The organism is Bradyrhizobium jicamae (assembly GCF_018130215.1).
GTDB lineage: Bacteria > Pseudomonadota > Alphaproteobacteria > Rhizobiales > Xanthobacteraceae > Bradyrhizobium > Bradyrhizobium jicamae_A.
Map to the genome: position 1 here is coordinate 1 of NZ_JAFCKQ010000016.1, position 53,231 is coordinate 53,231.

65 protein-coding genes (1 of these 65 running past the window's edge) are annotated in these 53,231 nt (G+C 65.1%); 32 read left to right on the plus strand and 33 right to left on the minus strand.

Features of this window, described 5'->3' with window-relative positions; all coding sequences use genetic code 11:
• The first annotated feature begins 258 nt into the window (after positions 1–258).
• From JQ586_RS18655 to JQ586_RS18665, 3 genes are read left to right on the plus strand one after another with little or no spacing between them, the layout of a single operon-like run.
• Positions 259–432 (plus strand): hypothetical protein, encoded by a 174-nt coding sequence (locus JQ586_RS18655; RefSeq protein WP_212396067.1) that lies wholly within the window; start codon positions 259–261, stop codon positions 430–432.
• 10 nt (positions 433–442) lie between these two features.
• Positions 443–1,294: a pyridoxal kinase PdxY gene (gene pdxY / locus JQ586_RS18660; RefSeq protein ID WP_249147754.1), complete on the plus strand. Its 852-nt coding sequence runs from the start codon at positions 443–445 to the stop codon at positions 1,292–1,294.
• Positions 1,295–1,311: 17 nt separating this feature from the next.
• On the plus strand, positions 1,312–1,938 hold the full coding sequence (locus tag JQ586_RS18665) for a LysE family translocator (RefSeq protein WP_212396069.1): 627 nt from the start codon (positions 1,312–1,314) through the stop codon (positions 1,936–1,938).
• 64 nt (positions 1,939–2,002) lie between these two features.
• Here JQ586_RS18665 and JQ586_RS18670 read toward each other — a convergent pair whose 3' ends face one another.
• Complete coding sequence (locus JQ586_RS18670) at positions 2,003–2,914, minus strand: SH3 domain-containing protein (protein WP_212396070.1); 912 nt, start codon at positions 2,912–2,914, stop codon at positions 2,003–2,005.
• A 177-nt stretch (positions 2,915–3,091) separates the two neighbouring features.
• Positions 3,092–3,376 (minus strand): DUF2312 domain-containing protein, encoded by a 285-nt coding sequence (locus JQ586_RS18675; protein ID WP_212396213.1) that lies wholly within the window; start codon positions 3,374–3,376, stop codon positions 3,092–3,094.
• A gap of 156 nt (positions 3,377–3,532) precedes the next feature.
• Between JQ586_RS18675 and JQ586_RS18680 the strand changes: the two genes are divergently transcribed.
• The 4 genes from JQ586_RS18680 (at position 3,533) to JQ586_RS18695 (ending at position 4,838) form a co-directional block, all read left to right on the plus strand.
• Positions 3,533–3,877 carry a tRNA-binding protein gene (locus tag JQ586_RS18680; protein ID WP_212396071.1) on the plus strand — a complete coding sequence of 115 codons (345 nt, stop codon included), beginning with the start codon at positions 3,533–3,535 and terminating at the stop codon, positions 3,875–3,877.
• A gap of 174 nt (positions 3,878–4,051) precedes the next feature.
• A complete protein-coding gene (locus JQ586_RS18685; RefSeq protein WP_212396072.1) occupies positions 4,052–4,282 on the plus strand; it encodes a DUF6894 family protein in 231 nt (76 codons plus the stop codon).
• A gap of 10 nt (positions 4,283–4,292) precedes the next feature.
• Entirely contained in the window at positions 4,293–4,433 is a 141-nt protein-coding gene (locus tag JQ586_RS18690) for a hypothetical protein (protein WP_212396073.1), read from the plus strand.
• A 159-nt stretch (positions 4,434–4,592) separates the two neighbouring features.
• Positions 4,593–4,838, plus strand: coding sequence for a hypothetical protein (locus tag JQ586_RS18695; protein WP_212396074.1), 246 nt, complete (start codon positions 4,593–4,595; stop codon positions 4,836–4,838).
• A 58-nt stretch (positions 4,839–4,896) separates the two neighbouring features.
• Here JQ586_RS18695 and JQ586_RS18700 read toward each other — a convergent pair whose 3' ends face one another.
• The 3 genes from JQ586_RS18700 to JQ586_RS18710 form a co-directional block, all read right to left on the minus strand.
• Positions 4,897–5,799: an SDR family oxidoreductase gene (locus JQ586_RS18700; RefSeq protein ID WP_212396075.1), complete on the minus strand. Its 903-nt coding sequence runs from the start codon at positions 5,797–5,799 to the stop codon at positions 4,897–4,899.
• Between the two features lie 25 nt (positions 5,800–5,824).
• Positions 5,825–6,346, minus strand: coding sequence for a DUF1993 family protein (locus tag JQ586_RS18705; protein ID WP_212396076.1), 522 nt, complete (start codon positions 6,344–6,346; stop codon positions 5,825–5,827).
• Positions 6,347–6,526: 180 nt separating this feature from the next.
• The gene (locus JQ586_RS18710) at positions 6,527–6,712 is read right to left on the minus strand and encodes a hypothetical protein (protein WP_212396214.1); all 186 of its coding nucleotides are present in this window, start codon (positions 6,710–6,712) and stop codon (positions 6,527–6,529) included.
• Between the two features lie 142 nt (positions 6,713–6,854).
• Between JQ586_RS18710 and JQ586_RS18715 the strand changes: the two genes are divergently transcribed.
• On the plus strand, positions 6,855–7,619 hold the full coding sequence (locus JQ586_RS18715) for a bifunctional 2-polyprenyl-6-hydroxyphenol methylase/3-demethylubiquinol 3-O-methyltransferase UbiG (RefSeq protein ID WP_212396077.1): 765 nt from the start codon (positions 6,855–6,857) through the stop codon (positions 7,617–7,619).
• On the opposite strand, the gene JQ586_RS18720 is transcribed toward JQ586_RS18715, so the two are convergent.
• Both JQ586_RS18720 and JQ586_RS18725 read right to left on the minus strand, forming a co-directional pair.
• Positions 7,580–7,954, minus strand: coding sequence for a hypothetical protein (locus JQ586_RS18720; RefSeq protein WP_212396219.1), 375 nt, complete (start codon positions 7,952–7,954; stop codon positions 7,580–7,582). The two genes, JQ586_RS18715 and JQ586_RS18720, sit on opposite strands and share 40 nt — an antisense overlap.
• 189 nt (positions 7,955–8,143) lie before the next feature.
• A complete protein-coding gene (locus tag JQ586_RS18725) occupies positions 8,144–8,722 on the minus strand; it encodes a septal ring lytic transglycosylase RlpA family protein (protein WP_212396078.1) in 579 nt (192 codons plus the stop codon).
• A 782-nt stretch (positions 8,723–9,504) separates the two neighbouring features.
• On the opposite strand from JQ586_RS18725, the gene JQ586_RS18730 reads away from it, so the two are divergent.
• Positions 9,505–10,344, plus strand: coding sequence for a hypothetical protein (locus JQ586_RS18730; protein ID WP_212396079.1), 840 nt, complete (start codon positions 9,505–9,507; stop codon positions 10,342–10,344).
• A gap of 63 nt (positions 10,345–10,407) precedes the next feature.
• Here the strand turns inward: JQ586_RS18730 and JQ586_RS18735 are convergent, their stop codons facing one another.
• Positions 10,408–11,037 carry a L,D-transpeptidase gene (locus JQ586_RS18735; RefSeq protein WP_249147755.1) on the minus strand — a complete coding sequence of 210 codons (630 nt, stop codon included), beginning with the start codon at positions 11,035–11,037 and terminating at the stop codon, positions 10,408–10,410.
• A gap of 174 nt (positions 11,038–11,211) precedes the next feature.
• Here JQ586_RS18735 and JQ586_RS18740 point away from each other — a divergent pair, with 174 nt between their 5' ends.
• Entirely contained in the window at positions 11,212–11,595 is a 384-nt protein-coding gene (locus tag JQ586_RS18740; RefSeq protein WP_212396080.1) for a hypothetical protein, read from the plus strand.
• A gap of 7 nt (positions 11,596–11,602) precedes the next feature.
• On the opposite strand, the gene JQ586_RS18745 is transcribed toward JQ586_RS18740, so the two are convergent.
• On the minus strand, positions 11,603–12,385 hold the full coding sequence (locus JQ586_RS18745) for an SDR family NAD(P)-dependent oxidoreductase (protein WP_212396081.1): 783 nt from the start codon (positions 12,383–12,385) through the stop codon (positions 11,603–11,605).
• Between the two features lie 30 nt (positions 12,386–12,415).
• Complete coding sequence (locus tag JQ586_RS18750; protein ID WP_212396082.1) at positions 12,416–13,006, minus strand: NADPH-dependent FMN reductase; 591 nt, start codon at positions 13,004–13,006, stop codon at positions 12,416–12,418.
• A 187-nt stretch (positions 13,007–13,193) separates the two neighbouring features.
• Here JQ586_RS18750 and JQ586_RS18755 point away from each other — a divergent pair, with 187 nt between their 5' ends.
• Both JQ586_RS18755 and JQ586_RS18760 read left to right on the plus strand, forming a co-directional pair.
• Entirely contained in the window at positions 13,194–13,436 is a 243-nt protein-coding gene (locus tag JQ586_RS18755; protein WP_212396083.1) for a hypothetical protein, read from the plus strand.
• 153 nt (positions 13,437–13,589) lie between these two features.
• On the plus strand, positions 13,590–15,671 hold the full coding sequence (locus tag JQ586_RS18760; protein WP_212396084.1) for a methyl-accepting chemotaxis protein: 2,082 nt from the start codon (positions 13,590–13,592) through the stop codon (positions 15,669–15,671).
• Between the two features lie 2 nt (positions 15,672–15,673).
• Here JQ586_RS18760 and JQ586_RS18765 read toward each other — a convergent pair whose 3' ends face one another.
• Positions 15,674–16,528, minus strand: coding sequence for a LysR family transcriptional regulator (locus JQ586_RS18765; protein WP_212396085.1), 855 nt, complete (start codon positions 16,526–16,528; stop codon positions 15,674–15,676).
• 98 nt (positions 16,529–16,626) lie between these two features.
• On the opposite strand from JQ586_RS18765, the gene JQ586_RS18770 reads away from it, so the two are divergent.
• On the plus strand, positions 16,627–17,628 hold the full coding sequence (locus JQ586_RS18770) for a zinc-dependent alcohol dehydrogenase family protein (protein WP_212396086.1): 1,002 nt from the start codon (positions 16,627–16,629) through the stop codon (positions 17,626–17,628).
• A 16-nt stretch (positions 17,629–17,644) separates the two neighbouring features.
• Here the strand turns inward: JQ586_RS18770 and JQ586_RS18775 are convergent, their stop codons facing one another.
• Both JQ586_RS18775 and JQ586_RS18780 read right to left on the minus strand, forming a co-directional pair.
• Complete coding sequence (locus tag JQ586_RS18775; RefSeq protein WP_212396087.1) at positions 17,645–18,808, minus strand: acyl-CoA dehydrogenase family protein; 1,164 nt, start codon at positions 18,806–18,808, stop codon at positions 17,645–17,647.
• 197 nt (positions 18,809–19,005) lie between these two features.
• Positions 19,006–19,683 carry a nitroreductase gene (locus JQ586_RS18780; protein ID WP_212396088.1) on the minus strand — a complete coding sequence of 226 codons (678 nt, stop codon included), beginning with the start codon at positions 19,681–19,683 and terminating at the stop codon, positions 19,006–19,008.
• 151 nt (positions 19,684–19,834) lie between these two features.
• Here JQ586_RS18780 and JQ586_RS18785 point away from each other — a divergent pair, with 151 nt between their 5' ends.
• Positions 19,835–20,083, plus strand: a complete 249-nt coding sequence (locus tag JQ586_RS18785) for a hypothetical protein (protein WP_212396089.1) — start codon at positions 19,835–19,837, stop codon at positions 20,081–20,083.
• Between the two features lie 100 nt (positions 20,084–20,183).
• Here JQ586_RS18785 and JQ586_RS18790 read toward each other — a convergent pair whose 3' ends face one another.
• Positions 20,184–20,429 carry a PilZ domain-containing protein gene (locus JQ586_RS18790; RefSeq protein WP_212396090.1) on the minus strand — a complete coding sequence of 82 codons (246 nt, stop codon included), beginning with the start codon at positions 20,427–20,429 and terminating at the stop codon, positions 20,184–20,186.
• Between the two features lie 367 nt (positions 20,430–20,796).
• On the opposite strand from JQ586_RS18790, the gene JQ586_RS18795 reads away from it, so the two are divergent.
• Positions 20,797–21,909, plus strand: coding sequence for a DUF2336 domain-containing protein (locus tag JQ586_RS18795; protein WP_212396091.1), 1,113 nt, complete (start codon positions 20,797–20,799; stop codon positions 21,907–21,909).
• A complete protein-coding gene (locus JQ586_RS18800) occupies positions 21,909–22,208 on the plus strand; it encodes a PilZ domain-containing protein (RefSeq protein WP_212396092.1) in 300 nt (99 codons plus the stop codon). The genes JQ586_RS18795 and JQ586_RS18800 overlap by 1 nt, the downstream gene beginning before the upstream one ends.
• A gap of 45 nt (positions 22,209–22,253) precedes the next feature.
• Here the strand turns inward: JQ586_RS18800 and JQ586_RS18805 are convergent, their stop codons facing one another.
• From JQ586_RS18805 to JQ586_RS18835, 7 genes are all read right to left on the minus strand, one after another.
• On the minus strand, positions 22,254–23,129 hold the full coding sequence (locus JQ586_RS18805) for an MBL fold metallo-hydrolase (RefSeq protein ID WP_212396093.1): 876 nt from the start codon (positions 23,127–23,129) through the stop codon (positions 22,254–22,256).
• Between the two features lie 98 nt (positions 23,130–23,227).
• Positions 23,228–24,850 (minus strand): ABC-F family ATP-binding cassette domain-containing protein, encoded by a 1,623-nt coding sequence (locus tag JQ586_RS18810; RefSeq protein ID WP_212396094.1) that lies wholly within the window; start codon positions 24,848–24,850, stop codon positions 23,228–23,230.
• 132 nt (positions 24,851–24,982) lie between these two features.
• Positions 24,983–25,132: a hypothetical protein gene (locus JQ586_RS18815; protein WP_212396095.1), complete on the minus strand. Its 150-nt coding sequence runs from the start codon at positions 25,130–25,132 to the stop codon at positions 24,983–24,985.
• 64 nt (positions 25,133–25,196) lie between these two features.
• Positions 25,197–26,015 (minus strand): tetratricopeptide repeat protein, encoded by an 819-nt coding sequence (locus JQ586_RS18820; protein ID WP_212396096.1) that lies wholly within the window; start codon positions 26,013–26,015, stop codon positions 25,197–25,199.
• A 32-nt stretch (positions 26,016–26,047) separates the two neighbouring features.
• Positions 26,048–26,746: a substrate-binding domain-containing protein gene (locus JQ586_RS18825; RefSeq protein WP_409410998.1), complete on the minus strand. Its 699-nt coding sequence runs from the start codon at positions 26,744–26,746 to the stop codon at positions 26,048–26,050.
• Positions 26,747–26,749: 3 nt separating this feature from the next.
• Complete coding sequence (locus JQ586_RS18830) at positions 26,750–27,454, minus strand: GrlR family regulatory protein (protein ID WP_212396097.1); 705 nt, start codon at positions 27,452–27,454, stop codon at positions 26,750–26,752.
• Positions 27,455–27,636: 182 nt separating this feature from the next.
• Positions 27,637–28,671: a glutamine synthetase beta-grasp domain-containing protein gene (locus JQ586_RS18835; protein ID WP_212396098.1), complete on the minus strand. Its 1,035-nt coding sequence runs from the start codon at positions 28,669–28,671 to the stop codon at positions 27,637–27,639.
• A 546-nt stretch (positions 28,672–29,217) separates the two neighbouring features.
• Between JQ586_RS18835 and JQ586_RS18840 the strand changes: the two genes are divergently transcribed.
• The gene (locus JQ586_RS18840) at positions 29,218–29,415 is read left to right on the plus strand and encodes a DUF2735 domain-containing protein (RefSeq protein ID WP_409334502.1); all 198 of its coding nucleotides are present in this window, start codon (positions 29,218–29,220) and stop codon (positions 29,413–29,415) included.
• 217 nt (positions 29,416–29,632) lie between these two features.
• The gene (locus JQ586_RS18845; protein WP_212396100.1) at positions 29,633–30,379 is read left to right on the plus strand and encodes a tyrosine-protein phosphatase; all 747 of its coding nucleotides are present in this window, start codon (positions 29,633–29,635) and stop codon (positions 30,377–30,379) included.
• 61 nt (positions 30,380–30,440) lie between these two features.
• On the opposite strand, the gene JQ586_RS18850 is transcribed toward JQ586_RS18845, so the two are convergent.
• Both JQ586_RS18850 and JQ586_RS18855 read right to left on the minus strand, forming a co-directional pair.
• Complete coding sequence (locus tag JQ586_RS18850; protein WP_050425034.1) at positions 30,441–30,644, minus strand: hypothetical protein; 204 nt, start codon at positions 30,642–30,644, stop codon at positions 30,441–30,443.
• Between the two features lie 105 nt (positions 30,645–30,749).
• Entirely contained in the window at positions 30,750–31,268 is a 519-nt protein-coding gene (locus tag JQ586_RS18855) for an SGNH/GDSL hydrolase family protein (RefSeq protein ID WP_249147761.1), read from the minus strand.
• Positions 31,269–31,564: 296 nt separating this feature from the next.
• Here JQ586_RS18855 and fabG point away from each other — a divergent pair, with 296 nt between their 5' ends.
• From fabG to JQ586_RS18875, 4 genes are all read left to right on the plus strand, one after another.
• Positions 31,565–32,245, plus strand: a complete 681-nt coding sequence (fabG, locus tag JQ586_RS18860) for a 3-oxoacyl-ACP reductase FabG (protein ID WP_212396102.1) — start codon at positions 31,565–31,567, stop codon at positions 32,243–32,245.
• A 141-nt stretch (positions 32,246–32,386) separates the two neighbouring features.
• Entirely contained in the window at positions 32,387–33,082 is a 696-nt protein-coding gene (locus JQ586_RS18865) for a DUF2161 domain-containing phosphodiesterase (protein WP_212396103.1), read from the plus strand.
• Positions 33,079–33,378 (plus strand): putative quinol monooxygenase, encoded by a 300-nt coding sequence (locus tag JQ586_RS18870; protein ID WP_212396104.1) that lies wholly within the window; start codon positions 33,079–33,081, stop codon positions 33,376–33,378. The genes JQ586_RS18865 and JQ586_RS18870 overlap by 4 nt, the downstream gene beginning before the upstream one ends.
• A gap of 90 nt (positions 33,379–33,468) precedes the next feature.
• The gene (locus tag JQ586_RS18875; RefSeq protein WP_212396105.1) at positions 33,469–33,777 is read left to right on the plus strand and encodes a hypothetical protein; all 309 of its coding nucleotides are present in this window, start codon (positions 33,469–33,471) and stop codon (positions 33,775–33,777) included.
• Between the two features lie 78 nt (positions 33,778–33,855).
• Here JQ586_RS18875 and JQ586_RS18880 read toward each other — a convergent pair whose 3' ends face one another.
• Positions 33,856–34,479 carry a GNAT family N-acetyltransferase gene (locus tag JQ586_RS18880; protein WP_212396106.1) on the minus strand — a complete coding sequence of 208 codons (624 nt, stop codon included), beginning with the start codon at positions 34,477–34,479 and terminating at the stop codon, positions 33,856–33,858.
• 141 nt (positions 34,480–34,620) lie between these two features.
• Positions 34,621–35,019: a PaaI family thioesterase gene (locus JQ586_RS18885; protein WP_212396107.1), complete on the minus strand. Its 399-nt coding sequence runs from the start codon at positions 35,017–35,019 to the stop codon at positions 34,621–34,623.
• Positions 35,020–35,124: 105 nt separating this feature from the next.
• Here JQ586_RS18885 and JQ586_RS18890 point away from each other — a divergent pair, with 105 nt between their 5' ends.
• Positions 35,125–35,910 carry a cobalamin-binding protein gene (locus JQ586_RS18890; RefSeq protein WP_212396108.1) on the plus strand — a complete coding sequence of 262 codons (786 nt, stop codon included), beginning with the start codon at positions 35,125–35,127 and terminating at the stop codon, positions 35,908–35,910.
• A gap of 35 nt (positions 35,911–35,945) precedes the next feature.
• Here JQ586_RS18890 and JQ586_RS18895 read toward each other — a convergent pair whose 3' ends face one another.
• Entirely contained in the window at positions 35,946–37,223 is a 1,278-nt protein-coding gene (locus JQ586_RS18895) for an ArgE/DapE family deacylase (RefSeq protein WP_212396109.1), read from the minus strand.
• A 53-nt stretch (positions 37,224–37,276) separates the two neighbouring features.
• Entirely contained in the window at positions 37,277–37,969 is a 693-nt protein-coding gene (locus JQ586_RS18900) for a pyridoxamine 5'-phosphate oxidase family protein (RefSeq protein WP_249147756.1), read from the minus strand.
• 106 nt (positions 37,970–38,075) lie between these two features.
• Between JQ586_RS18900 and JQ586_RS18905 the strand changes: the two genes are divergently transcribed.
• Together JQ586_RS18905 and JQ586_RS18910 are read left to right on the plus strand one after the other, a co-directional pair.
• Positions 38,076–39,566 (plus strand): PLP-dependent aminotransferase family protein, encoded by a 1,491-nt coding sequence (locus JQ586_RS18905; RefSeq protein WP_212396111.1) that lies wholly within the window; start codon positions 38,076–38,078, stop codon positions 39,564–39,566.
• Between the two features lie 43 nt (positions 39,567–39,609).
• Positions 39,610–39,879: a DUF6719 family protein gene (locus JQ586_RS18910; RefSeq protein ID WP_212396112.1), complete on the plus strand. Its 270-nt coding sequence runs from the start codon at positions 39,610–39,612 to the stop codon at positions 39,877–39,879.
• Positions 39,880–39,928: 49 nt separating this feature from the next.
• Here the strand turns inward: JQ586_RS18910 and JQ586_RS18915 are convergent, their stop codons facing one another.
• Complete coding sequence (locus JQ586_RS18915; RefSeq protein ID WP_212396113.1) at positions 39,929–40,324, minus strand: hypothetical protein; 396 nt, start codon at positions 40,322–40,324, stop codon at positions 39,929–39,931.
• 42 nt (positions 40,325–40,366) lie between these two features.
• Entirely contained in the window at positions 40,367–40,522 is a 156-nt protein-coding gene (locus tag JQ586_RS18920; RefSeq protein ID WP_212396114.1) for a hypothetical protein, read from the minus strand.
• A gap of 388 nt (positions 40,523–40,910) precedes the next feature.
• Between JQ586_RS18920 and JQ586_RS18925 the strand changes: the two genes are divergently transcribed.
• Positions 40,911–41,138 carry a hypothetical protein gene (locus JQ586_RS18925; RefSeq protein WP_212396115.1) on the plus strand — a complete coding sequence of 76 codons (228 nt, stop codon included), beginning with the start codon at positions 40,911–40,913 and terminating at the stop codon, positions 41,136–41,138.
• A 65-nt stretch (positions 41,139–41,203) separates the two neighbouring features.
• Here JQ586_RS18925 and JQ586_RS18930 read toward each other — a convergent pair whose 3' ends face one another.
• Positions 41,204–41,701 carry a CreA family protein gene (locus JQ586_RS18930; protein ID WP_212396116.1) on the minus strand — a complete coding sequence of 166 codons (498 nt, stop codon included), beginning with the start codon at positions 41,699–41,701 and terminating at the stop codon, positions 41,204–41,206.
• A gap of 316 nt (positions 41,702–42,017) precedes the next feature.
• Between JQ586_RS18930 and JQ586_RS18935 the strand changes: the two genes are divergently transcribed.
• From JQ586_RS18935 to JQ586_RS18950, 4 genes are all read left to right on the plus strand, one after another.
• Entirely contained in the window at positions 42,018–43,643 is a 1,626-nt protein-coding gene (locus tag JQ586_RS18935) for a L,D-transpeptidase (protein WP_249147757.1), read from the plus strand.
• An 82-nt stretch (positions 43,644–43,725) separates the two neighbouring features.
• Complete coding sequence (locus JQ586_RS18940; protein WP_212396118.1) at positions 43,726–44,295, plus strand: glutathione peroxidase; 570 nt, start codon at positions 43,726–43,728, stop codon at positions 44,293–44,295.
• A 175-nt stretch (positions 44,296–44,470) separates the two neighbouring features.
• Positions 44,471–45,472, plus strand: coding sequence for a polysaccharide deacetylase family protein (locus tag JQ586_RS18945; RefSeq protein ID WP_212396119.1), 1,002 nt, complete (start codon positions 44,471–44,473; stop codon positions 45,470–45,472).
• 25 nt (positions 45,473–45,497) lie between these two features.
• Complete coding sequence (locus JQ586_RS18950) at positions 45,498–46,055, plus strand: dihydrofolate reductase (RefSeq protein WP_212396120.1); 558 nt, start codon at positions 45,498–45,500, stop codon at positions 46,053–46,055.
• A 30-nt stretch (positions 46,056–46,085) separates the two neighbouring features.
• On the opposite strand, the gene JQ586_RS18955 is transcribed toward JQ586_RS18950, so the two are convergent.
• From JQ586_RS18955 to aspS, 3 genes are all read right to left on the minus strand, one after another.
• The gene (locus JQ586_RS18955; protein ID WP_212396121.1) at positions 46,086–46,538 is read right to left on the minus strand and encodes a DoxX family protein; all 453 of its coding nucleotides are present in this window, start codon (positions 46,536–46,538) and stop codon (positions 46,086–46,088) included.
• Positions 46,539–46,683: 145 nt separating this feature from the next.
• On the minus strand, positions 46,684–48,993 hold the full coding sequence (locus tag JQ586_RS18960; protein WP_212396122.1) for an NADP-dependent malic enzyme: 2,310 nt from the start codon (positions 48,991–48,993) through the stop codon (positions 46,684–46,686).
• A 148-nt stretch (positions 48,994–49,141) separates the two neighbouring features.
• On the minus strand, positions 49,142–50,914 hold the full coding sequence (aspS, locus tag JQ586_RS18965) for an aspartate--tRNA ligase (protein ID WP_212396123.1): 1,773 nt from the start codon (positions 50,912–50,914) through the stop codon (positions 49,142–49,144).
• Positions 50,915–51,107: 193 nt separating this feature from the next.
• Here aspS and JQ586_RS18970 point away from each other — a divergent pair, with 193 nt between their 5' ends.
• Both JQ586_RS18970 and chrA read left to right on the plus strand, forming a co-directional pair.
• Positions 51,108–52,580: a YdiU family protein gene (locus tag JQ586_RS18970; protein ID WP_212396124.1), complete on the plus strand. Its 1,473-nt coding sequence runs from the start codon at positions 51,108–51,110 to the stop codon at positions 52,578–52,580.
• A gap of 419 nt (positions 52,581–52,999) precedes the next feature.
• Positions 53,000–53,231, plus strand: partial view of a chromate efflux transporter gene (gene chrA, locus JQ586_RS18975; protein ID WP_409410999.1) — the start only. The gene runs 995 nt beyond the window's last position; the window shows 232 of its 1,227 coding nt (coding positions 1–232); it begins with the start codon at positions 53,000–53,002; the stop codon falls past the right edge of the window.

The following is a 53,231-nucleotide window of genomic DNA, read 5'->3' on the forward strand; positions in this document are numbered from 1 at the left end:
CTGTGGTCCTACCCCCGTGCTTTCTACACTGCACGGGGCCCATGGGTGCGATCGGCACCCGGCTTTCCCTGCGCCCTTCAGGTTCCACGGGCGCCCCGAACGGCAAAGTCTCGGACGCGTGGCGTCGCGAGAACGCGGACGTGTGACCGATAAGTCGCGCCACGATCGCGTTGTCATCCTTCGATGCACCAATCCCTCGCCAAAGGTCGGCCGGTTACGCTACGCTACCCTACCCTGCGCCCGCACAGGAAGGACCAGATGAACGGCAATCGGTATTACGGGGTCCGCGTCGAGGGCGCGAAGTATGGCGTGGGCTTCGGCTCGGCGCTGGCGATGGCGATTTCCTACACCAATCATCATTCGATCCTGTGGGCGATCATTCACGGCATCCTGGGCTGGCTCTATGTGATCTATGTCGCGCTGTTCGGGTGATCGGGAAAGCATGACCGTCATCTCCATCCAGTCGCAGGTTGCCTGGGGTCACGTCGGCAACAGCGCCGCGGTCTTCCCGATCCAGGCGCATGGCATCGACGTTGTCGCCGTGCCGACCACGCTGCTCAGCAACCGGCCGGGCTACGACACCATCCGTGGCCGGGTGCTCGACGTGCAGTTGGTCGCCGACCTCCTGCTCGGGATCGAGGAGCGCGGCGCACTCGACGGCGCGCGGATGATCCTGTCGGGCTATCTCGGCTCGGCCGACATCGCGGCCGAAGTTGCAGATTTCGTCTCCGGCGCCAAGGCCAGGAACCCGGCCCTGCTCTATTGCTGCGATCCCGTGCTCGGCGATCGCGAGGAGGGCCTGTTCGTGCGATTGGACATCCCGCCGCTGATGCGCGACCAGCTCTGCCCGCTCGCCGACATCATCACGCCCAACCATTTCGAGCTCGAGTACCTCTGCGGCACGAAAGCGACCACGATCGACGCCGTGATCGCGCAGGCCCGCACGATCATCGCGCGCGGTCCGTCGACCGTCGTCGTCACCAGCGCGGAGCTGCCGGATACATCCGGCGACACGATCGAGACGTTGGCGATCGAGGCGACCCGTGCCTGGCGCCTTCGCACGCCGAGAGTGCCGATCAGCCCGAACGGCACCGGCGACCTGTTTGCCGGGCTGTTCGCCGCGGCGCGCGTGCAGGGATCGGACACGCCGGCCGCGCTCGGCCACGCCGCATCCGCGATCTTCGCCGTGCTCGAGCGCACGGCGCGCAGCGGCACCGAGGAAATGCGCATCGTCGAGACCGGCGAGGAACTGGTTCATCCGAAGCGCCGGTTCGAGGCCGTCGCCATCACCTGACAGTCAGGACACGACCCATGATCGATACCGCCACTCTCCTCACCTACGCCGCCGTGGTACTCGGCCTGTTTCTCATCCCCGGTCCCGCCGTGCTGCTGGTGCTGGCGCGCGCGGTGACCGGCGGGCCGCGTGTCGGCGTGGCGACGGGGCTCGGGATTGCGCTCGGCGACCTCGTCCACACCGCGATGGCGACGTTTGGCCTGTCCGCCGTGCTGATGACTTCGGCGCTCGCCTTCTCGATCGTGAAATATGCCGGCGTCGTCTATCTGATCGTGCTCGGCATCCGCGCCCTGTTCGAGAAAAGCAACGATCTCACGATGCCCACGTCCCAGCCGGTGGATGCGCGGCGCGCGTTCCGCCAGGCGATCTGGGCGGAGATGCTCAATCCGAAGACCGCGCTGTTCTTCCTCGCCTTCCTGCCGCAGTTCATTCACCCCGATCATGGTTCGGCGATTGCCCAGTTCGCAACGCTCGGCCTGATCTTCGTCGCAATGAGCGCGGCCTATACCTCGCTGCTCGCGCTTGCCGCCGGCCGGATCAGCCCTTGGATCCGGCGCAACCGGAGCATCGGCCAGTGGCAGGGCCGCGTGGTCGGCACCATCTACATCGCGCTCGGCATCCGCCTCGCCTTCCAGGAGCGGTGAGTGCCGTCTTCCAAAAAAAGCCAGGAAAAAAGCCCGGCGCAAGGCCGGGCTTTTGGCTTCGTCATTACCGCTGGTGACCGCGTCCGCCTCCACCCGGAGCAGCGCCTGCATGTGGCGCGGCGCTGACGTGCGGTGCGCCGCCGCCCACGTGCGGCATCGCGGGCGCGGCAGCGCGCGGGGCCGGCATCTGCGCATGCGCGTTCATCGGCGAGCCGTGGCTGACGTTCGGCTGCGCGATGTGCGGCATTGCCTGCCGTGCGGGGGCTGCCGAGACGCGCGGCGCTTCACGCATCCTCGCCATCGGCCTCGCCATCTGCGGCTGCGCGCGTGCATGGGCGATCGCTGCTGCACGTGGCGCAGTGCGGGCACCCTCTCGTGCCATGCGGGCCTGTACATTGGCTGCCCGTCCCTGCGCCTCCCGGGCGGCAGGTTGACGCGCGATGGCCTGCCCGGACGTGACGCGCCCCGCGACGCCGTTGCGCCCCGGTCTCGCCGCGGTCGTAACTTCGCGCGCGGCCGCCGCGCGCCCGATCCGGGCCGCCGAACGGTCGACCGTCATCCGCGAGGCGAAGCGCTCATGCGAGCGCCAGTACCCGCTCCAATAGTCGCGGCTATGATACCAGGGTCGCCCGGCATAATAGCTCGACCAGTACGAGCTCAGCACGAACGGCACCACGGGGATGTCGATCTCGTCGGCATAGTCGGGGAGATAGACGTAGTGGTTGCGGTAGAGATATTCGAGATAGGCCGACGACACCCAGCCGCGGTCATCGGACCAACTCACGTCGCACCAGGCGTCGCCTCTGAGACAGCCGTGAATGTCGACACGGGCGCCGCCGGGAATGCGGTCGACGGTCGGAAAACCGCCGCCTGGTCCTGCCCGCAGGCCGACTGTGGTCGTGACGATCCCTGGTGCCGCCAACGCGGCGGTCGGCATCAGCAGCAATGCTGCAACGAAAGCTCCTTTGAGTTTCATGGCGATTTCCTCCTTCAAGGAGGAACGCGACAACGAAACGAGCGTTCCTTAAAGCAGTGTCACCTGACCGAAAGGATGAGCAGCCTTTCGGACCACGTCTTTGACGTCATCGGGCTCGCCAACGGGCAACCCCGATGGCCGACCGCTCTGCTCGCCACGCGCGCTGCATCGATTGCATCACGCAGCCTTGGCAGCCGTTTCCTTGGCCGCCTTTTCCGCGGGCGCGGTCTCCATCGCCCTCATATACAGATCGAGCAAGGTGTCGCGCTCGTCGCGCTCATCCTGATCCTGCTTGCGCAGCTTGATGATCTCCTTGAGGATCTTCACGTCAAATCCTTCGGCCTTGGCTTCCGAAAAGACTTCCTTTTTCTGCTCGTTCAATTCCTGCAATTCGGTGTCAAGATTCTCGATCCGCTCGACGAAAGAACGAATGCGACCGCCGGGAATGGTGATGTCAGACATGGTGCCTCTTGCTTGGATGAGGCTGTGAAATGAAAGCAAAGAGATAACCAATGTATTAAGCCTGCGAGCCCCCTTCATCTGCACCCCGTGTGATGGCTTGGGCAATCGCTTTGGCATCATGCACCGGCATACCGCCGACAGAACGAGTTCCACGACATGTCTCCCTTGAAGCCCCAGGCCAGTTACGACGACTTCGCCCGGCTCGACATCCGCATCGGCAGGATCGTCGAGGTCCAGCCGTTTCCGCGCGCACGCAATCCCTCATACAAGGTCGGCGTCGACGTCGGGGCCGAACGGATCATGTGGTCGAGTGCGCAGATCACCAATTACGCGCCCGCGGCGCTGGTCGGCTCGCTCGTCGTCTGCGTCTGCAACTTCGGTCCGAAGAACATCGCGGGCTTCACCTCGGAGCTGTTGATCCTCGGTGCGAAGGACGCGGCCGGCAAGGTCATCATTCTCGGCCCGCGCAGCGAGGTTGCGATCGGCGAAACGGTCTTTTGATTCGCATGCCGGTGATTCTCACGCGGTTTTGAGTCTCACGACGGCATCATGGTTAATTTGATTCAAATGCTCCGCATTCCCCGTAGTATCCCGATGGGGGATCATCCGGATTCTCGGCAAGGCCGCGCGCTGCTATTCCGACATGCGGGATTCGCCTGTTACGGGAATCGGAAAATGACCGCGGTTTACTTCCACTGCTCCGACGATCAACACGTCCTGCTCGATCGCAACGGCTCCGCCATGAACCTCTCCGAGGCGCGCGAGCATGCCGAGCGGCTGGTGCGCTCCTATGTGATGACGCCGAGCTCGGAGGACTGGCGCAACTGGGTGCTGCATGTCACCGACGATCTCGGCGACGAATTGTTCGAGCTGCCGTTTGCCGCCGTGCTCGGCCAGCTGCATTGAGGGCCGCGTCATGATCCTGCTGCGCCGCCGCCTCAATGCCCTGCTCGCGCTTATCGAAAGTGTCCGCGATCCCTATCGTCCCGAATTGCATTACATGCGGGGCCCCGGCCCGAAATGGCGCGCACGGCACGCGCTGGGCAAGGTGGACTGACAGGTGATCGCGTCGCGCATCCCCGTTCAACTACGGAGTTGCTGCACTCCTGCACGCCGATTTTGCGCCGATCGCCCGGCGTGTGTGCGTGATGCATCTTAGGGAACCATCCGACTCAGTGTTACCCTGTGGTGCATACCGAAACGGGGGAACTTCGGAATGCCATATTACACATTCGATCTCGTGGTCGGGGAAGAGTTCCGCAATCAGGGCACCATCATCCTGGAAGACATCAGCGTGGCCTCCGATCGCGCCGACCAGCTCGCCAACGAGCTGTCACAGGTCAAGCCTGAACTGAGGGCACATGGCTGCGCGGTGCGCGTTACCGATGTCGAGAACAGGGAGCTCTATCGCACCCCGCTCGATCCGGTGCCGCAATGGCGCCGGTTGTCCGAGCGGGCATAGGCCTCCGCCGTCCTGATCACGCCGCGCGTGGTCAACCGGGCATCGCGCGAGCGCGCCGCTAGCCGGACGTTTCGACCCGCGCCCGGTTGTTCGGCCCCTCGCCGCTTGCGCGCAGAGCCGTCAGTCCCTCGCGATAGTTCGGGTATCGCAGCACGACGCCGAGCTCGCTCCTGATCAATGCGTTCCGCACACGGTTGTTCTTGTCATAGAAGCTTCGTCCCATCGGCGTGAGATCGGCCTCTGCAAACGGAATCTCGGGCGGCGGAGCAATGCCGCAGAGCTTCGCGGCGAAACTGACGACATCCTGCGGCGGTGCAGGTTCGTCGTCGCTGACATTGTAGACCGCGCCGGCGCGCGGGCTCATCAGCGATGCTTCGACCACGGCGGCGATATCGGCGACGTGGATCCGGTTGAAGACCTGGCCGGGCTTGACGATCCGGCGCGCAGTCCCGGCCGCCAGCTGCGCGAGCTGGTTGCGACCGGGGCCATAGATCCCGGCGAGACGAAACAGATGCGTGGCCTTGCCTCGTGTCGCGCCGAAGTCGAGCCACGCCCGCTCCGCCTCCGCCCTGAGCCGCGAGCGACCCTCGCGCGGCACCACGGGCGTGGTTTCGTCGACCCAGCCGCCCGCGTGGTCGCCATAGACACCGACGGTCGAGAGGTAGCCGATCCAGCCCAGCCTCGGCGCCGCGGCGATCGCCTCGCCAAATGCTGCCAGCACGCGATCGCCGCCATGGTCGGGCGGGATCGACACCAGGACCGCGTCGCTTGCGGCGATCTCGCCGGCGATCGCGGGATCACGATCCCCGTCGGAGAACAGTCGTGCCCGGATGCCGCTGCGCGAGAGCTGCCCGGCCTTCGCGGCCGTCTGCACGGTGGCCGCGATCTCGTGGCCTGCTGTTCGCAGGCGCTCGGCGATCGCATGCGCCGAGTAGCCGTAGCCGAACACCAGAAGTCTCATCAGCGTTGCAATCGCCCCAGACCGCTCATTTCTTCAGGTTCAGACGACCCATGAAGTCGCGCTTGCCGAGAGGTGCGCCCTTGTGGCGGAGGATGTCGTAGGCCGTGGTCGAATGGAAGAAGAAGTTCGGCAGCGAGAACGACATCAGGAATCCTTCCGCGGTGAAGGGCATCGTCCGCTCGCCGACCTTGAACAACACGTCGCGGCCGACCAGCTCATTGACGGCATCGGGCGCCAGCGCCGCGAGCTCGCTGCGGGCGTCCGCGACCAGCGCCTGCAATCCGGCGTAGTCGAGATCCCGCGGACCTGAAGGCGGCACGAACACGCCGTTCTTCGCCGCGTCCATCGCGCCGCGGGAATGATGCGCGAGCGAGACGACCTGGAAGCGGAACGGCAGCATGTCCGGAAACAGCCGCGTTTCGACGATCTCGGCCGGATCGACGCCGTGCTCCTTGAAATGCGCGAGGCTCTTGTCGAGGAAACCGGAGACGGCTCCGAGGATCTGCAGATAATTGGCGACGGTCGCGTCGTAGAGTGAAAAGGACATGGCGAATTCCCCCTGATGAAAAGATATTCCACCGCTTGCGCCGGCAGAGTTCCCGGAATCTCCGGCGAAAGCAAGCGGAAGCAAGGAACCATCGCGGCGGGAATCAACGCAGCCGTCCGGCCGGGGCGCGCTCGCAAGGCGCGCTCACGTCGGTCTCCCAAATCCGGTTTCGGGCCAGTCTCAGCTCTGATGTGGCCCGCGCATGATCTTCATGGCGTCCTCGACGTGACGCCATTCCGTGGCCTGTTCGGTCTCGCCCTTCTTCTCGCAAGCCACGGCATTTTGCGCCGCATGAACGATCGCCTGCTGGCCATGCCTTTCCAGCATCTGCCGCGCGATGGTGTGGATTTGCATTTCGGACATCATGGCGCTTTCCTCACGTGCACCCGGGCCGGCCTTGTCGGATCTCCGGCTGCCTTCAATCAAACCGCTGACCGGATATCTGGTTCCACGCGGCCGCCAGCGTATACTGCCCATTCCGACCAGGCTTTCGATCGGCACGGTAACCATGGCGCAGAACATCTACGACGATCCCGATTTCTTCGCCGGCTATAGCCAATTGCCGCGACAGGTTCGTGGGCTGGTCGGCGCCCCCGAATGGCCCGCGATCCGCGCCATGCTGCCCGACGTCTCCGGCAAGCGCGTGGTCGATCTCGGCTGCGGCTTCGGCTGGGCATCACGCTGGATGCGCGAGCAAGGCGCAGCCAGCGTGCGCGGCATCGACCTGTCACAAAACATGATCGCGCGCGCCGCCGAGATGACGCAGGATCCGGCGATCAGATATGAGGTTGCCGATCTCGAGACGCTGGAACTGAAGGAGGCCGCTTTCGATCTCGTCTACAGCGCGCTTGCCTTCCATTATGTGAGGGATTTCGATCGGCTGACCGGCATGCTGTCTCGCGCGCTCGTCCCGGGGGCATTCCTGGTGTTCACCATCGAACATCCGATCTATATGGCAGCTGCCCATCCGCACTGGCTACAAGACGGAGACGGCCGCAAGACCTGGCCGGTCAGCCGCTATTTCATCGAGGGCGAACGCCGCACCGACTGGTACGTCAAGGACGTGCTCAAATATCACCGCACGATCGGCTCGACGCTCAACGCGCTGATCGGCGCCGGCTTTGCCATACGTCGTGTCGAGGAATTTTCGCCGACGCCGGAACAGATCGCATCCGCGCCCGAGCTTGCCGAAGAGCTCGAGCGTCCGATGATGATGCTGGTGTCGGCGCAGCGTCAGGCCGCAAGCAGCTTGTCGAATTCTTCCGGCGGGTAGGATTTGCCGTCCTTGTCGGTGATCACGACCTTCCATCCCTCGCTCGCCCAAACCCTGGCCTTGGCGACGATGACGTAGGTGCTTTCCCGCTCGACCCTGACCGTCTCGTTGTCGCGTTCTGCGACCATCTTGTAAGCCAACGCTGCATCCCCTTCAGACACGCAACCATCCTTGCCGTCTGTTGGCAGCGGCTTTGGGCTGCAATTCGCCGGGAGCGTGACCATTTGGTGGAGGCGTTCGCGCAATGCACGCATCGTGCGGTGCGTAATCGGCGCCAGGCGATCACAAGAAAAAACCCCGCCTTCTGCGGGACGCGAGGGCGGGGAAAGGTTCATTGGGCAGAAATCCACGCGTCTGTGAAAGGAGAACGCGGGGAAGTAGCGGCGATGATTGTATTTGTGCCCAAGCCGGGAACAACGGGATTAAAGCGCACATCGTCCCGGGACTTTTTCCCGGTAGCACAGGAAAAAGTCCTGATTGGCACGCCGCGACGCCAGGAATGCCTCCACCTGCCTCTTTGCGCGCTACTCGACGACGTCGAGCCTGACATTGGCCACGCCCTTGCCGACCATGCCGAGCGACCGAGCCGCCGAATAGGAGACGTCGACAATGCGACCGGGGACGTAGGGCCCGCGGTCGTTGACCCGCACCGTCACTGAACGGCCGGTCTTGACGTCGGTGACGCGCAGCCTGGTGCCAAAGGGTAATGTCGGATGCGCGGCCGTCAGTTCGTGGGCATCGAACTTTTCACCGCTCGCGGTCTGCTGCTCCTCGCTGTAGAAGCTGGCCACCCCCTGCGACGCGATCTTGACGTCGCCTGCCTTTGAGCGTGGCGCATGAGGCCTGTGCGCAGCCGCGACGCGCGTGCGGATCGGAGACGACGCGGTTCGCGTCGGCACGATCGAGGCCGTCCGGCTCGCGAGCGCCTGCGAGCGTTGGCTGACCACGGTGGACTGCGCGCACGCCGCGAGCGACGCCCCGCCGATCACGATGGCGAAAAGGCGGAGCGCTCGCCGCGCTCGCACAGATGGGGCCAAAGACAGCGCGCTGAGCGCGCAGTGTTTGGCGTCGACGTCCGCTAGACCAATGCCGTCGCCTGACATGTTGTATCCCCAACTCGCGCCCCCAGCCCAAGCCGAAAATCCAACATCCGCCTATCAGCCGAATCCAATCGGGGCGGAACGGTGGCAGGACGCTGCAAGACACGGTCCGGACAGCCCGATTTCCCGCCGGGTGTGTCGATCAGGCCACAACAACCGCAGCTCATTGTCAGTGTCGCGCGCCAAGGGCGATGCACAGCGCCCAGGCCGGAACAACGGCGCGGGAGGCACAGTCGCTCCCAAATCCGGTTCCCCTAAACTCCCCAACCTCTCCACCCTCTCGCCATGCTTTGGTCAAACCGGACTGGAGTTGTGAGACAGGGCCAGGGGTAATGCAGAACGTAAATTCGCCGGCCGCCCATTAGCGGTTTGACCCTGGACTGAACATGGGACCGCCAATGCAAACCACGCTCAAAGACGCCGATCCGCACGACATCTTCGCGATCGAACCCGACTTCACACCGGCACGCGCGGCCGCGCCCGCTGCACCGCTCGCTCCTGCTGGCGCTGGACCATCGGAGCATCGCGAGCCGCATTTCGGTCCGAGCGCAGCTGTTGCTCCCTCGGCGCCGCCGTTCGCGCCGATGCCTGCGGCCGCACCATTGCCCCCCGCTGCACCTGCGCCATCCACATTTGCGCCCGCGCAAACATATGCGCCAGCGCAGACATATGCGTCAGCGCAAGCCTATGCTCCAGCGCAAGCCTATGCTCCAGCGCAAGCGTATGCTCCAGCGCAAGCGTATGCTCCAGCGCAAGCGTATGCGCCCGCGCAGACGGGAACGCCGGTGTATCGCCCCGCGGCGACCGACGACATCAGGCTCGATGATATTCAGCTTGATCGCGCGCCGCGATCCCCCAGCAGATGGGCGATCCGGGCCTTCTGGTTCGTGTTCGCGATCGTCAGCGCCATGGGCGCCGCCGCGTGGCAGCACTATGGCGATCGTGCCAGGCAGCTCGCCGCCGAATGGACGCCGCGTGTCGAATCGCTGACGTCGCTGCTTCCGGGCAAGTCGGCGCCTGCGCCCGAGCAGGCCAGCGCCCCCGCCGCCGACCAGACAGCGGCAGGCGACCAGACCGCGGCAGCCGACCAGCCGGCCGCACAGGCGACACCGGCGGCGCCGCCGCAGGAGGTCGCCACCGCCACGCCGGCGCCGTCTGCCGCACCGGCTCCGGCCGCTGTGCCCGCTGCCGCCGTCACGCCGGCCGCAACAGCCGCGGTCGCTCCGGATCAGACGCAGTTGCTGCAGTCGATGGCGCACGATCTCACCTCGATGGGACAGCAGATCGAGCAGCTCAAGGCCAGCATTGATCAGCTCAAGGCGAGCCAGGATCAATTGGCCCAGCGTGTTGCGAAAACAACCGAGGCCAGGGTGGTCGAGCCGAGACCCGTACCTCCGCACCCGCGCGCTGTCTCGGTGCCGCCGCGTGCCGCAGCCGTTCCGCCGCCGGTCCGCCGCCCGACGCAGGCCTATATCCCGCCGCCACCTCCTGCGTCGGCCGCGCCGCTTCCTGCTGTCTCCGCGCCGCCGCCACAGACCGCATTGCCGCCGCAGTCGCAGCAACCCGCCGTTGTTGATGCCGATGACGACGGTCCGGTGATCCGGCCGCCGATGCCGGTGCGTTGAGGCCGACAAGATAACGCGGCGGATCACCCCAAAGGTGATCCGCCGCTCATCTCGGACGTTGGCTTACGCGCTCTGCCCGGGCGGCAGCACGACCACCGTCGCGCCCGGCTTGACCCGTTGATAGAGATCGATGACGTCGGCATTGTTCATGCGGATACAGCCCGACGAGATCGCCTGCCCGATATATTCGGGCTGGTTGGTGCCGTGGATGCGATAGAGCGTGTCCTTGTTGCCCTGGTAGAGATAGATGCCGCGCGCTCCAAGCGGATTGGCCGGTCCGCCGGCAACCCGCGCCGGATAGGGGCCGAGCCGCTCCTGGATCTCCTTGGTCGGCACCCAGTCCGGCCACTCTGCCATACGGCCGACGGTGGCGACGCCGGAGAAGGCCATCGCCTCCTCGCCAACAGCAACGCCATAACGCATCGCCTTGCCGCCGGGCAGCACGTAATATAGATAGCGCGCATCGGTATCGACCAGGATCGTGCCCGGCTGCTCGCGGCGTGTGTAGTCCACGATGTGCCGCTGGAATTGATCGGGGATCTTGGCCTCTGCGTAGGGCGGGTGCGCCAGCAATTGCCGATCGCGCGGCGTCATCGCAGCATCCGTCACAGGCGACAGCGTCGCCTGCATGCAGCCGCCCAGCGCGAGCGACCCCACCAGCACCGCAGCAAGCCCCGATTTCGACACGATCATTCTCCCCTGCGTCAACCTGCGCCACATGCTGCCGAAATCGTGCTGAAATCGTGGCAGCGCTGCGCGAACACGCCTGTTTGATCGATTCCCTCGCCGACTGTGTCCTGACGGTTGCACCCTGTTCCCGCGGGCGCTAGCTTTGCGGAAAAGGTCTAAAACATTTGGAGGAATTCGATGCGCTACGCTCTGGTGATCGCCGGCCTGATTGTCGCGGCAACACCGGCCAAGGCCGACAATCCGCGCGCGGCCTATGTCACCATGGTGCTGCAGGCCTTCGCCGCCAAGGTGGAATGCCCCGGTACCGATCTCGTCTATCAGGACCTCGTGCAGAAGGCGCAGGAGATGCACCTGCCCGACGGCACCACCGAGCAGGTGCGCAAGGCGATCGCCTACATGCACACCGGCGGCAAGATGGGCGAGAAGCAGGCCGACGATCTGATGACGGAAGTCGCGATCGCAACCCAGACCATCGACCTCGACCAGCGTCGCGCCGGCATGACCGCCTGGTGCCACGACCAGAAGGCGCGGCTCGCGGGCTACATCAGGACGAAGGAATAGGACTGCTTCATTCGAGCTCCGGCGGTGCGAACCAGTTGGTCAGCGAGAGGCCGCCGTCGACCACGATCGACGCGCCGGTGACGTAGCCGGAGATCTTGTTCGACAGCACCGCGAGCGCCATCGGCGCGAGGTCCTCGGCCTGCCCCAGGCGTCCGAGCGGAATGTGCCGCGCGAGCGCCGGATCGGCGACGAAGCCGCCGGCCGCGATCGCGCCCGGCACCAGCGCGTTGACGCGGATGCCGTAGCGGCCCCAGCTCTTGGCGAGCTCCTTCACCAGCATCGCCATGCCGGCCTTCGCCGTCGAGTAATGCGGCAGGTTGCGCGGCGTGCCGGCGTGCAGCGAGGTCAACAGCAGGAACGAGCCCGGCGATCTCGCCGCGATCAACTTGCGCGCGAGCTCACGTGACAGGTGGAAGCCGGCGTCGAGATTGACTGCATGCATCTGCCGCCAGGTCTCGTCATCGACCGCCATTGCATGATCGGCCTCGCGCCGCGGCGGCGAGGCCGAGTGGGCGAAGTGCGTCACCCGCCCGACGGCGCCTTGCGCATGCGCCAGCAGCGCGTCGCAACCCTCGCGGCGCGCGAGATCGCCAACCCAGGGTACGGCGAGTTCGGGGCGCGTCGCTGCCTTGATCGCGGCCGACACCCTGTCCTCATGCAGGTCGGCAAACACGGTGCGCACACCCTCGCCGACCAAGGCCTGCGCGATCGCGCGGCCGATACCGTTGCCGGCGCCGGTCACCACCGCGGCCTCGCGCGCGGGATCGAAAGCTGCATCGAACAGGCTCATCCGCAAACTCCCACAACGGCCGTGCTGCGTTCAGTATGGCGGCGCCTTGCGCGCCCGCTGCGCCTTGGCTGCTTCGATCCACCACGTGAAATCATCGGCGAAACGCGGGAAGGCGCGCTCGAGCGATTTTCCGCCCTCGCCGATCGGCTTGCCTTCCTCCGACAGCGTATGCGCAATCGGCCCGGCGCTGATCGTGCTCGATACCACGACCATGCCCATTTCGGAGAGCGTGCCATGCCAGGCGGTTGCGGCGCGCGCACCCGCAAAGCGGCCGGCCGAATAGCTCGCGATCGCAGCGGGACGCCAGAACCACTCCTCGAGAAAATGGTCGGTGAGATTCTTCAGCCCGGGCTGGACGCCCCAATTGTACTCGCCGGTGACGAACAGAAAGCCGTCGGCGTCGCGGATCTTTCCTGCGAGGGTCTCCAGCACTGCGGGCGCCTGTCCCTTCGGATATTCCTTGTACATCCGGTCGAGCATCGGCAGGCCGACGTCCCGGGCGTCGATCAATTCGACATCGTCGCCACGGCCGCGAAAGCCGTCGATGACGAAATCCGCAAGGCGAATGCCCATGCGATCGGAGCGATAGGAGCCGTAGAGAACGAGAATGCGGTGGGTCATGGCAGGTTGATCCTAACACGATCTCGATGACATTGGTGCCGCGGCGCCCACCGGTATTCCTGCACGTTAACGGCCCCTGCCGCGCATTTCCCGGCCATTAAGCAATCCCCTGTAGCCTGCATATCGCGGCTCAAAATTGCCAAATTCCTTTTCGGATATACGGCCGCTTCGAGGAGGAGAACCCGACATGCGGATCGCAAGGCTGGTTTTCGCAGGTTCGCTCGCAGCCTTGGCGGCTGCCGCGCCTGCGTTGGCGAAGAGTTCCGACCACCAGAAGGCTGAGGATAAATCGACCACCTCTGCCGGCTGCCAGGCTTACCAACAGGCCGAGGACGGCAGCTGGACCCAGCTTCCCTGCGGCGAGACCGGCCCAACCGGCTCGACCCAGCATCGCGCCGCGACCAAAGGCGCTGATGGAGACGAGCACTGAGGCACGGCCTTCGCGCAACGCCGGGTTCGACTTTCGGCTGATGCACTGCGGACCGCGGGCCTTGATGCAGGCCGGCATCGTAAACCCAAGTTTAATGCGCCCCCGGTACGGTTGAGGCACCCACCCGTCCCTCGTCACCGACCGGCGCAGCAAATGAAAATCGGCACTCTCCTGACGGCCGCGATTGTCTCACTGTCCGCGGTCGGCGGCGGACTTGCCGCCTATGTCGCTGTTGCAAAGTACCAGACGATGGACAAGGCCTCGATCGCGCAGAGCCGGCTCGAGGTGGTCCGCGCAGTCGGCGATATCCCGCGCTACATGAACCCCGAGCGCGGCTATGCCACCAACCTCCTGTTCGGCACCGGCGCGATCGAGCCGAAGCAGATGGCCGAACTCGACCGGCTGCGCCAGCTGACGAGCGGCGCGCTCGCCAAGGTCAACCAGGTCCGCGCTACCCTGCCGGGCTCACTCGACGACGGCGAGGCGGTCGCCAGCGCAATCGACGCCTTGAAGCTGAAATTCACCGCGCTGCGCGACGCCATCGACAAGGCGCTCGCGGGTCCCGTGGACGCCCGCCGGGCCGCGGCTACCAGGATCGTCTCCGACAACTCCGTCTTCAATGCCGGCGTTACCGCTCTGCTCGACGAGCAGGTCCGCCGGCTCGCCGGCCTCGACGGCAATGCCTACCGGCAGGCCAACTACGCCAATGTCGCCTGGACGCTTCGCGACATCGGCGGCCTCAATGCCAGCCTGCACAAGGCGCTGGTCAGCGCCAGGCGCGTTGCGACCGAACCCGAGAAGGTCGAACTGTTCCGCTCGACCGGCAGGACCGAGCAGATCCTCTCGACGCTGCAGGAGCTGCGCAACAATCCTGCAACGCCGTCCAACGTCACGGCCGCACTCGGCAAGATGCAGGCCGATTATGTCGAACGCTTCGGCAAGGCGCTGAAGCTCGCCAAGGACGGCGCGTCGTCGGGCAAGTACGACATGAACGTCGACACCTACTTCGCCGAGTCCCAGATCGGCCTTGCCGCGATCATCGCGGTGCGTGAGGCCTTCTACGATAACGCCGAACAGGGGCTCGCTTCCGCCTATTCGTCGGCGCGCCTCAGCTTCGTGATTGCGCTGTTCGGCCTTGCCGCAGTCGCCGCCGCAAGCGCCGCCCTGATCGTCCTGGTCCGCCGCCGCATCCTCAATCCGATCGCCGCCCTCACCGGCCGCATGTCGGATCTCGCTGCAGGCAACGTCGCCGCGGAGATTCCGGGCGCGGCCCGCAACGACGAGATCGGCGCGATGGCCGCCGCGGTGCAGGTGTTCAAGGACAACAGGATCGAGGCCGATCGCCTCGCCGCCGAGAAGGAAGCCGAGAACGACGTCAAGATGCGCCGCGCCCGCGTGCTCGACGATCTGACCCGTGTGTTCGAAGCCAAGGTCACGGAGCTGGTCGGCGGATTGTCATCCGCCTCCGGCGTGATGGAGGACACCGCACGCTCGATGTCGTCGACGGCGGCCGCGACCAATCGCCAGGCCTCGATGGTCGCTGCCGCCTCAGACCAGACCTCGACCAATGTGCAGACCGTCGCGAGCGCAACCGAAGAGCTGACGTCATCGATCGCGGAGATCGCGCGCCAGGTCGCAACGTCGACCGGGATCGCCGCGCGCGCGGTCGATCATGCCCGCCGCACCGGCGATACCGCCCGTTCGCTCGCCGACGGCGCCCAGAAGATCGGCGACGTCGTTACGCTGATCCAGAACATCGCAGCTCAGACCAACCTGCTCGCACTCAACGCCACGATCGAGGCGGCGCGCGCCGGCGAGGCCGGCCGCGGCTTTGCCGTGGTCGCCTCCGAAGTTAAGTCGCTGGCCGGGCAGACCGCGAAGGCGACCACCGAGATCTCCGGGCAGATCGCAGCGATCCAGGCCGCCAGCGACGAGACCGTGACCGCGATCAGGAACGTCGTCGACGTCATCACCGAGATCGACCAGATCGGCACCGCGATTGCTGCCGCGATCGAGGAACAGGGCTCGGCCACCAAGGAGATCGCGCGCAGCGTCCAGGAGGCCGCGCGCGGCACCCAGGAGGTCAATTCAAACATCTCCGGCGTTCGGCATGCCGCCGACGACACTGGCGCTGCGGCGACGCAGGTGCTCGGCGCCGCCGAGCAGCTGTCGACGCAATCGAAGGACCTCGCCGGCCAGGTCAACCGCTTCCTGTCCGACGTGCGGGCGGCCTGACATCAGTTCGCGAGCCGGTCGATCAAGAGATCGAGCAGCGCGCGCAACCGCGCAAGCCGCTTGAGATCACGATGATAGCCGACATAGGTGTCGCGCCCGGGCGGCGGCGCGCCGAGGTCGATCAAGCGCAGGCCGTCGATTGAATCCGCGAGCGGGCGCGGCAATACCGCGACGCCCGCGCCCTCTGCGCACATCCGGGCCTGGACCTCGCGATTGTTGCTGCGCGAGACCACATGCGCGTGCGGCAGCATCTTCGTCAGCCACACCGCATCGGGCATGCCGCCGAAAGCGGTGTCCATCGTGATCAGCGGCGTACCGCCTCCGTCACCGGGCCTTGGTTCGTAGGCGCTATCGGCGCGGGCGTAGACACCGTAATCGATATGCATCAGCCGCCGCGAGATCACCTCGGCCTCGTCAAACGGCCGGATGCGGAAGGCCATATCTGCCTCGCGGCGCGGCAGGCTGTACAAGCGTGCGTCGGTCAGGAGCTCCACCACGACCCGCGGCTGAAGCTGTGCGAACTCGGCGAGCACGGGCGCCAGAAGATGCGCACCGAACCAATCCGACGACGAGATGCGCAGCTGGCCGTCGAGCTGGCGGTCCTGGCCGGCGAGCTGGCGCGTGAGCGCATTCGCCTCCTCCTCCATGCGCTCGGCATGGACCAGCACGCTCGTGCCCTCATCGGTCAGCACGAAGCCGTCGGCGGTGCGTTGAAACAGGGTCTGGCCCAGCGAGGTCTCGAGCGCGCGCAACCGCCGGCCCATGGTCGGCTGGCTCAGCCCGAGCTTGCGTGCGGCCGCACCCAGCGTTCCCTGCCGCGCGATGGCCAGGAAGACCCGAAGGTCGCTCCATTCCATAAGACCTCGCATTCAAATATGAATGAACAAGGTACAGAAATGTCCATTTCCAAACAATGATGAAGTTGTCAGATTTCGGGTCAACCAAGGAGCGCGACATGACCGACCAGCCCACAATGCAAGCCGCCGTCCTCGACGCCCCCGGCGCATCGTTTCGCGTGACCGAGACCATGCGGCCGCAGGCGGGCCCCGGTCAGGTCCTCGTCCGGATCAGCGCGAGCGGCGCCAATCCACTCGACCTCAAGATCGCGGCTGGTCAGGCGGCGCATGCACGGCAGATGCTGCCGGCCGTGCTCGGTATCGATCTCAGCGGAGTTGTCGAAGCCGTTGGCCCGGGCGTCTCGGCGTTCCGCCGAGGTGACGAAGTCTATGGCATGACCGGCGGCGTCGGCGGCATCCAGGGCTCGCTTGCAAGCTACGCCGCTGTTGATGCCGATCTGCTGGCGCCAAAGCCGGGCAATCTCGCCATGCGTGAAGCAGCGGCGCTTCCTCTGATCTTCATCACCGCCTGGGAAGGCCTGATTGATCGTGCGCACGTCGCCGCGGGCCAGAAGGTGCTGGTCCATGGGGGCGCCGGCGGCGTCGGGCATGTCGCGATCCAGATCGCGCGGGCCTTCGGCGCCGTTGTCTACGCCACCGGTTCGGCCAACAGCCTGCCGTTGATCGAGCGCCTCGGCGCCACGCCGATCGACTATGCACGCGAGACCGTCGAGGATTACGTCGCGCGCCATACCCAGGGCCGCGGCTTCGATATCGTGTTCGACACCGTCGGCGGCGCGACGCTCGACGCCTCCTTCAACGCCGTACGCCGCTTCGGCCATGTGGTCAGCGCGCTCGGATGGGGCACGCACGCGTTGGCGCCGCTGTCGTTCCGCGCGGCAAGCTATTCTGGAGTGTTCACCCTGCTGCCGCTTCTCACCGGTGAAGGCCGCGCGCATCACGGCGAGATCCTGCGCGAGGCGACGCGGCTCGCCGAGGGCGGCAAGGTCGCGCCACAGCTCGATCCGCGCCGTTTCACGCTTGCGACTATCGCCGATGCGCACGCCGCGATCCGCGACAGGACCGCGGCCGGCAAGGTCGTGGTTGATCTCGCGAGCTAGGCCGCAACGAGGAAGCCTAGCCTCCGCGCAGGCCGAGCACGCGTCGCGCGATCGCCTGGCGATGGACCTCGCTCGGGCCCTCATACATCCGCATCAGCCGGGCCTTCTGCCACAGCGCGTTGAGCGGCAGCTCCAGCGTCATGCCGAGCGCGCCGAGCGTCTGCATGGCGTGGTCGCAGGCGTCATAGGCCATCTCGGTCGCGAACACCTTGATCATCGAGGCCTCGTGCCTGATGTCCTCGCCGCGGTCGGTCTTGTCGGCGGCGTCGCGCACCATCAGCCGGCAGGCATGCATGCGCGTGGAGATATCGGCGATCCACCACTGGATCGCCTGTCGATCGGCGAGCTTGACGCCGAAGGTCTCGCGCTGCTTGGCGTGCTCGCACAGCATCTCGAGCGCCCGCCTGGTGATGCCGATGCAGGTCGAGCCCATCTCGAGCCGGCGGGTGCGCAGGCGCAACTGCATCGGCGCGTAGCCCTTGCCGACCTCACCGAGCACGGACTCCTTCGGGATCCGGCAGTCCTCGAACACGATCTCGAAGGTCGCGCCGCCGCCGAGCATCGGGATTTCGCGCTCGATGATGAAACCCGGCGTCCCCTTCTCGACGATGAAAGAGGTGATGCCGCCCTGCCGCTGGTCGCTGCCGACGCGGGCCATCACGATGATGAAGTCGGCGATGCGCGCGTTGCTGATCCAGATCTTGCGGCCGTTGATCACCCATTGATCGCCGTCGAGCACCGCACGCGTCTTCATGCCGGCCGGATCTCCACCGGCGCCCGGCTCGGAGATCGCGATTGCCGACGACATCCGGCCCTCGATGTAAGGCTGCATGTACTTCTTCTTCTGCGCCTCGGTGCCGACCGCCTGCAGCATGCGCAAATTCGGCGTATCCGGCGGCAACCCGAACGGCACACAGCTGCGGCCGAGTTCCTCGTTGACCGCAGCCATGGTTCGCGTCGGCAGATCGTGGCCGCCGAGATCCTCCGGCGCATCGAGGCCCCACAATCCGAGTTCCTTCGACACGTCGCGCAGCCGCTTGCGCTGTTCGGCGGTCAGCTCGGGATGATCGCTGCCGGGCAGCTTCGATTTCAGATATTGCTGCTCGAGCGGGATCAGTTCGCGATCGACGAATTTCGCCACCGTCTCGCGGATCATTGCCGTCTGTTCGTCGTCGCTCATCTGCTGTCCTCACCTGCGCTGTTGTTTCGAAAGCAGTAGCGCATTTTGAAGCGACGGATATAGCGGAAACGCGCGCACGCCATTGCACAGGCATCGCGTTCTCACCGCGCGGAATTCAAAATCCCGCCGCGCGGTCAGCGGTCGTGCGATTGCTTCTGATACGCGGACATCTCGAGCCCATGCGCTCGCAGCGGCGATCAGTCGGCAAAGCCGACGTAGCGGACGAAATCGCTGTTGGCCTCGCGATCCGACCGCACCGCGTTGGCAGCGAAGCTGTCGTCGGGATAGCCCATCGCGACGCAGGTCATGATCACCTGGTCCTCGGGGATGGCGGCGACCTCGCGCACGATGTCCGAGCGCATGATGCCCTGGCCATTGATCACGCTGCCGAGACCGCGGTCCCAGGCCGCCAGCACGATGCCGTAGCAGAGTGCGCCGAGGTCGAAATGACAGACCGCGCCGGGATCGAGGATCCTGTCATAGGTCAGCACCAGCGAGACCGGGGCGTCGAACTGGCGGAAGCCGCGCAGCACCCAGTCCTGCCGCATCGGCTTGTCGTCGCGGGCGATCCCCATGGCGCCGAACAGCTTCTTGGCGATGTCGACCTGGCGGCCGCGGTGGACCCCCTGGTATTCGCCGTGGCTGACGATGTCGCGCTTCGCCTTGGCCCCGGCGATCATCTCATCCATGTTGCGCCGCCGAACCTGCTCCAGCGGCTCCCCGGTCAGGACATGGACATGCCAGGGCTGGGTGTTCATGGAAGACGGCGCCCGCTTGGCGACCTCGATGATCTCCTCGACGGTCGCCCGAGAGACCGGCTGCTTCTTGAATCCGCGCACGCTTTTGCGTGTCTGTACCAGCGTCTCGAAGTCCATTCCCCGCTTCCTCCAATTTGTTCCATGCCGAATAAGGGAATTTTCTCCCTCAAGCGGGCTATTTTATCGTCAAAATCCGCCATGGGAACTTGATCGGTCCAGGAATCCGATATCCAATCCGGTTACTGGTTTGGTTCAGGGAGAAACCCAGATGAAGCGGATTTTCTTGGCGGCCGTCATCGCAACCTTTGCGGCCGGTTCGGCCTTTGCGCAGGATGCCTCATGCGAAAGCAAGGCGGTCGGCAAGGATGGCAAGGCGCTCGCCGGTGCGGCGAAGACCTCGTTCATGAAGAAGTGCATGGCAGATTCGTGCGAGTCCAAGGCGGTCGGCTCGGACGGCAAGAAGCTGGCCGGCGCCGCCAAGACCTCCTTCATGAAGAAGTGCGAGAGCGGCACCTAGCTCGTCACTCCCACTCACCTCGATCGGAACAGATCTTCGGGCCGCGACGCGGCCCGAAGTCGTTCAGCTGGCTGGTTGCTTGCGGTGACGAGGATTGGCGTCAGAAGGTGACGCCGACGCGCACACCCCTGGCCCAGACCCGGCGACAACGTTTCCTGATGTTTCCGTGAAGCATTTCGAAACGTTCCGGCAGTTTGATCAACTTCGGCAGTTCGATGCAGGCGCCGCCTGCCGAATAATCGACGAGCCTGCATTCGAGCATCGGCGCCTTCGGCTCAAGCAGGAGCTTGACCGAACTGGATACACAGCCTGTCGGACGAACACGCGCAAACCGCCGGGGATGCATCTTCGCTGCCTTCGAATGGACCAAACAACAGGCTGCTTGGCCGCTGTTAAGAATCCGTTCCGGCCCATGGTTACGGATTCGGTCAAAACTCACCGCATTGCAGCCGTCTCGTTCGGTGATTCGCCGAACTGTGCGAGTTAGCTCCTGGAGAAGTGGCTCGGGTGGCAAAGCAGCGATCGATCGCCGCGAACAGGGACTCCCTGATGGCCCTCCGGGGTCATTGCCGGTTTTCGATAGTATTTGTCACGCTTTTCAACCTGTCAGATGCGATCTGCCGATCAGATTCTAAAATCATGTTAAGGGTTTTGATTCCATAATGGCTTGGGAACAATAAAGTTCTTCGTCGCGGAGCATTTCAGGTGCCGCAATGATAGCCATTGCCTCAGATCTTATTGCTGAACTCGACCACGTTTTGAAAGCAGGCCCGCCAGGTCGTCGCATCCGGATTCTGCGGCAGGTCGCTGGACTTTTCCTCGAGGATGTCCACCGGCTCAACGAGCAGCACGTCGGAGTGTTCGACGATGTCCTCGTCCGCCTGATCGACAACGTCGAACTGCACCCCCTGACGATGCTGAGCCGCTCGCTCGCCGATATCAGTGCCGTTCCCCGGGAACTCGCGCGTCGCCTTGCCAATCATGACGACGCGGATGTCGCGGCCCCGATCCTGCACAAGTGCGCCTGCCTGTCGGAGGCCGACCTGATCGACATCGCGTGGCTGCGCACCGAAGGACACCTGTTCGCCATCGCGGGCCGGGCGAAAATCAGCCCGGAACTCTCGGATATACTGCTGATGCGCGGTGACACCAACGTGCTCCGTGCGCTGGCCGGGAATGCCGGCGCCGAGATCACCAGCGGCGGCTTTGCCATGATGCTCGACGCCGCCGTGCGCGACGACGAGATCGCCCGCCTGCTGCTCTCGCGCGCGGACCTTCCTCCGGATGTTCGCGATGGCCTTGTCAAGCGATCCACGCCGCGCCGTCAGGCCCAACTGTTGAAGATCGTGCCGCCAGCCGTTCGGGATGCGATCCGGGCATCCATCGGTGCCGGCTCCGCGCCCACCGGAGCAGCGCCGCCTGTCGCCGTCGACTACACCGAGGCGAAGGCGACGGTGATGGGGCTCAACAATGCGGGCCAATTGAACGACTCCAGCGTCAATCGCTTTGCGATACGGGGCGAGGCCCACAACGTTGTCGCGGCGCTCGCACTCCTCGCCGCTGTGCCGACCGAAACCATCGAGCTGCTGCTGAACTCCGCGGACATCCAGGGGCTCGTCATCGCCTGCCGTGCGTCGCGCCTGAACTGGACCACGACGCTGGCCGTCGTGACCCATCGCAAAGCTGACCGGTTGCCTTCGCGCCAGCGGCTCGACGAGCTCAGGGAACTGTTCGAGTCGTTTCCGCTGTCGAACGCGCAACGCCTGATCCGGTTTGGCTCAATCAGCGACTTGACCGCCAAAGGGTCGCTCGCGAGGAAGATTTGATGGCCTATGGGGATCGAAAGGCCGAACGCGTTCGGTTCGAGAGCCGCCACCCCGTGAACCTGATGGGTGTCGACGGCACGTGGCGGCGGAACTGCGTCCTGATCGACGTCTCCCAGACCGGTGCGAGGCTCGAGGTCGAGGGAACGCTGGAGGTGCTGCGAGCGCAGGAGTTTTTCCTGCTGCTGTCATCGACGGGACTTGCCTTCCGCCGCTGCGAACTCGTCCGTGTCGACGGCACCGAGGTCGGCGTCAGGTTCATCGAAGAGAAAAAGAAAAAGGCACGCGCCGTCATTCCCTGAGACTTGGCAGCATTCAAACCTGCCCAAGAGGGATCTTGATCCACTCTAGCCGCGCTTGAACCGATAGTCGAAGCGGTCGCCGTCCGCCTTGATCAGCCCGACCGTCGGGCTTGGAAAATGGATCGGCATGATCAGCGTATCGGTCTCGGCCACCGACGCAAGGAATCTACGCCGTGACACCGCCGACTGCTTCGGATCCCAGTCGGGCTTCGCCGACCAGTCCGGTTCGCGGCACTGGATCGCGTGGTGCATCAGATCGCCGGCGACCACGGCGCGCTGTCCCTTCGAGAAGATGTTGACGCAGCAATGACAGGGTGAATGGCCCGGCGTCGGGGTCAGCGTCACGGTGTCGTCGAGCGAATAGTCGTCATCGACAAGGAGCGCCTGCCCGGCCTCGACGATCGGCAGGCAGTTGTCGCGAAACACCGTGCCGGGCGGATTGGCGCCCCTGGCATTCTCGGCCTCCCAGGCCGCGTATTCGCGCTTGTGGAAGACGTATTTCGCATTCGGGAAAGTCGGCACCCAGCGCCCGTCGCGCAGCGTCGTGTTCCAGCCGGTGTGGTCGATGTGCAGATGGGTGCAGAACACGTAGTCGATCTGCTCGAACGGTATGCCGAGCGCGAACAATTCGTTGCGCCAGCGTTCCTTGCCCGGGAAATCGAACGGCGGCGGATGGCCCTTGTCCTCACCGGTGCAGGTATCGACCAGGATGGTGTGGCGCTGAGTGCGGACCACGAAGGTCTGGTAGGTGATCACCATCATGCCGCGCGCGGCGTCGAACACCTCCGGCTCCATGGTCTCGAGGTGATGCTTGAACACGGCGTCGTCATAGGCCGGGAAGAAATCCTGCGGTCGCCGCCACGGCCCCTCCCGCTCGATCACCGCGTGGATCGTGATGTCGCCGATCCTGATCTGCTTCATGGCCCTCGCCTCCCGTTTTTTGCGGAAGCGTAACGGGCAGTGCGGAGCCTCACAAGACGAGCACCGGGCGGCGTGCCATGCGCGCTTGCATGGCGGCGCTAGCTCCGCAATCCCGGCGCCTCGTGCCCGGTGCGCGCGACATATTCGGTGTAGCCGCCGCCGAACTGGTGGATGCCTTCCGGCGTCAGTTCCAGCACGCGGTTGGAGAGCGCAGCAAGGAAATGCCGATCGTGCGAGACGAACAGCATCGTGCCTTCGAACTCGGAGAGCGCTGATATCAGCATCTCCTTGGTCGCGAGGTCGAGATGGTTGGTCGGCTCGTCCAGCACCAGGAAGTTCGGCGGATCGAACAGCATCTTGGCCATCACGAGGCGCGCCTTTTCGCCGCCCGACAGCACCCGGCACTTCTTCTCGACGTCATCGCCCGAGAAGCCGAAGCAGCCGGCGAGCGCGCGCAGGGAGCCCTGACCTGCCTGCGGAAATGCATCCTCCAGCGACTGGAACACGGTGCGCTCGCCGTCGAGCAGATCCATCGCGTGCTGGGCGAAATAGCCCATCTTGACGCTGCCGCCGATCGCAACCGTTCCGTCGTCAGGCTCGGTCGAGCCTGCGACCAGCTTGAGCAGCGTCGACTTGCCGGCGCCGTTGATGCCCATCACGCACCAGCGCTCCCTGCGGCGGATCATGAAGTCTAGTCCGTCATAGATCCGCTTGCTGCCATAGGCCTTGTGGATGTTCTTCAGGCTGGCGACGTCCTCGCCGGAGCGCGGCGCCGGCTGGAAATCGAACGCCACGGTCTGCCGCCGCCGCGGCGGCTCGACGCGCTCGATCTTGTCGAGCTTCTTGACCCTGCTCTGCACCTGCGCCGCGTGCGAGGCGCGCGCCTTGAAGCGCTCGATGAACTTGATCTCCTTGGCGAGCATCGCCTGCTGCCGCTCGAACTGCGCCTGCTGCTGCTTGTTGGCGAGCGCGCGTTGCTGCTCGTAGAACTCGTAATCGCCGGAATAGGTCGTGAGCTGGCCGCCGTCGATCTCGACCACCTTGTTGATGATGCGGTTGATGAACTCGCGGTCATGCGAGGTCATCAGCAGCGCGCCCTCATAACCCTTGAGGAACTGCTCGAGCCAGATCAGGCTTTCGAGGTCGAGATGGTTGCTCGGCTCGTCCAGCAGCATCACGTCCGGACGCATCAGCAGGATGCGCGCCAGCGCGACCCGCATCTTCCAGCCGCCGGAAAGCTTTCCGACGTCGCCGTCCATCATCTCCTGGCTGAACCCGAGGCCCGCGAGCGCCTCGCGCGCACGGCCGTCCAGCGCGTAACCATCGAGTTCCTCGAACCGGTGCTGCACCTCGCCGTAGCGGGCGATGATGTCCTCCATCTCGTCGATCTTGTAGGGGTCGGCCATCGCCGCTTCCAGCTCCCGCAGTTCGGCCGCGACCTCGCTGACCGGCCCTGCCCCGTCCATCACCTCGGCCACGGCGCTGCGGCCCGACATTTCGCCGACATCCTGGCTGAAATAGCCGATCGAGATGCCGCGATCGACCGAGACCTGGCCTTCATCGGGTATCTCCCGGCCCGAGATCATCCGGAACAGCGTGGTCTTGCCGGCGCCGTTCGGGCCGACAAGGCCGATCTTCTCGCCCTTTTGCAGGGCTGCGGAGGCTTCGATGAAGAGGATCTGGTGGCCGACTTGCTTTGAGACGTTGTCGAGGCGGATCATGCAAACACAGTGGAAATGGGATTGTGCGGCCTCTTATTCGATCTGGAGCGCGGGGGAAAGGGCGTTCAGGCCGCATCGTTCGGCGTTTTTTGGCATCACATCCCGGATTTCACCGTTTGCGCGGAAGCCGCATCAATGCCGCTTGAAGTACTGCACGTCGCGCTCGTGCTTCTCGGCGGCCGCGCGCGATTTGAAGGTGCCGAGATTGCGGCGCTTGCCGGTCTTCGGATTGATCTTGCGGGAATACAGCCGGTATTCGCCGGACCGCAGCTTGCGGATCATGATATCGCCTCGCCGACGCCTGTCGTATTTCAACGATGGTGTCGCCGCAAACGTTCCAAACGGCTCAGAAGCAGAGATTGGTGACGGCGTTGCCGCGCTTGTCCTTGATCACATAGGGACAGCGGGCGCGCTCCAGCGCCTTCCTGGCGTCCTCGTCGCCGAGCGCAGCGGCGCGCTCATAATAGGCTTTCGCCGCGTCGCCATCCTTCGGGCCGCCGCGGCCGGCGGCGGCGAACGCGCCCATCCGTTCCAGCGCGCCCGGATGGTTCTGAGTCGCGGCCTTCTCGAACAGGGCACGCGCTGCGACATCGTCCTGCGCACCACCCTTGCCTTCTGCCAGCATCATGCCGAGCTGATACTGCGCCTCGGCATTGGTCTCGGCCGGTTTGGCGAGCAGCTCGCGTGCCTGCGCCGGATCGGCGGCCGCACTTCCGCCGAGCGCAGCGAGATTGCTGACACCGCGCGCATTGCCGGCCTGCGCCGCGCGCTCGAACAGCTTGCGCGCCTGCGCTTCGTCCTTCGCGACGCCGGTCCCGTTGCCGTAGAGCACGCCGAGCTCCACCATCGCCGACGTCGAGCCCTTGTCGGCAGCCCTGCGCCAGGCCGCCGCGGCTTCCGCGGTTTGCCGGTTGGCCGCATAAGCGCGGCCGAGCTCATACGTTGCGCGGCGCGAGGATTTCGCTGCGATGGCGCAGTATTTGATCGCAGTCGAAACATCCGATGACGCGATCTCGCCGACGCCCTTCACATCGGCCGGCTTGTCGGGATCGGTGGGATCGGCGGCGACGCGGTCGCACAGCACGAGGTCGGCCGATTGTGCATGAGCACACGCCGGTGCAACCAGCAGCGCGGCAACGACAATGGCGCGAAGACGTTTGCTCATGCGCGGCAGGTTGCGTCGGTGGCCCGGCAAATTCAAGGCTCGAGCCCGGTCGCGCGCAGCACCGGCGCAACGTCGGCGGACGCCAGATAGCGCAGCAAATGATCGGCGACATCGGTGCGCTGTGCGCTTGTCATGCGGCCGGCCGAAAACACCGCCGGCGTCTGCAGGTCGAGTGGGATCGGACCGATGACCTCGATGCCATCGACCTGCTTCAGCTCGCTGATCTGCTGGACAGCGAGATCGGCCTCGCCGGTGACAAGCCTTTCCGCGGTGAAGCCGGCGGGAACGATCACCGCGCGGGCGTTGATTTCGGCCGCGATGCCGAGTCGTTCGATCAGCTGGGCGAACAGGATACCGCTGGCGCCAAGCCGCGAATAAGCCACTGCCCGCGCCGCCTTCAGCGCCGTGCGCAGCGCGGCCTCGGACCCGATGTCGGGATGCGCGGCACCTGCCTTCACCGCGAGGCCGACATAGGAGCGGGCGAGATCGACGCAGCTCTCCGCGATCACCCGGCCCTCGCCGACCATCTCGTCGAGCCCCTCGCGGGTCAGGATCACGAGATCGGCAGCCTCGCCGCCACGCAGACGCGCGAGCAGCGCCAAGGTCGGCGCGAAATCGGCATCGATGCGGACACCGCCGTTCGCCGGACAGATCTCGGCAAGCCGGACCACCGCGCCCTTCAGCGCCAGCGTCGAGAGCACGCGGACCGGGCGATCCATCGACCCGTTCATGACCTACGCCCGCCGCATCAGCTTGAGCACCGCCGTGAGGCGAAGGCTGCGCTTGCCGGCGAGCGCCGTGGCATCGAGCACCGCTCCGTCAGCGTCGCAGGTGCCGGCGAAGCCGATCCCGACCTCGTGCCCGCCGAAGACCGGATTCTCGCCGCGCGCCGGCGTATGCTCCTGGTTCAGGATCTGGCCTTTCCAGCGGCCGTTTTCGGAGGTGTAGCTCCCGAGATAGTAGAAGGACGCGTCGCCGCCGAGGATGCGGCCGCGATTGAGCAGCATGACGCCGGTAAGGCCGCCATCGACACCGTCGAGCAGGCGGATGTGGATCGAATAGAGGCCGTCGGTGACGCCGCCCTCGCCGATGCGGCCGGCGAGCGGGATCTCATCCTTCTGGATCGGCGTCATCACCGACGAGAACGGAACGCCCGGCAATTCCTTCAGCTCACCCTTGAAACGATAGAGCTCACCATCCGCCCACCCCTTCGCGATCAGGGTCGCATCATCGGTGCCGGCCATCGCACGATAGGTCGGGTCCGGATTGTGACGAACCGTCTTGATTTCGATTGCCACACCGTCGCCGGTCTTCTGGTAAGCCCCGATATGGGCGAACGCGGAGTTGCCGCCGAGCATCTTGCCGTCATGCACGTACATGACGCTGCGCCCGACCGCTTCGCCGAGTTGAAACCGGACCTTGTAGAAGCCTTCGAACAAGTGCCTGCCCCCGGCGGCGCCCAATCAGCCGTTGTGTAGCGCGGTTCATAACGCAGCGAAACCGCTTTCCGCGCGGAGCCGCGCAGCAGCGTCATCAAGACGCAAAGGCCCGCCGAGGCTTTCGCCTTGGCGGGCCGGATTGCAGGACCGGACGATGCCGTCCGGGTCTGAGGTCTTGGGTCTCAGGCCGCCGCCTTGGCGCCGGTCGGGACCTCGGAGATGGTCTTCAGGATCTGCGAAGCGATCTGGTAGGGGTCGCCCTGCGAGTTCGGACGGCGATCTTCCAGATAGCCCTTGTAGCTATTGTTGATGAAGGAGTGCGGCACGCGGATTGAAGCGCCGCGGTCCGCAATGCCGTAGCTGAACTTGTTCCACGGCGCCGTCTCGTGCTTGCCGGTCAGACGCTTGTCGTTGTCCGGTCCGTAGACTGCGATGTGGTCCATCAGGTTCTTGTCGAACGCCGCCATCAACTTCTCGAAGTACTCCTTGCCGCCGACTTCGCGCATGTACTTGGTCGAGAAGTTGGCGTGCATGCCCGAGCCGTTCCAGTCGGTGTCGCCCAGCGGCTTGCAATGGAATTCGATGTCGATGCCGTAGCTCTCGGTAAGACGCAGCATCAGGTAGCGTGCCATCCACATCTGGTCGGCGGCGGTCTTGGAGCCCTTGCCGAAGATCTGGAATTCCCACTGGCCCTTCGCCACCTCGGCGTTGATGCCTTCGTGGTTGATGCCGGCGTAGAGGCAGAGATTGAGATGCTCTTCCACGATCTTGCGGGCGACGCTGCCGACGTTCTTGTAGCCGACGCCGGTGTAGTACGGGCCCTGCGGGGCCGGATAACCGGACTCGGGGAAGCCGAGCGGACGGCCGTCCTTGTAGAAGAAATATTCCTGCTCGAAGCCGAACCAGGCGCCCTCGTCATCGAGGATGGTGGCGCGCTTGTTCGAGGCATGCGGCGTCTTGCCGTCGGGCATCATGACTTCGCACATCACCAGCACGCCGTTCTCGCGCGCACCGTCGGGATAGACCGCGACCGGCTTCAGCACGCAGTCAGAGCTGTGGCCTTCAGCCTGCTGGGTGGACGAACCGTCAAAACCCCACAGCGGGAGCTGCTCAAGGGTCGGGAACGACGCGAATTCCTTGATCTGCGTCTTGCCGCGCAGGCTCGGCGTCGGCGTATATCCGTCAAGCCAGATATACTCGAGCTTGTACTTGGTCATTGAACCTCTCTGTTGATGATGCAAAACCGTGAGCAACCGAAAGCCAGTCGGTCGCCGCACGCGTACCCGGCCACCATCGGCCGGTTCCTTCTAAGCAATTAAAATGCCAGTCGCTGCAATGCGGCATCCGCCCGTCTCGCTGATGTCCACTGCGGACATTGCATTTTTTGCTGCGACATAGGAGCGCGGCTGGCATGCGCTCAAGGCAGTCGGAATCTGCTTTCGAGGGTCCTCGGGCGCCCGATTCTCCAGCAAATCGGCGCGACCGGGCGCCCTTCGATTAAAGCCGCGGCAGTCTCGCATGACAGTCGACGTCTTGTCGGCTGGTCGCCGGCAGCCCTTGCCTCCGCCTGAGCGTCGGCGACCCATGCCCTGCCTCGCAGGAGGCAAATGGAGATATGCTCATGAATTGATCAGAACATGACCACTTCTTAGTCACCTTGCACCCCATCGGGGCTCGTCCAATATCGAAAAGGAGGCAACTGCGTGTGAAGGAGTCGGGCGCAGCATGGAGGCTTGCGTTCCGACCAAGAGGGAGACTTGATGATGAACACAGGTTTGGAGCAGGGATCTGCCAAGATCTATCAATTCCCCGCCGGGGGCCGCGCCGCTCTCGGTGGACGCCGCTACGGCGAGGTACAGACAGCGCCTGAGCTTGCCGCCCATGTCGAGGTCTCAAGCTGCAGCGAGAGCTGGTACCATCAGGCGGCGATCGACGACGCCAAGCCGGGCCGGGATCACTGATGCCGGTGCAGCAGAGAGGCGCGACGGGACGCCCAAGGGCCACGTCAGCACAGTAAGAAGGGTCGGAACGGAACGTTTCGGCCCTTTTTTCTTATGACGGGTCGTGCGCGGCGCGGACGCGGCCTCGAGAATGGCGCCTCTGCGATAAGTCATATTCTCCCCCCAACAGGGCCGCTATAGACACGTCCTGCGCATGCCACCCGCACAGGTCTGTCCGATGCAAGAAACCCCTGCACGTCATCTCAATCTCGCCGGCGCCAGCAATTTCCGCGATCTCGGCGGCTATCAGACCCGCGACGGCCGCACGCTGCGCTGGCGGCAGCTGTTCCGATCCAATCATCTCGCTCATCTCACCGACCCCGATATCGCCGTGGTGCGCGGGCTTGGTGTCAGGAGCGCCTTCGACTTTCGCGGCGTCGCCGAACGCGCCGAGGCGCTGTGCGGAATGGCCGAGATCACCGTACATTCGCTGCCCGTCGAACCGACCGTCGTTGCCGCGCTGCGCGAGATCGCGGCAAAGGGCCGTCCGCCATCGCGCGACGATGCCGTCGATGTGATGCGCGACTCCTATCGCGGCTATGTGCAGGACAACACGCCGCGCTATCGCGCACTGTTCGGCCATCTGCTCGAAGACAAGGCCCCGCTCGTGATCCACTGCACCGCAGGCAAGGACCGCACCGGCTTCGCCTGCGCGCTGATCCTGCACGCGCTCGGCGTGCCCGATGCGGTGATTGCGGACGACTATCTCTTGACCAACCAGTTCTACAGGCGCGATCCGTCGGCCAGCACCGAACTGCCCGAGGAGGTCAAGCAGGTGCTCGGCGCCGTGCAGCCGGCATTCCTGGCTGCGGCATTCGAGGCGATCGACACCGACTATGGCGATCTCGAAGGCTATTTCCGTGAAGGCCTCGGGCTCGGTCAGCCCGAGCGCAAGGCACTTGAAGGCCGCTATTTGCAGGCCTGAACGAGCTCTGTCGTGAAGCGTTTTCTTGACGCGAACTGGTCTCCACTTCGCTCGAAGGCGCTCAGGCCGCAGCCTCGAGTTCGAGCTCCGCGTCGAGATCGGCGATGACGTCCTCGAATGCCGAGATCGCCTGCTGGATCGCGGCGATCTGCATCAATTCCCAGCTGCCGACCGGCCCTTTGCGGTTTTGCAACGCCACCACGAGATCGCGCCGCTGCTCCTTGAGCTGAACGAGCGGTAAACCGTGATCCGGAAGATTTCCCATGAACTGAACCCCTGCCTTGGTCGGTGTTCGCTTCTAGCGGACGGGTTCTGCAAATCGACTTACGGAACTGTCGCGAATTTTACCGATCGCGCGACACCCGTAGTCTTACGTAGTCGGCGTGCGCGCCAGGGCATCATTGATCGCCTCGAACAACGCCTGGGTCACGCAGCCGGTCGCCCAATCACTGGTGTGAAGCTCCCCGCCATCGTCGAGCTCAGGAAGTAAGACCCCATCCTTGATCCATTGCTTCATCAGCTCGAAGCGGCGAAACAGGTTGACGTGCTTGTCGGCGGCGACATCGGCGATCATCGCCATGTATTTTTCGGCGAGTTCGGCCTTCGCGGCGATTGCCCGGGTGAATTGGGAATCCATCACCACGACATCGAGCGGCAGCGCGGCAAGCACGTCGAGTCCAGCCGCGAACGTGGCTTGCACCTCGTCGAAAACGTAGCCGTCCTTGTAGACGGCATTGGTGCCGACCTGCCAGATCACCAGCGCCGGCGCCTCGGCAACGACGTCAGCCTCGATGCGAGAAAACTCTTCCGGCGCTTCCTGCCCGCCCACGCCACGATTGATCACATCTATCAGCCGGTCGAAGAATTGCTTCTCGCCCCGCAACAGCATCTCGAGCCGTGGCGGGAACGGCATGACGCCGTCCGCCCCCGCGGTCGACGACGATCCGAACGCCACCACCTTGATCTTGCGCTGGCGCTTGAGCGCTTTCGCGAAATGCGGGAGGCAGTGCTGGAACTTGACTATATCGAAATGCGTTTGGCATGGCCGCGGGTCGGGCATCGCAAACATCCTCTGCGCGAATGAACTCAACAATACCCGCACTACGCCGCAAAACCGGCCGGCATTGCAAATGAAATCCACCTGATCATAGTGGGCCGCTCATCTCTTGCCTGCACGGAGACACCATGAACGGGAAAGCCATCGTCATAACCGGCGCACTGGGTGCGCTTGGCAAGGTGGTCGCCGAACAGGCGCTGGCGCGCGGCGCGCGCGTCGCCGGCATCGATCACGCGGCTGCGTCAGCGGCGGCGACGGCCGACCGGATCGAACTCGGCGGCGTCGATCTCACCGACGCGGCGCAGGCGAAGGCTGCGATCGACAAGGCCGCCGCGCTGTTCGGCCGGCTCGATGCGCTGATCAACATCGCAGGCGGCTTCACCTTCGAGGCGATCGCCGACGGCGATCCCGCGACCTGGCAGCGGATGTACGCGCTCAACGTGACGACCGCGCTGAACGCCTCGCGCGCCGCGATCCCGCATCTCGTCGCCGGCGGCGCAGGCCGCATCATCAATATTGGCGCGCTTGGCGCGCTGCAGGCCGCCTCCGGGATGGGACCCTATGCCGCCTCGAAGGCCGGTGTGCATCGCCTGACCGAAGCGCTCGCCGCCGAGCTCAAGGGCAAGGTCACCGTCAATGCCGTGCTGCCGTCGATCATCGACACCGCGGCCAACCGCGCCGCGATGCCGAAAGCGGATGTTTCCAAATGGGTGACGCCGAAGGAACTGGCCGACGTGATCCTGTTTCTCGCGAGCGACGCCGCCAGCGCCGTCACCGGCGCGCTGCTTCCGGTCAACGGGCGGGTTTAGGGAGCGCTGGCGCGCCGCCCCAGCTCAGTTGGGGATCAGACACGGCAGCACCTGGGACAAACCCGTTCAGGTCGAGGAGTGCCGTTTCGCGCTATGCTGCTACGATGAGTCGCGGCAGGACAGCCGCCGGAGCACGTCCCGTTGGAAACCGCGCTTTACCTGCCTGTCAAACGCTTCCTCGAAAAGCTCGGCTTCGCGGTCAAGGGCGAGATCGGCGGCTGCGATCTCGTCGCGCTGAGCGCGGGCGATCCGCCGGTCGTGGTGATCGGCGAGCTCAAGCTCGCCTTCAATCTCGAACTGATCCTGCAGGCGGTCGACCGCGCCGCCGCCGCCGACGAGGTCTGGATCGCCGCGAAGATCTCCAGCCGCGGCAAGGGCCGCGAGAGCGACGCGCGCTACCGCAACCTCTGCCGCCGGCTCGGCTTCGGCATGCTCGGCGTCTCCGCTACCGGCGATGTCGAGGTCCTGGTGAAGCCGCCGACCACGGCTCCACGCCGCAATCCCAAAAAGCGTTCACGCCTGGTCGCCGAGCACCGCAAGCGCAAGGGTGATCCGGTTGCCGGCGGCTCGACCCGTGCCCCGATCATGACGGCCTATCGCCAGCAGGCGCTGGCATGTGCGTCGGCGCTGTCGGATGGACCGCGGAAGGTTCGCGACCTGCGCGCCGAGATCCCCGACGCCGGCAAGATTCTGCTGCACAATGTCTATGGCTGGTTCGACCGCGCCGAGCGCGGCATCTATGGGCTGACCGAGGCCGGGCGCGCGGCGCTGCAACGCTGGCCGCAGCAGCCGATCGATTTTCGCGTGGAAGCCACATCCCGGGAGGGTGCCGCATGATCGTCGTGACCGGCAGCGTGACCGCCCGCCCCGAGACCTTCGACGAGGTGCGGCGGCTGAGCCTCGAGCACGTTCATCGCTCGCGGACCGAGCCCGGCTGCCTCTCACATGCCGTCCATGTCGACTGCGAGAACCCGCTCAGGCTGGTGTTCTTCGAGCAATGGGCCGACCGCGCGGCGCTATCAGCCCATTTCGCCGTGCCTGCCTCGCGCGACTTCGTCCGCGCGCTGCAATCCCTGGCGGCGGCCGCGACCACGATCGAACTTTATGATGGTCACAAGATTGAGAGACTCTAGCTGCATGGCTGGCTTGCCATCGCACTTTCATATTGCAATGCAACATAAGTACGCCTAGGTAATCTCCCGCGATTCAGAAACGAGGCGGCGATGAGCGGCGACTGGAACACCAAGTACGGCACAAGGCGGGTGCGGCATGATCCGCCGACGCTCGAGGAGGCAATCTTCGCGGCCGTCGGCATCACCGATGACGTGGAGGCCCAGGCCGAGATCGCTTCGGCCCTGATGGGCCTGCCCTATGAAGACGTCCTGGCCGAAGTGAAGAAGACTGCGCGCGTCAGTGCCCGGACCGGCACCGCGACCCGTGTGATCGCCGGGGAACAGGGCGCCCAGCGTTCCGTCGTGGTCGAGCGCCGCGTGGTCCGCCGCGTGTTGCCCGCCAAGCGCACCGGCACCTGAACCCGACAAACCGACGATTGAAAAACAAAAAGGCAATCCGCTGAGCGGATTGCCTTTTTTATTCGCGTCAGCCTTGGCTCAGGCCGCCCGGCCCCAGCCGGACATCTGCATCACCATCCGCCAATAGGCGCGGTTCATGTTGACCAGCGCACGTGCAGCCTCGACCGGCGTGACCATCGCAGCAGCCGGCGCCTTCTCGGGCTGGCTCTGCTCGGTCAGGTCGATGCTGCCGGTCGACTCACCGTGACGGAAGGTCAGGTGCGCACCGAACTTGGTCGCGAGCGCCCGCATCGCATCGTTCTGCGCGCCGGTGGTGATCCGCAGGTTGGTGTAGCCCTTGGCACGCGCCTCGGCGATCAGCTTGCGGAACAGGATGCTGCCGACGCCCTTGCGCCGCACCGACCGCTCCACGCTGAAGGCGATCTCGGGCTGCGCGTCCGGCGACTGCTCCGGCGGATGCAGTTCGGCTGCGCCGCGGACCACGCCGTCCTCGAAATAGGCGATGATGACGGTGCCGTCATTGGCGCACCGCTCGGCATAGCGACGGATGAAGCTGTCGTCGATGAAGCCGTGAAAGCGATCATGCCGGCTGGATCGGTCCAGTCTCAACAGATGATCGCGCAGGAGGGGAAGCTCCTCCTGCTGGCTCAACGTCCGTACGGTGCCCTTGACGCGCGTCGAACGGATGGAATGATGGTTCATTTCATAACTCCTCTTGGTAGCCCTCGAGGAGGCGTCGAGTCCCTAGCAACCCTATATTGTGCATCGCACCATGAAATTCAAGTGCCTGGATTCATTTGAATCGCGCATCGGGTGATCAGGAAATCCCATGACAAATCAGCCCTATAATACCATTTGCGTCTGGGTGATGAGCGCAACCAGCTTCCCGTCCTCGGTTTCGAGGCGAGTTTGCCAGACCTGGGTCCGCCGCCCCCGGTGAACCGGTGTCGCGGTCGCAATGACGGTGGTTCCCTCCTTGGCGCCGCCGACGAAGTTGGTCTTGCTTTCAAGGGTCGTGGTGCCCTTGGCATCCTCGGGCAGGTTGATCACGGTTGCCGCCGCCCCGACTGAATCCGCGAACGCCATTATCGCGCCGCCATGAATGGTGTGGTTGAGGGTGCAGAGGTCGGGCCGCACCAGCATTCTGGCGACGACGCGATCCTTGTCGGCTTCGGTGAAGGTGACGCCCTTCAGCTCCGCAAACGGCATCTTCATCGACTGGATCTTTTCGAGCAGCGTCATTCGCGTTCCTCCGGCGCATTTCCGAGACTGTCGCCGAGCATGGACGTGCGAGGTAAAACAGGCAATGACGTCAGAGGTAATCGCCGCCGTGCTATGCAGGTCGGCATGCGCGACTTCCCTCCCCGCCGGATCGTTTGCCTCACCGAAGAAACGGTCGAGACGCTTTATCTGCTCGGCGAGCAGGACCGCATCGTCGGCGTCTCCGGCTATGCGGTGCGCCCCCCGCAGGTGCGCCGCGAGAAGCCGCGCGTCGCGGCCTTCATCACCGCTGACATTCCAAGGATCCTCGCGCTCGACCCCGATCTGGTGCTCGCGTTTTCCGATCTGCAGGCCGACATTGTCGCCGAGCTGATCCGGGCAGGCGTTGCAGTCCACGTATTCAACCAGCGCGACCTCGCCGGCATCCTTGCGATGATCCGCACATTGGGCGCCATCGTCGGTGCGGCCGTTCGCGCCGAACAACTCGCGACCGACCTCGAACAGCGGCTTGCGCGGATCGCAGCGACGCCGCGTCCAGGCCCGCGGCCGAAAGTCTATTTCGAGGAATGGGACGATCCCCTGATCGGCGGTATCGGCTGGGTCTCCGAGTTGATCGAAATCGCGGGCGGCGACGACGTGCTGTCGCATCTGCGCGTCCACAAGGCCGCCAGGGACCGCATCATCGCGCCTGATGCCGTGCGCGAGGCCGCGCCCGACGTGATCCTGGCGTCCTGGTGCGGCAAGAAGGTCGTGCCCGACCGCATCCGCGGGCGTGGCGGCTGGAGCGGGATTCCCGCCGTGCGCAACGGTCGCATCGTCGAGATCAAGTCGGCGATCATCCTGCAGCCCGGCCCCGCGGCGCTTACGGATGGGCTGGATGCAATCGTGAAGGCGTTGTGGCCCGACCGCTGAACTCTCTCCTCGCAAAGGCGCGGAGAGACCAATCCCTACGCCTTCTCCACCCCGCACCATTCCGCGATGAACAGCGCGGTCGCCTTGGTCGCCTTGCGCAGCGAGTCCAGCTCGACATATTCGTTGAAGCCGTGCATCGCAGCTCCAGTCGCGCCGAAGCAGAGGCTCGGGATGTTGTGGTTCAAACCGTAGAAGCGCGTGTCGGTCAGCGCAGTGAAGGCGCGGTCTTCCACCGCGCCGCCATAAACCGCCTGATGCGCTTTCGCGAAGGCGGCTTCCGGCGCTTCCGAATTGGTCAGCTCGTAGCCTTCGGACAAAAAGCCCGACCATTCCACCTGCGGCGGATTGTTGGAGAGGAAGCGATGGTCGCGCGCGGCCGCAGAGACACAGGCCAAGATCTCCTGCTGGCACTCCGCAATCGACCAGCCCGGCAGCACCGCGATCCGACAATCGACATCGCACCAGGCCGGCACGCTTGAGGCCCAGTCGCCGCCCCTGATGATGCCGGGATTGAAGTTGATCGGATGGTCGACGTTCTTGAAGTGGCGATCCGCCCTGGCGCGCTCGTTCCAGGCGATCTCGAGCTTCTCCAGCGCATGGACCAGATGGTACGCCGCCATGATCGCGTTCGAGCCGGCGCCAGCCTCGAACACATGCACCGGGAAGCCGCGCACCCTCAAGCGAAACCAGATCACACCGACCTGCGAGCGGATCATCTTGCCGCTGGTCGGCTCAGGAATGAAGCAGGCATCGGCGCGGTAGCCGCGCTGCAGGGTCGAGAGCGCACCGACACCGGTGCTCTCTTCCTCGATCACGGACTGGAAGTGGATCCGCGCCGTCGGCTTCAGGCCGGCCTTCCCGATCGCATCCAGCGCATAGAGCGCGCCGATCGTTCCCGACTTCATGTCGCAGGCGCCGCGGCCATACATCTTGCCGTCCTTGATGACGGGCGAGAACGGCGGCGTCTCCCACATGTCGAGCGGGCCGGTCGGCACCACGTCGCAATGGCCCTGCACGATGAGGGATCTTCCGGCATTGGTGGCCGGGCGGTAGGTGCCCACCACCGTGCGCGCCCTGGAGAAATCATGCTCGATCGGGCCGAAGCCGCGCAGGTCCTTCAGAACGTCGAGGTTGATGTGCCAGTCGTCGACCTCGTAGCCGCGTTCGCGCAGCAGATCGCCGATCATGTCCTGGCACGGGCCCTCCGCGCCGCGGGTCGAGGGAATCGCGACGAAGGCTTGCGTCGTCGCGAGTTGCGCGTCGAAGCCGGCATCAACGGCATCAAGGATTCGTTGTTGAACGTCGGCGTTCATGCGGCAGCTCCAATGGGGAGTTCAGAAGGCGGGAGCGTGACCGTACCCCGATTTCAGCCGGCCGGGTACTGCACAAAATAGGCATCGCGCAGCGCATCTTCGAGCAGGCGGCCTTCGGAATAGCCGTCGAGCGAAGCTGGCCGCGTCACGCCGTCGAGCAGCCGCGGACAGGGCTCGGGCGCACCGATCACGGTGCGCACCGGGATGCGCTCGGCATAGATCGGCAACTCGTAATCCTCGTCGTCATCGGCGACGCCCTTGGCGCGAATCTTCGCCGACGCCTCCTCGATCTCCATCGCGATGAACGAGGTCGCCTTGATCTCCTGCCTGTTGCTCGGCCGCAAGCCCGCGGTGCGATCGGGAAACAGGCGGTCGACCATCGCAACGATCGCGCGCTGCTTCTCGTCCGGATCGGTGACGAGATACGCCGTGCCGAACGCCATCACCGCGCGGTAGTCGGCGGAATGGTTGAAGCCACAGCGCGCCAGAACGAGGCTGTCGAGATGGGCGACCGTCAGGCAGACGCGCTGGCCCTCGGACTGGTTCTCCAGCATCCGGCTCGCGCTGGAGCCGTGCCAGTAGAGCTTCGTGCCCTCGCGCCAGAAGAAGGTCGGCGTGCAATAGGGCTGGCCGTCGATCACGTACGAGACATGGCACAGCATCGAGGCGTCGAGAATCCTGTGCACGGTCGCATGGTCGTAGAAGCCGCGATCGTGGCGGCGCTTCACCCGGTTGCGGGACGACATTGGATATGAGGGAGTGGATGCGCCTTCGGTCACGGCAATGCCTCGCGAGAATTGGACTCTGATGACAGTTGTAGCGACCAATTTGGTCTGCGATAGTGCCAATTCCATGCGAAAAATTCCGACCAATTCGCCGACGCCCGCGGCGCGAAAGCCCGACCTGACGCTCGACCTCGCCGGTCCTCACGTCACGCCGGGCGCCGCCTCGCAGCAGCGGCTCTATCAGGCGCTGTGCCATGCGATCGTCGGCGGCATCGTGAAACCCGGCGAGCCGCTGCCGCCGTCGCGCGCGCTCGCCAGGCAGTCGGGCTTTCGCCGCAACGCCGTCACCACGGCCTATGAGCGGCTGATCGCCGACGGCTTTGCGGTCGCTACCGTCGGCTCCGGCACCTTCGTCGCCGCGCGCATTCCGGAGCAGGCCTCGACACCGCGGCGCACGAAGATCGCGCTCGAGCCACCTCAACACAGCGCGCTGTCGCTCGGCTGCACCCATATCGACGAGCGCGCGCTGCAACGCTTTCGTGCCTTCGCCGGCCGCCGCTTGCGCGCCTTCGGGCCCGAGCACCTCCATTACGGCGACCCCAGGGGCAGTCGCGAACTGCGCGTCGCCATCGCCGATCACCTGCTGTCGGCGCGCGGGCTGCGCTGCGATCCCGACCAGATCATGCTGGCGTCGGGCACGCTGCACGCGCTGCGCATCGTGCTGAGCGCGATCCTGAAGGCCGGCGACCAGGTCTGGTGCGAGGATCCCGGCTATCCCGCGGCGCGACGCGCGATCGAGCATTGCGGCTATCGCCCGGTGTCGGTGCCGGTCGACGCCTCCGGCATGCTGGTCGCCAGGGGACGCAGCGCGGCACACCTGGCGCGCGCGGCCTATGTCACGCCCTCGCACCAGTTTCCGCTCGGCGTCCAGATGTCGATGCCGCGCCGGCTCGAACTGCTCGACTGGGCGAAGGACGCCGGCGCCTTCGTGTTCGAGGACGATTACGACAGCGAGTTCCGCTATGACGGCGCGCCACTCCTGTCGCTCGCCGGCATCGATCATTTGCGCCGCGTGATCTACATGGGCACCTTCGCCAAGACGTTGTTCCCGGGATTGCGGATCGGCTACTGCGCGCTGCCCGAGCAACTCATAGGCCCGGTGACGGCGGCGCGCGCCGCGCTCGACCGCTTCCCCGGTACGCTGATGGAGGGCGCGGTGGCCGACATGCTGAACTCCGGTGCCTTCGCGGCCAACCTGCGCAAGGCGCGCAAGCTCTACCGCGAGGCGCGCGACCTGCTGGCATCGACGCTCGCGACGGCTTCCGCGGGCGAGCTCACGGTTCCGGTGCCGTCGCAGGGCCTGCATCTGGTGGCGCGGCTCGATCCGTCGACCGATCCGGCTGTCGCGGCAGAGGCGAAGGCCGCCGCCGGGGTCGGCGGCTGGCTGCTCGCCGAGACCTATCATCGCGCGCGTCCCCTGCCCGGATTCGTGCTCGGATTCTCCGGACACCCTGGTCCGCAACTGGTCGCGTCGGCGGAACGACTGGCGAAGGCTTCACTGGCCGCGCTGCGGGCCACGCGCAGGGCACGGCGCCCTGTCAGAATCGGCGCCGCCTGACTAAGGTCGCGCCGTTCAATCGGCGCCTGCTCGGAGACACTGGATGCCCCGCAACCGCAACGTCCTGCATCTGGTCCACCGCGCGCTGTTCGGCGCCCTTGCTCTGATGGTCGCAACCCTGCCCGCTGCCGCGCAGCAGGCCCAGGCCGTCTCGCATGAGCGCGATATCGTGGATCTGCGCGTCGGTCAGCGCGTGCTGGTCGATGACGGAACGTGCCCGGCCGGGAAGATCAAACAGGTCACGGGGTCGCAACTGAACCAGACCGGTGTGGTGCGTACGATCACCTGCGTGCCGCGGTTGTCCCGAAAGTAGAACGCCCCGCATTTGCGAGGCGCCTCCATCATCTCCTGAGAACAGCCGATCAGTTCGTCGCCGGCTCGAACATGCATTGCAATGTCGGCTTGGCGATCTTGGTGAAGGTCGGGCCGATCTCGGCCTTCTTGGACTCCGGCACCCAGGCGGTCTCGATGGTGGGCACGCCGGTCTCGCTGATGCCGCGCAACACGGCCTGGCGGAGGTCGCTGTCCTCGATGGTTGCCGCGGCGTGATCGTGCAGGCAGCCGCAAACGGCCTCGGGATGGGCCCAGCGTCCCACCATGTGGGGCACGCACTGACGCACGAACTCATCGCGCGCATCAGGCGCCTTGAACAGGGAGCGCAACTGCATGGTTTCGAGGGGAAGCTGCGATTGGGCGTTGGCGGGGCTCAGGAGGACGAAGGACGCCAACATCGCGGCGGGAAGGATACGGAGCAACATGCGAGGCCTTTACCGGCAATTTCTTTGATTGGCTTGTCGCGATCAGTTGGCCGCCATGACGACCGACGCACCGGGTTGCACCGGCGGACCATTGTAGGAGAACGTTCCGATCCCGGGCAGACCGCTGTCCGCTGTACCAGTCATCGACGATCCGACCATCACGAAGGCAAAGGCGAGGATCAAGCTCATGGTCCGCATTTGACTGTCTCCGGAATCCCTGTCGGCGTGACCGCCGCTTTGTTGACAGTTTGATAACGAACCGGCGTTTCCGGAGTTCTGCGCAAAAAGCGGAAAATGGTTTCGTCCACCGCGCAATTGTTTCGTCATAGCCAGTGCGATGAAACATTGGCGCGAAAAGCCCAGGGATTTCAACGCTCCGTTCTGGGCCGGCCGCGTCGATCACTTCGTCATGTCGCAACAAGATTGGGCTATAGCCGCTGGGCTTTCTTAAGGTTCCTCTGCTGAAAGAGGCTTTGACGCAGCAAAAGCTGCAGTGAACCGCGCGAGGGCTCCGGCCGACTCACGCTGACAGCGCGCAACCATCTCCGTGGTTGCACGTTGTTCGTTATCCCAGTTCCAGGGGAGGATGTCAGTCGTGGGCAATGGCAACAACGGCGTTGGCAGTGAATCCACGGCCCGCAAGCCGGGTCAGAAGCAGATGGCAGGCGCGATGCCGCAACAGGGCGCCTATGTGATGGGCGACAACGAATGCGCGCCGCAGAAACTGGTCCGGCTGATCGGGTGCCGCGACTCGAGGATCCAGCCCGAGCGGCCCGGCTTCGACTTCCGCACAAAGCAATTCGGCCAACGCTGACGCCGGCTCGGCCGCCGCGTCAGCTTCCCGGCCCAAGCCCTTGATGCCTCAAGCTCTTGCGCCGGCTACTGAATGAACTCGCCGCACTTCTGCACGGTCGAATCGTCGGCCCCCCAGGGCATGATCGGCACCGACGAGGTTGAGTTCTTCGGCGAGCCCTCGATCAGCCTGTCCGAATAGACCATGTAGACCAGCACGTTGCGCTTGGCATCGCAGCCGCGCACGATCTGCATCTTCTTGAAGAACAGCGAGCGGCGCTTGCGGAACATGTCGTCGCCCTGGCCCATCTTTTCCTTGAAGCGGATGGGGCCGATCTGCCGACAAGCCAGCGATATATCAGAGACTTCCTCGGCGACGCCGATCCAGCCCTTGAAGCCGCCCTTCTCCGGCACGGTGAAATGACAGGCCACGCCCTCGACCTCGGGATCATCGACGCCATAGGTCGCGAGCTTGTCGTTGGGGCTCAGCCATTTGAACACGGTCGAGCGGCGGAAGATCAGGTCTGGCTCGTCGGCGGCCGCCGCGGGACCGGCCTGCACGCAAGCAAGGACCAGAAGCAACATCGCGAATCCCCATCGAGACAATTGTCGCACGTCACACAGGCTCACAGTTCTCGATGTCAGGGATGTCATGAAGGTCTCCGCGGATGGCACCGCCAATGTAGTGCGCAAACGCCGCACAGGAAGGCGCTAACGGATCGGTGATGTCAGGGCCGCTTTAACCTTATGTGAGGCTTTTTTGTTACGCTTTTCGCGAAGACACGGGATCACGGAAGGGCTAAAGCGCTTGTACTGGTGAACGTGTTTCACGTCTGCGACAACCAATAGAATAGCTTGGACTGGGATTCGGAATATGCGCGCCAGCGGACGTCGGATTTCGATGTTTGATTTTGCGAATGAGCGATTTTGGCAGTTTGCGGTTTTGACCGCCGCCGGCACGCTTGGCGTGTCCTCGAAGGCGGATGCAGCCCTCTACTACTGGAACGGACCCGACGCCGGCTATTACGTGCAGGCCGAGCCGGCGCTCCCGATGCACCGGCAGAAGGCGCGTCGCACTCAGGCCAAGACCGGGAAGGCTGCCGCCGAGAAGGAGACCGCCGGCAAGCCGCAAGGCGCCGTGGTGATCTCAATCTCGATCGACCAGCAGAAGGTCCGGATCTACGACGCGAACGGATTGTTCGCCGAGAGCCCGGTGTCGACGGGCATGAAGGGCCATTCGACCCCGATGGGCGTCTTCAGCGTGATCCAGAAGCAGAAGTACCACCGCTCCAACATCTACAGCGGCGCGCCGATGCCCTACATGCAGCGCATCACCTGGTCGGGCGTGGCGATGCATGCCGGCGTGCTGCCGGGATATCCGGCATCGCACGGCTGCATCCGCATGCCGATGGCATTCGCGGTCAAGATGTACAACTGGACCCGGATGGGAGCGCGCGTATTCGTGACCCCCGGCACATTGGCGCCGGAGAGCTTCTCGCATCCGCTGCTTGTGACACAGAAGGTTCCGGCGCAGCCGGTCGCCGACGACATTCCCAAGCTCGATGCCCCGATGGGCGTGAAGAGCGACAAGGGCGCTGAGAAGCCGGAGACCAGCCTCGAACTGCGCTCCACCGTCGGCCATGCCGAGCCGCCCGCTTCGCTGCGCGACAACCCCCACACCGCCGATGCCAGCGGCGCGATGCCGGCCGTCGGCACGCCGGCGACGCTCTCCGACGCGTCGGGTAGCGCCGTCGCCGACGCATCCGACGATGCCGCCAAGGGCGCGGCGGGCGCAGTGAACGCCGCTGCATCCAAGACTGACGCGTCCAAAGCGGATGCCGCGACGAATGATGCGGCAAAGTCCGACGTCACCGCCACGAAGGCGCCGAAGTCCGGCAACGCCGACAGCGCCGTCAAGGACAACACGAAGAACCACACTGGGGATGCCGTCCCGGCCGATTCAGCCAAGAGTTCCGACAAGAGCGCGGAAAGGCCCGCCGAGCCCGCGAAGGCCGCTGACGCTCCCGATGCGAAGAAGGATCCGGCACCGCTACCCGGCCTCGCCAGGGCCGATGCGTCCAGACACGCCGGCCAGGTCGCGGTTTTCATCAGTCGCAAGGATTCCAGGCTCTATGTCCGGCAGAATTTCGAACCGCTGTTCGACGTGCCGGTGACGATCACGGCGAGTGACCGGCCGCTCGGCACCCATGTGTTCACCGCGGAAGCCGACAAGACCAATCCGAACCAGTTGCACTGGTCGGTGGTCACACTGCCGGTCCGGAACGTCGCGCGTGTCGACGTCGAGGATCACGCCTCGCACCGCCGCAAGGCCGCCGCCGCACCGGTCGAAGCCAGGCCGCAGCCGGACAGCCCGGCCGAGGCGCTCGACCGCATCACGATCCCTGCCGACACGATGGCGCGGATCTCGGAGGCGCTTGGCACCGGCGCGTCGATCATCGTCTCCGACCTCGGCGTGAACCAGGGCGAGACCGGCGAAGGCACCGATTTCATCGTGCCGCTGCGCTGAGGCGCAATGACGTCTTGTTGAAGTTCATTGCCTGCTCCCTGGATTATCATCCGAGCCGGAATCCGCTCCGGGGAACATCACCATGATCGACCGCAGGACCTTGATCGGCGCGGGACTGGCCGCCGCGGCAGGATCACGCGTATCGCACGCGCAGCAGCCCGCGATGAGCCGGATCACGGCCTACACCTTCTCTTTCCCGGCGCTGGATGGCGGCGAAATCCGCCTTGCCGACCATGCCGGCCATCCCATGATGGTCGTGAACACCGCATCGCTTTGCGGCTTCACGCCGCAATATGCCGGCCTGCAGGACCTCTGGACCGAATTCCGCGACCGCGGCTTCGTCATCATCGGCGTTCCCTCCAATGATTTCGGCGGCCAGGAGCCCGGCGGCCCCGGCGAGATCGCCGAGACCGCCCAGCACCAATACGGAGTCACCTTCCCGATGGCGGCGAAGGCGGTGGTCAAGGGCGAGAACGCTCACCCGTTCTACCGGTGGGCCGCAGAGGTTCGGCCGAAGGACGTGCCGCGCTGGAACTTCCACAAGTACCTGATTGGTCGCGACGGCTATATCGCCGACGTCTTTTCCGAGCAGGTCGCTCCCGCCGACACGCGAATCAAGACCGCGATCGCGCGGACGCTGGCGGCGGCCTGATATCACCGATAATCCCCGGATTAACCCACAGAAGCTTGATTTTCAGGGCAAATCCGGCACCCCGTTGCGTTGGCGTGGCTGGCCCAACTAGGGTACTATCGGCCGGGGTGGGAAGCGGCCACGGCGCTGGCAAAAAAGCCAATGCCGGGAACGACATCAGCTAGGGACACGCGCCATGCGCATCACGGCAGGACTGATCTTCGCAGGTACGATGTCATTGCTCCTTTCGAGCGCAGCCTGGTCGCAGACGCCACCAGCCAAGGGCGCCGCGGCCGCCCCGGCAACCAAAGGCGCCGCGGTCCCTGCGGCAGCTCCGCCAGCGGCTGCCCCCGCTCCTGTCGCAGCCGCTGCCCCGGTTCCGCCGCAGCAGCCGCCGCAACCGGCTCGCGCCGCCTGCAACAATCCGAACGCGCTGGGCGTCGCCCGCACCGTCGAGATCGACACCACCGGCGGTCCGGGCTTCGGCTTCGAGCATTTCAAGCAGCTCGACTTCCTGCGCGACCACGAGGTGGTGTTGACCTTCGACGACGGCCCGTGGCCGGCGAATACGCCCGCGGTGCTCAAGGCGCTGGCGGACGAATGCACCACGGGCGTCTTCTTCCCGATCGGCAAGCACGCGACCTACCATCCCGAAATCCTGCGGCAGGTCTATGCGGCCGGCCACACCGTCGGCTCGCACACCTGGTCGCACGAAAACCTGAACAACAAGAAGCTGACCGAGGATCAGAAGAAGGATGAGATCGAGCGCGGATTGGCGGCGGTCAAATGGGCGCTCGAGGTCTCGCCTGCGCCGTTCTTCCGCTTCCCGGCCCTGCAGCATCCGCCGGAAATGGTGACCTATCTCGGCAACCGCAACATCGCGATCTTCTCCTGCGACCTCGACTCCTTCGACTTCAAGTCGAAGAATCCCCAGCAGGTGATCGACACCGTGATGAAAAAGCTCGGCAAGCTCGGCAAGGGCATCATCCTGATGCACGACTTCCAGAAGCACACTGCGGAAGCCCTGCCCACATTGCTGCAGCAGCTGAAGGCCGGCGGCTACAAGGTCGTCGCGATGCGGGCGAAATTCCCGGCGACCGTGCTGCCGCAATACGAGCAGGAACTCGCCAAGGACGTCCAGCTGCCGACGGTCAGCTCGCGGCCGGTGGACAGCGTCGTCACCACCGTCAACCAGTAAGCCGCGGCCGCGGACAACCAGGGCTGTGTCTGGGTTGCGTATCGAGGGTTACGTCATCGTCTCCGCCGATGGCCGGCTGGCGAATGCGCATAACGTGATGCCCGACGAGCTCAAGATCGAGGGCGACAAGCGGTTCTTCACGTCGGCCCTCGACCACGCGGACCTCGTCGTGCATGGCCGCCACTCCGGAGAGGAGCAGCCGGATGCACCGAAACGGCGGCGGCTCATCGTGACCCGCAAGGTTGCGGCTACCGCACCCGACCCGTCCAATCCGAAGGCGCTGCTGTGGAATCCGGCCGGCTGCTCGTTCGAGACGGCGAGCCGCGAGGCTGGCGTCACCGCAGGAGTGGCCGCGATCATCGGCGGCCCCGCCGTGTTCGGAATGTTCATGGACCGCTACGACACGTTCTGGCTCTCGGTCGCCTCCCTCGTTCGGATCCCCGACGGCGAGCCGTGCTTTCCCGGCGTCCCGGCCCGCACCCCGCAGCAGGTGCTCGCCGCACACGGCCTCACAGCCGGCAAGCCGCAACTGATCGACGCCGCGCATGCGGTCAGCGTCACGCCGTGGCGGCGGATCGGCTAGACCGAACCGCTCCCTTCGCTCGAAACGCTGTTAGACGTCGCCGTAGGCCGGGTCATCGCGGCGGGGACCCCGGCCGTAGCCGGCGATGATGAACAGGGCGCCGATCAGCGCGAGGTTTTTCAACGCGTCGATCAGGGTCTTTGCGTTGTCGGGCGCGGGCTGGTTCCAGAAGTCCTGGAGATAGAACGTCTGCAGGCAGATGTAGATGATCAGGAGGATCGCGAAGAACCGCGCCAGCACGTTCATCGCGATCGCCAGGCCCGCGAGGATCTCGAACACGCCGGTCGTGATCGCCAGGAGCTGCATGAACGGCATGCCGACGAAGGTTTCGATCTGCTGCGTATAGGGCGCGATCTCGGCGGGAATGGCCACCTTGGAGGCCAGCAGGTCCGCCGTAACCTGGAAGCCGATCAGCTTGGTCGCGCCCGAATAGAGGAACAGCACAGCGAACAACACTCGCCCGAAAGTAATGAACGCTGGCATAGGTCGGCCTCACCGGATGACGTAAATCGGACGGAGCAAGCGGAACGATTATGGTCGTTCCGCCTGCGTCGATCAAATCGAATCCGTCTTACCGAAACAGCCTGGAGCGCGATGCGATCAGCTTCACGCTTTTCCGGATCATGCTCTAGCCGAACAGTGTCGGCTGTGCGCGACCGGCACGCTCCTGGGCTTCGACCGCGGCGACCGCGGTCATGTTGAGCACGCCGCGCGCCGTGACGCCGGGGGTGAGGATATGCGCCGGGCGCGCCGGGCCGATCAGGATCGGGCCGACCGGCAACGCATTGGCCAGCACCTTGATGGTCTGGTAGGCGATGTTGGCCGCATCCAGCGTCGGCATCATCAGGATGTTGGCGTCGCCTTCCAGCCGCGACTGCGGCAGCACCATCTTGCGCGCGACCGCCGACAGCGCGGTATCGGCCTGCATTTCGCCGTCGGCCTCGATCTCCGGATGGCGCTCCTTCAGGAGCTGGGTCGCCCGCCGCATCTTGCGCGCGGAATCGGTCTCATAGCTGCCGAAGTCCGAATGCGAGACGAATGCGATCTTGGGCTTGAAGGCGAAGCGCTGGGCATGGATCGCCGCCAGCGACGCCACCTCGGCAAGCTCCTCCGCGCTCGGGTTCGGCCGGACCTGGGTATCGGCGATGAAATAGGCGCCCGTGCTCGTGATCAGCAGCGCCAGCGCCGCGTAGTCGCTGATCCCCTGCTGGAAGCCGATGATGTCGCGGACATGACGCAAATGGCTCATGTAGCGGCCCTCGACCCCGCACAGCATGGCGTCGGCCTCGCCGCGCGACACCGCGAGCGCCGCGATGACCGTGTTGTTGGTGCGCACCACCGTGCGCGCCGCCTCGGGGGTGACGCCGCGGCGGCCGGCGACGTCGATGTAGGACTGCACATAGGAGCGGTAGCGCGGATCGTCCTCGGGATTGACGAGGTCGAAATCGCGGCCGGCCTTGATCGACAGGCCGAAGCGCTTGATGCGCGTCTCGACCACGGAGGGACGCCCGACCAGGATCGGCCGCGCCAGCTTCTCCTCGAGCACCACCTGCGTGGCGCGCAGGATGCGCTCGTCCTCGCCCTCGGCGTAGATCACCCGCACCGGCTGGGACTTCGCCTTGGCGAACACCGGCTTCATGGTCAGTCCGGAGCGGAACGCGTAGCGCTGCAGCTCGGCGCAATACTCGTCGAAATTCGTGATCGGCCGGGTCGCGACGCCCGACTCCATGGCAGCCTTGGCCACCGCCGGTGCGATGCGCAGGATCAAACGCGGATCGAACGGGCTCGGGATCAGCGAGCCCGGACCGAAGCCCTGGGTCTCGCCGGTATCGAAGCCATGGGCGACCGCGTCCGACGGCGGATCACGCGCGAGCTGCGCGATGGCCTCGACCGCGGCGTGCTTCATCGCTTCGTTGATCGCTGTGGCACCGACGTCGAGCGCGCCGCGGAAGATGAACGGGAAGCACAGGACGTTGTTGACCTGGTTCGGGAAGTCCGACCGGCCGGTGCAGATCATCGCGTCGGGGCGGGCCTGCCGCGCCTCGTCAGGCATGATCTCCGGCACCGGATTGGCGAGCGCCATCACCAGCGGCTTGTCACCCATCTGCTTGACCATCTCGGGCTTCAGCACGCCGGGTGCCGACAGCCCGATGAAGATGTCCGCGCCCGGAATGACGTCCGCCAGCACCCGCGCATTGGTGGTCTGGGTGTAGACCGCCTTCCAGCGGTCCATCGTGGTGTTGCGGCCCTCATAGACGACGCCGTCGATGTCGCAGACCCAGATGTTCTTGCGCTGGGCGCCCATCGAGACCAGCAGATTGAGGGTTGCGAGCGCGGCAGCTCCAGCGCCGGAGCAGACGATCTTGACCTCGGACAGCTTCTTGTCGTTCAGCATCAGCCCGTTGACGATCGCGGCCGCCACGATGATCGCGGTGCCATGCTGGTCGTCGTGAAACACCGGGATCTTCATCCGTTCCTTGAGCCGTGCCTCGATCTCGAAGCACTCCGGCCCGCGGATGTCTTCCAGGTTGATGCCGCCGAAGGTCGGCTCCAGCGCGGCGACCGTCTCCACCACGCGCTCGATCGTGTCGGCCTTGATCTCGATGTCGAACACGTCGATGCCGGCGAACTTCTTGAACAGCACCGCCTTGCCTTCCATGACGGGCTTCGACGCCAGCGGGCCGATATTGCCGAGGCCGAGCACCGCCGTGCCGTTCGAGACCACCGCGACCAGATTGGCGCGCGCCGTCAGCGACGCCGCCTCGCCCGGGTTGTTGGCGATCTCGGTGCAGGCGGCGGCCACGCCGGGCGAATAGGCCAGCGCCAGGTCGCGCTGGTTGGCGAGCGGCTTGGTGGCCTGGATCTCGAGCTTGCCCGGCCGCGGCAGGCGGTGATAGGCGAGCGCCGCGTTGTGGAGTTCTTCAGACGATGACGACATTAACTCCCCCCCTCGGCCCCGGACTGGCACCCGGTGGCCGGACCTAAGACTTGAGGCAACAGCGGGATGACGTTCGCTGCCGAAGCGTCATCCCGTGCTTATTGTCGAGCCATGGTCCGGACGGCCGGGCCGGCCGGATATGCGCGCGTTATTTCTGCGGCAGATTGGTCCGGATGTGAAGCTCGCGCAACTGCTTCGGCGCGGCTTCCGACGGCGCGCCCATCAACAGGTCCATGGCCTGCTGGTTCATCGGGAACAGCGAGATCTCGCGCAGGTTCGTCGTGCCGCAGAGCAGCATCACGATGCGGTCGAGGCCGGCCGCCATGCCGCCATGCGGCGGCGCACCGTACTGGAAGGCACGGTACATGCCGCCGAAGCGGTCGATGACTTCCTGCTCGCCGTAGCCGGCGATCTCGAACGCCTTCACCATGGCTTCCGGCTTGTGGTTGCGGATGCCGCCGGAGGCGATCTCGTAGCCGTTGCAGGCGATGTCGTACTGGAAGGCCTTGATTGTAAGCGGATCCTGGCCCTTCAGCGCGTCGAGGCCGCCCTGCGGCATCGAGAACGGGTTGTGCGAGAAGTCGATCTTCTTGTTCTCCTCGTCATACTCGTACATCGGGAAGTCGACGATCCAGGCGAGCTCGAAGCGATCCTTGTCGATCTGGTTCAGCTCCTCGCCGAGCTTGGTGCGGGCAAGGCCTGCGAACTTCCAGAACTTCTCGGGATCGCCGGCGACGAAGAACGCGGCGTCGCCCTCCTTGAGGCCGAGCTGGTCACGGATCGCAGCTGTCCGCTCCGGGCCGATGTTGTTGGCGAGCGGACCCGCGCCCTCGCCGCCCTCGCGCCACATGATGTAGCCGAGGCCGGGCTGGCCTTCGCCCTGCGCCCAGGAGTTCATGCGGTCGCAGAAGGCGCGCGAGCCGCCGCCAGTGCCGGGGATTGCCCAGACCTGGTTCTTCGGGTCCTCCAGCATCCGCGCGAACACCTTGAAGCCGGAGCCGCGGAAGTGCTCGGAGACCTCCTGCATGATGATCCTGTTGCGCAGGTCGGGCTTGTCGGAGCCGTATTTGCGCACGGCCTCGGCAAACGGAATCCGCGGCCAGTTCTTCGTCACAGGCTTGCCCTTGGCGAAGTCCTCGAACACACCCGTGATGACGGGCTCCATCGCCGCAAAAACATCGTCTTGCGTGACGAAGCTCATCTCGACGTCGAGCTGGTAGAACTCGCCCGGCAGGCGGTCGGCGCGCGGATCCTCGTCGCGGAAGCAGGGTGCGATCTGGAAGTAGCGGTCGAAGCCGCTCATCATGAGCAGCTGCTTGTACTGCTGCGGCGCCTGCGGCAGCGCGTAGAACTTGCCGGGATGGATGCGCGAGGGCACCAGGAAGTCGCGCGCGCCTTCCGGCGAGGACGCCGTCAGGATCGGGGTCTGGAATTCGAAGAAGCCCTGCTCCTTCATCCGCTTGCGCATGGAATCGACGACCGCGCCGCGGGTCATGATGTTCTGGTGCAGCTTCTCGCGACGCAGGTCGAGGAAGCGGTATTTGAGCCTGATATCCTCGGGATATTCCTGCTCGCCGAACACAGGCAGCGGCAGCTCGGCCGCCGGGCCCAGCACCTCGATCTCCTTGACATAGACCTCGATCATGCCGGTCGGCAGCTCGGGATTGTCGGTGCCGGCGGGGCGGCGGCGCACCTTGCCGTCGATCCTGACCACCCATTCGGAGCGGAACTTCTCGACCTCGGCAAAGGCCGGCGAGTCCGGATCGGCGACGCATTGGGTGATGCCGTAATGGTCGCGCAAATCGACGAACAGCACGCCGCCATGGTCTCGGACACGGTGGACCCAGCCGGACAGCCGGGCCGTCTGGTCGATATCGCTCTCTCGGAGCGCGCCGCATGTGTGTGACCGGTAGCGATGCATTTTAGTCCCAAAAGCTGATGTCGGAGGAGAATCGGAGCGGCCAGGCGGCCGGTGCCGAAGTTGCGGAGGGTTTACCCGACGAGACCCGGGGCGGCAACCAAGGGAACGGCCGGTTTTGGCCTGAAACTGCACATTTTGGGGGTCCCGGGCGCGGAGCGTTTGCCTATTCGCCCCCGAGGCCTATCTTTCCGTCATGACCGTCCATTTCCCGTTCCAGAATACTTACTCCGCCCTGCCGGCGAACTTCTTCGCCCGGGTCGCGCCGACCCCGGTCGCCGCTCCCCGGCTGATCAAGCTGAACCGGCCGCTGGCCACGCAGCTCGGCCTCGATCCGGATCTGCTATCGACGCCCGAAGGCGCCGAGATCCTTGCCGGCAAGCGCGTTCCCGACGGCGCCGACCCGATCGCCATGGCCTATGCCGGGCACCAGTTCGGGCAGTTCGTTCCGCAGCTCGGCGATGGCCGCGCCATCCTGCTCGGCGAGGTTATCGACAGGGACGGCGTCCGCCGCGACATCCAGCTCAAGGGAAGTGGCCCGACCCCGTTCTCCCGCCGCGGCGACGGCCGCGCCGCGCTCGGGCCCGTGCTGCGAGAATATATCGTCAGCGAGGCGATGTTCGCGCTGGGCATTCCGACCACCCGCTCGCTCGCCGCCGTCGTTACGGGCGAGCCCGTGATGCGCGAGACGGCGCTGCCCGGCGCGGTGCTGACCCGCGTTGCGTCGAGCCATATCCGTGTCGGCACCTTCCAGTTCTTCGCCGCGCGCGGCGACACTGAAGGGGTGCGCGCCCTCGCCGACCATGTGATCGCAAGGCACTATCCGGAGCTGAAGAACGCCGATCAGCCCTATCATGCCCTGCTCGCGTCCGTCGTGGCGCGGCAGGCCGAGCTGGTGTCGCGCTGGCTATTGGTCGGCTTCATCCATGGCGTGATGAACACCGACAACACCTCGATCTCGGGCGAGACCATCGACTACGGCCCCTGCGCCTTCCTCGACGCCTACAACCCGGCGCAGGTATTCTCCTCGATCGACGAGATGGGGCGCTATGCCTATGCCAACCAGCCGCGCATCGCGTTGTGGAATCTGACCCGGCTCGCCGAATGCCTGTTGCCGCTGCTGTCCGACGACCAGGACAAGGCGATCGAACAGGCGCAGGCGATCCTCGGCGAATTCCCCGAAAAATTCACGACAGCCTATAATTCCGGCCTCCGCCGCAAGGTCGGCCTGTTCACCGCGCGCGACGGCGACGAGGCCCTGATCCAGGACCTGCTCGACGCGATGGCGAAGAACGAGGCCGACTTCACGCTGACCTTCCGCCGGCTCGGCGACGCGGCAGCCGATGACACAGCCGATGTCCGCGCCCAGTTCACCGATCCCACGGCGTTCGACGATTGGGCTCCCCGCTGGCGCGCGCGCCTCGCGCTGGAGCCGCAGGCATCAGCCGAGCGCAAGGCCGCAATGCACACCGTCAACCCCGCCTTCATCCCGCGCAACCATCGCGTCGAGGCGGTGATTGCAGCCGCCACGAACAGCGACGATTACGCGCCGTTCGAGGAATTGCTGACGGTGCTGGCGAAGCCGTATGAGGATCAGCCGCGCTACGCGGCCTATGCCGACCCGCCGCTGCCCGAGCAGCGCGTGACGCAAACGTTCTGCGGGACGTAATCTCCCCACCCGCGCTCTGGCGTCCGCGCGGCCGAGGCTCGTCGCGCGGAAGTGTTGCAATGCTTGGCTGTGTTGCTCGTGAGCATTAACTCACCTTCCACCATGCCGAGCGGCCTCCCGCGGTAACCATAAGGATTAACAAGGCGTCAACGCACCCCGAACAAGTCTAGCGGTTTCATTGGGGGAGAATGACCCGTGGACGCCTTTACATTTGAATTCGTGGGAATGGTGATGATTGCGCTATGCCTCGTCGTGCTCGCGATGCCCGCGGCGCGCCGGCCGTCGAAGAAGATGGGCTACGAGTAGAATTTTCGGAGAGCGGATCGCGGGACTGACCCGCCTCTTCCCTGTCGTCCGATCGCGCTATCATGGCCCACGGGTTGGTCCGCCAATCCGCGGTCACAGCGGGATGGCAGCCCTTGAGAGATTCCCAGCAAGTTCAGCACCCAGGCGCAACACCTGCTGCAACGAGCGCCGCACACTCGCCGGCCGAGGTGCTGCTGATCTTCCTCAAGCTCGGCGTGAGCTGTTTCGGCGGACCGATTGCCCATATCGGCTATTTCCGCGACGAGTTCGTGGTGCGCCGGCGCTGGCTCGATGAGCAGGCCTATGCAGACCTCGTTGCGCTGTGCCAGTTCCTGCCGGGTCCGG

Coding starts and splice junctions, on each gene's coding strand:
- aspS (WP_212396123.1), bottom strand. CDS start 50,914: ATGCATCGCTACCGGTCACACACATGCGGCGCGCTCCGAGAGAGCGAT.
- JQ586_RS18885 (WP_212396107.1), bottom strand. CDS start 35,019: ATGACGCTGCTCGAAAAGATCCAGTCGATGAAGATGCCGTTTGCGGAG.
- JQ586_RS18935 (WP_249147757.1), top strand. CDS start 42,018: ATGTTTGATTTTGCGAATGAGCGATTTTGGCAGTTTGCGGTTTTGACC.
- JQ586_RS18765 (WP_212396085.1), bottom strand. CDS start 16,528: ATGGAATGGAGCGACCTTCGGGTCTTCCTGGCCATCGCGCGGCAGGGA.
- JQ586_RS18755 (WP_212396083.1), top strand. CDS start 13,194: ATGCGGATCGCAAGGCTGGTTTTCGCAGGTTCGCTCGCAGCCTTGGCG.
- JQ586_RS18925 (WP_212396115.1), top strand. CDS start 40,911: ATGTCAGTCGTGGGCAATGGCAACAACGGCGTTGGCAGTGAATCCACG.
- JQ586_RS18960 (WP_212396122.1), bottom strand. CDS start 48,993: ATGTCGTCATCGTCTGAAGAACTCCACAACGCGGCGCTCGCCTATCAC.
- JQ586_RS18700 (WP_212396075.1), bottom strand. CDS start 5,799: ATGAGACTTCTGGTGTTCGGCTACGGCTACTCGGCGCATGCGATCGCC.
- JQ586_RS18675 (WP_212396213.1), bottom strand. CDS start 3,376: ATGTCTGACATCACCATTCCCGGCGGTCGCATTCGTTCTTTCGTCGAG.
- JQ586_RS18785 (WP_212396089.1), top strand. CDS start 19,835: ATGAAGCGGATTTTCTTGGCGGCCGTCATCGCAACCTTTGCGGCCGGT.
- JQ586_RS18920 (WP_212396114.1), bottom strand. CDS start 40,522: ATGCGGACCATGAGCTTGATCCTCGCCTTTGCCTTCGTGATGGTCGGA.
- JQ586_RS18895 (WP_212396109.1), bottom strand. CDS start 37,223: ATGAACGCCGACGTTCAACAACGAATCCTTGATGCCGTTGATGCCGGC.
- JQ586_RS18760 (WP_212396084.1), top strand. CDS start 13,590: ATGAAAATCGGCACTCTCCTGACGGCCGCGATTGTCTCACTGTCCGCG.
- JQ586_RS18875 (WP_212396105.1), top strand. CDS start 33,469: ATGAGCGGCGACTGGAACACCAAGTACGGCACAAGGCGGGTGCGGCAT.
- JQ586_RS18930 (WP_212396116.1), bottom strand. CDS start 41,701: ATGTTGCTTCTGGTCCTTGCTTGCGTGCAGGCCGGTCCCGCGGCGGCC.
- JQ586_RS18845 (WP_212396100.1), top strand. CDS start 29,633: ATGCAAGAAACCCCTGCACGTCATCTCAATCTCGCCGGCGCCAGCAAT.
- JQ586_RS18820 (WP_212396096.1), bottom strand. CDS start 26,015: ATGAGCAAACGTCTTCGCGCCATTGTCGTTGCCGCGCTGCTGGTTGCA.
- JQ586_RS18715 (WP_212396077.1), top strand. CDS start 6,855: ATGGCGCAGAACATCTACGACGATCCCGATTTCTTCGCCGGCTATAGC.
- JQ586_RS18750 (WP_212396082.1), bottom strand. CDS start 13,006: ATGACCCACCGCATTCTCGTTCTCTACGGCTCCTATCGCTCCGATCGC.
- JQ586_RS18840 (WP_409334502.1), top strand. CDS start 29,218: ATGAACACAGGTTTGGAGCAGGGATCTGCCAAGATCTATCAATTCCCC.
- pdxY (WP_249147754.1), top strand. CDS start 443: ATGACCGTCATCTCCATCCAGTCGCAGGTTGCCTGGGGTCACGTCGGC.
- JQ586_RS18680 (WP_212396071.1), top strand. CDS start 3,533: ATGTCTCCCTTGAAGCCCCAGGCCAGTTACGACGACTTCGCCCGGCTC.
- JQ586_RS18825 (WP_409410998.1), bottom strand. CDS start 26,746: ATGAACGGGTCGATGGATCGCCCGGTCCGCGTGCTCTCGACGCTGGCG.
- JQ586_RS18745 (WP_212396081.1), bottom strand. CDS start 12,385: ATGAGCCTGTTCGATGCAGCTTTCGATCCCGCGCGCGAGGCCGCGGTG.
- JQ586_RS18970 (WP_212396124.1), top strand. CDS start 51,108: ATGACCGTCCATTTCCCGTTCCAGAATACTTACTCCGCCCTGCCGGCG.
- JQ586_RS18815 (WP_212396095.1), bottom strand. CDS start 25,132: ATGATCCGCAAGCTGCGGTCCGGCGAATACCGGCTGTATTCCCGCAAG.
- JQ586_RS18870 (WP_212396104.1), top strand. CDS start 33,079: ATGATCGTCGTGACCGGCAGCGTGACCGCCCGCCCCGAGACCTTCGAC.
- JQ586_RS18805 (WP_212396093.1), bottom strand. CDS start 23,129: ATGAAGCAGATCAGGATCGGCGACATCACGATCCACGCGGTGATCGAG.
- JQ586_RS18810 (WP_212396094.1), bottom strand. CDS start 24,850: ATGATCCGCCTCGACAACGTCTCAAAGCAAGTCGGCCACCAGATCCTC.
- JQ586_RS18720 (WP_212396219.1), bottom strand. CDS start 7,954: ATGAACCTTTCCCCGCCCTCGCGTCCCGCAGAAGGCGGGGTTTTTTCT.
- JQ586_RS18900 (WP_249147756.1), bottom strand. CDS start 37,969: ATGTCGTCCCGCAACCGGGTGAAGCGCCGCCACGATCGCGGCTTCTAC.
- JQ586_RS18940 (WP_212396118.1), top strand. CDS start 43,726: ATGATCGACCGCAGGACCTTGATCGGCGCGGGACTGGCCGCCGCGGCA.
- JQ586_RS18770 (WP_212396086.1), top strand. CDS start 16,627: ATGACCGACCAGCCCACAATGCAAGCCGCCGTCCTCGACGCCCCCGGC.
- JQ586_RS18795 (WP_212396091.1), top strand. CDS start 20,797: ATGATAGCCATTGCCTCAGATCTTATTGCTGAACTCGACCACGTTTTG.
- JQ586_RS18690 (WP_212396073.1), top strand. CDS start 4,293: ATGATCCTGCTGCGCCGCCGCCTCAATGCCCTGCTCGCGCTTATCGAA.
- JQ586_RS18685 (WP_212396072.1), top strand. CDS start 4,052: ATGACCGCGGTTTACTTCCACTGCTCCGACGATCAACACGTCCTGCTC.
- JQ586_RS18910 (WP_212396112.1), top strand. CDS start 39,610: ATGCCCCGCAACCGCAACGTCCTGCATCTGGTCCACCGCGCGCTGTTC.
- JQ586_RS18655 (WP_212396067.1), top strand. CDS start 259: ATGAACGGCAATCGGTATTACGGGGTCCGCGTCGAGGGCGCGAAGTAT.
- JQ586_RS18670 (WP_212396070.1), bottom strand. CDS start 2,914: ATGAAACTCAAAGGAGCTTTCGTTGCAGCATTGCTGCTGATGCCGACC.
- JQ586_RS18955 (WP_212396121.1), bottom strand. CDS start 46,538: ATGCCAGCGTTCATTACTTTCGGGCGAGTGTTGTTCGCTGTGCTGTTC.
- fabG (WP_212396102.1), top strand. CDS start 31,565: ATGAACGGGAAAGCCATCGTCATAACCGGCGCACTGGGTGCGCTTGGC.
- JQ586_RS18835 (WP_212396098.1), bottom strand. CDS start 28,671: ATGACCAAGTACAAGCTCGAGTATATCTGGCTTGACGGATATACGCCG.
- JQ586_RS18915 (WP_212396113.1), bottom strand. CDS start 40,324: ATGTTGCTCCGTATCCTTCCCGCCGCGATGTTGGCGTCCTTCGTCCTC.
- JQ586_RS18905 (WP_212396111.1), top strand. CDS start 38,076: ATGCGAAAAATTCCGACCAATTCGCCGACGCCCGCGGCGCGAAAGCCC.
- JQ586_RS18775 (WP_212396087.1), bottom strand. CDS start 18,808: ATGAGCGACGACGAACAGACGGCAATGATCCGCGAGACGGTGGCGAAA.
- JQ586_RS18740 (WP_212396080.1), top strand. CDS start 11,212: ATGCGCTACGCTCTGGTGATCGCCGGCCTGATTGTCGCGGCAACACCG.
- JQ586_RS18790 (WP_212396090.1), bottom strand. CDS start 20,429: ATGCATCCCCGGCGGTTTGCGCGTGTTCGTCCGACAGGCTGTGTATCC.
- JQ586_RS18735 (WP_249147755.1), bottom strand. CDS start 11,037: ATGATCGTGTCGAAATCGGGGCTTGCTGCGGTGCTGGTGGGGTCGCTC.
- JQ586_RS18850 (WP_050425034.1), bottom strand. CDS start 30,644: ATGGGAAATCTTCCGGATCACGGTTTACCGCTCGTTCAGCTCAAGGAG.
- JQ586_RS18890 (WP_212396108.1), top strand. CDS start 35,125: ATGCGCGACTTCCCTCCCCGCCGGATCGTTTGCCTCACCGAAGAAACG.
- JQ586_RS18705 (WP_212396076.1), bottom strand. CDS start 6,346: ATGTCCTTTTCACTCTACGACGCGACCGTCGCCAATTATCTGCAGATC.
- JQ586_RS18665 (WP_212396069.1), top strand. CDS start 1,312: ATGATCGATACCGCCACTCTCCTCACCTACGCCGCCGTGGTACTCGGC.
- JQ586_RS18855 (WP_249147761.1), bottom strand. CDS start 31,268: ATGCTGTTGCGGGGCGAGAAGCAATTCTTCGACCGGCTGATAGATGTG.
- JQ586_RS18880 (WP_212396106.1), bottom strand. CDS start 34,479: ATGAACCATCATTCCATCCGTTCGACGCGCGTCAAGGGCACCGTACGG.
- JQ586_RS18695 (WP_212396074.1), top strand. CDS start 4,593: ATGCCATATTACACATTCGATCTCGTGGTCGGGGAAGAGTTCCGCAAT.
- JQ586_RS18800 (WP_212396092.1), top strand. CDS start 21,909: ATGGCCTATGGGGATCGAAAGGCCGAACGCGTTCGGTTCGAGAGCCGC.
- JQ586_RS18725 (WP_212396078.1), bottom strand. CDS start 8,722: ATGTCAGGCGACGGCATTGGTCTAGCGGACGTCGACGCCAAACACTGC.
- JQ586_RS18710 (WP_212396214.1), bottom strand. CDS start 6,712: ATGATGTCCGAAATGCAAATCCACACCATCGCGCGGCAGATGCTGGAA.
- JQ586_RS18945 (WP_212396119.1), top strand. CDS start 44,471: ATGCGCATCACGGCAGGACTGATCTTCGCAGGTACGATGTCATTGCTC.
- JQ586_RS18780 (WP_212396088.1), bottom strand. CDS start 19,683: ATGGACTTCGAGACGCTGGTACAGACACGCAAAAGCGTGCGCGGATTC.